Origin of the sequence: Bradyrhizobium sp. 17 (genome assembly GCF_023073515.1) — a bacterium.
GTDB classification, from domain to species: domain Bacteria; phylum Pseudomonadota; class Alphaproteobacteria; order Rhizobiales; family Xanthobacteraceae; genus Bradyrhizobium; species Bradyrhizobium canariense_D.
On the sequence record NZ_JADPJQ010000130.1, the window covers coordinates 480,485 to 533,948 of the forward strand.

A 53,464-nucleotide genomic window follows, 5' to 3' on the forward strand; every position below is an offset into this window, starting at 1 on the left:
GCTGCTCGCGGGTGCCGATAGTGTCAAGGCCGTCGCGCTGGCGTTCGGCTTCTGGCATCTCGGCGACTTCTCCAGAAGCTATCGCGACCAGTTCGGCGAGACACCTTCGCAAACGCTTGAATCCGGACGGCGAACTTAGCGCGTCAAAACGTTGAGGGCCGGCCTGATGATCCGTGCTATACTGCTGCCCATGAGCAATCGCATTCTCGTCCTCTACGGTTCCTACCGTTCCGACCGCATGGGCATACGCCTAGCGAATTTCGTCATCGATCGCCTGCGCGCCCGCGGCGACGACGTCGTGTTTATCGACGCCAAGGCGATCGGCCTGCCGATGCTCGATCGCATGTACAAGGAATACCCCAAGGGCTCCGCACCCGAGGCGCTGGAGAAGCTCGCCGGAGAGATCCGCGGCGCAGATGGTTTCGTCTTCGTCACCGGCGAATACAATTGGGGCATCCAGCCGGGCCTGAAGAATCTCACCGACCACTTCCTCGAGGAGTGGTTCTGGCGCCCAGCCGCGATCGTGAGCTACTCGGCCGGCCGCCTGTCCGGCGCGCGTGCCTCGACCGCCTGGCATGGCACGTTGTCGGAGATGGGCATGGTGGTGGTGTCGAGCACCATCGGCGTCGGCCCGATCGCACAGACGCTGTCGGAAGCGGGTGAACCGATCGGCGAGGGCGGCAAAGCGCTGGAACGCTCGTTCCCGCGCTTCGCCGACGATCTCGCATGGTGGATCGAGGCGGCCAAGGCGCAGCGGGCGCGCAAGGCGCCGCCGTACTAAGCCCTTACGCCGACCTGACCTCACCGAGGAAGCGGTCGAACTGTCCGGCGAGATCGCGTGACTGGGACGAGAGCTGCTCGGCTGCGCCCAGCACCTCCCGCGCGGCCGTACCGGTGTCGTCGGCGGCGCGCTGCACGCCTGAAATGTTGGTGTTGACCTCCTGGGTGCCGCGCGCGGCTTCCTGGACGCTGCGGGCGATCTCCTGGTCGCCGAGCCCTGTTCCTCGATCGCGGCCGCGATCGCGGTGCCGATCTGGTCGATCTCGCCGATGACGTCGGCGACGTTGCGGATCGCGGTGACGGTCTCGTCGCTCGCGGCCTGGATCGCCGAAATCTGCTCGGAGATTTCGGTGGTGGCCTTGGCGGTCTGGCCCGCCAGCGATTTCACCTCGGCAGCAACTACCGCGAAGCCGCGGCCGGCGTCGCCGGCGCGGGCGGCCTCGATGGTCGCGTTCAACGCCAGCAAATTGGTCTGCTCGGCGATGCTCTGGATCAGCGTGACGACGTCGCCGATCTTCTGCGCGCCCTCGGCCAGCGCACGGGCGGTGTCGCCGGTGCGGCGGGCGTTGTCGACGGCGCGGGCCGCGATCTCGGTGGACTGGGCCACTTGACGGCCGATCTCCGAAATCGAAGAGGTCAGCTCCTCGGTGGCGCTCGCGACCGTCTGCACGTTGCTCGATGTCTGCTGTGAGGCGGCGGCGACGACGGCGGCCTGGCTGTTGGTCTGGGCAGCCGTCGAGGTCATCGACTGCGCCGTGCTTTCCATGGTGGCTGAAGCGCGGGACAAGCCGCCGACGAGCTCGGTGACCTTGGCTTCGAACGCGCGGGTGATCCCGTCGAGCGCCTGTGCGCGGCGCATCTTGCCGTCGTTCTCGGCTTGCTTCTCGGCCGCGAGGCTGTCGGCCCTGATCATGTTGTCCTTGAAGACCCGGACCGCCGCGGCCATGGCACCGATTTCATCGGAGCGCTCGGCGCCGGGAATCTCTTCCGTGACCTCGCCTTCGGCAAGCCGCGACATCCGCGTCGTCAGGTTGACGATCGGGGCGCAGACGCGGCGGCGGACCGTTACGATGAGGCCGGCGCTGGCGATCAGCACGGCGAGGAGTCCCGCGAGTGCGATGGTGAAGCTGGTGTGGGCCGCGGTGGATGCACCGGCGAGAATCTGCTCGGCGTTGTCGTAGAAGGCGTCCCGGACCTCGATGATAGTGCTGAGGCCACGCTGCGTGGCGGTGTAATAGGTGTCCATGTCGTGTTCGTACTTGCCGCTGACCGCACCCTCCTTCACCAGCTTGAGCTCGCGGCCGAACTCTTCGATGTAGATCGCGCTGAATTTCTCCAGCGCGGCGGCGACGTTCGCCGGCGTTGCGGGATTGCCGCGCAACTCCAGCAGCGACATCACGATCTGATCGTTGCGGCCCTGCGAGCGGCTGATCTCGGCCTTCTCGGTGTCGGTCGCCGGCTTTTTGCCTCCGACGAGGTTCTTGTGCAGGCTGGAGTTGAAGCCGCCCACGTCGCGCAATGTCATCGCGATGTTGGCGTAGCTGGCCTGCCGGTAGGCATCGCCGTTGAGGATCGCCATGCGCCGGACCTGCTCGTTGAGTAGCGCCGTCACGCCGGCGTTGAGCACGGCGTTGTCGGCGACGATCTTCTTGGCGGCGTCCTTGCGCGCCTCCGCCGGGCCCGACATCGCCTTGTCGATGGCCTCGCGCAGCGCCGTGAACTTCGAATTGATGGCGTCGATGTTGCCGCCGGTGGTGTTGCCGTCATCGAACGGGCCGGGCAGGTCCTTGCGCAGCGCGTTCATCCTTTCGCGGGCGGCATCGGTCTGCTTGCGCAGCTTGTCCTGCTCGGCAAGCAGCGCCGGGTCGACCGCGGGAGGGCCGTAGAGGATGTTGGTGGAAAAGCCGCGCTCGGGATTGAGGTAGCGCGGGATGTCGCTGACGGCCCGGACGATCGCCAGCCGCCCCTGCGCTTCGGTGATCCGTTCCATCGTCTGGTATTTCGTCACGGCGACGTAGACGGCGAGGCCGCCGCCCACTGTCGAGAGCGAGACGATGGCGGTGGTCAGGAGCGTACCGATTTTCATGATTCTGTCCGGCAACTGGCGCGGGAAATTATTTGCACGGACAATAGGCAGGCGATGTTAATCCCGGGTTTACGCTGGTGGCTGCGGTCACTTGGGCTGTCGCTCAAGGGCCGCGAGGATATCGAGCGTTGCCTGATCGCGCTTGCCCGAAAAATACCGGGCGAGCGCCTCGTCGAAAACGGGCTCGTCGGACACCGCGTCGAACAGCGTCATCGACGAGCGGAATTTGGCATCATCGGGCGCGCCGAGGATGGCGTTGATGGTCCGGCCCTCGACGGCGAGCACGAGCCGCGTGCATTCGATCAGGCGCGGACCGAGGATGGGGTGGGCGAGGTAGGCCTGGGCCTCGGCGCGGGAGGTGATGGCGTAGCGCTGGGACATGGCGCTGAAGCCGAGACCGGCGACCTGCGGGAAGACGAACCACATCCAGTGGCTCTGCTTTCGGCCCCGGGTCAGCTCCCCCTGGACGTCGCCATAGACCGGGTCCTGGGCCCGGACAAAGCGCTCTAGATCGAACGGATCGGTCATAAGATACCTTGGGATACCCTGGAATGGCTTGCCGGGGCCCTTGCCGGCCGCGATTATGCCTAACTTTTGGCTCCCAATGTGGTAGCTGGTAGAGAATCTCCGGGTGGGGGTGGGTCCCCTCGGGGGTCGATTTTGGGGATCTGATGGTTTCCGACCGGGCACGAGCCGAGGGGCTATTGTCGCGCCGCCGTATTGGGCGAGCCGAGATCATATTGCTGTCTCTGGCCGCCGTCGCGCTGGCACTGGGCGCTGCCGCCTGGGTCGCGGATATCGGCGGTTCGGCCTCGCTGGTCACCGCCGCACTGCCGCCGGCCAATGCGCCTTCGTTCGATGATCGATTCGCTTCGGCTTCCAGCAGTCCGCCCGCCCGCGAGTTCGGCCTGCGAACGCTGGAGCGCTCCGCGGTCAATGCAGTCCAGCTCAAATTGCGCGATGCCAAGGCGATGCTCGCCCAGAAGCTCCAGGGCGACGACTGGCGCTCGACCCTGACCGATGACGACCGGCATATGTCCGAGGAGACGAGACAATCGCAGCGTGCTGACGCCATCCCGATGCCGCGCTCGCGCCCGCCCCAGGCGGACATCTCCGCCCAGATTGCCTCGAGCCAGGCTTATGCCGAGACCAGGGTCGACAACCGCAATTTCTTCGAAAAATTCACCGACAAGATCAGGCTGGCCTCGCTGACGCCCGACAGCGGCCTGTTCGGCAAGGCGCCGGATCTCGCCGCGCTTGGCTACGATTCGCGCACCGCGGTCTACGACATCTCGGCCAAGGCGCTTTACCTGCCGAGCGGCATCGCGCTGGAAGCGCATTCCGGCATGGGCGCGCTGATGGACGACCCGGAGCACGTCGACCAGCGCATGGTTGGCGCGACCCCGCCTGCGACCTACGACCTGAAGCCGCGCGAAAAACTGTTTCACGGCGTCCGCGCACTGCGCTTGACGCCCACCGAGGGCACCAGCGCGCTCGGCCGCGTCGGCCTGCTCACCCACAATTACATGCTCGGGCCTCGTGGCGACTCCAACGGCTGCGTTTCGATCAAGGACTATGATCGATTCATGAAAGCCTACGACAACGGTGAGTTCAACCGTCTGGTCGTGGTGCCGAGGCTGACCCCATCGGCGACCGCCTCGCAGCGCGCGAGCACCGAGTCCTGATATCTGCTCCGGATATTGGCCTGCTACGGCGGGGCTGCCGTTTTCCTTTCGTTAAGCCGTCATCGTCCAGAAGCAGCCCATGAGTGATCCGCAAAGTTCCGAGACCCCGCTGCGCACGACGTTCAAGATCAAGCTGAACGGCGACACGCTGGCGATCGCGACCGTCGGCCAGGCCTATCAATTCCTCACCAATTTCAAATCGGTCGAGTGGATGGAATTCCGCTCGCTGCATGAAGACGCGGTCGCGGCGCTCGAAGGTGCCGCCGAGAACGCCATGCTCGTGGTGCAGGCGACCAACGCCGTGCGCGCGCTGTTTGTGAGCGCCAAGCTGCTCTGAGAGCGACACGGGAAATTTGGGAAGATTCCCGGATTGCGCTGCGCTCCATCCGGGCTACCGCTCACTAGTTGAACTCCGCTATAGCAACAGGCCATGGTCGGCGAAGATCGCGCTCAAGCCGATACGTTGAAACATAGTTCAGGGAGAGACCATCATGAAACGCCGTACATTCCTCAAGGGCGGCGCGGTTGCCGGCGCGACGACGCTGGTTGCCGCACCTGCGATCGCGCAAAGCGCGCCCGAGATCAAATGGCGCCTGACCTCGAGCTTCCCGAAGTCGCTGGACACTATCTACGGCACCGCTCAGACTTTTGCGAAATATGTTGCCGAGGCCACCGACAACAAATTCCAGATCCAGACCTTCGCGGCCGGCGAGCTCGTTCCCGGCCTGCAGGCGCTCGATGCGGTCAGCACCGCTTCTGTCGACATGGCGCAGACCCCGCTCTATTTCTACATCGGCAAGGAGCCGGCGCTGGCCTATGCCACCGGCGCGCCGTTCGGCATGAACCATCGCCATCAGGAATCCTGGTGGCATTTCGGCGGCGGCGCCGACCTCACCAACGAGGCGCTGAAGCCGTTCAAGGTGCACGCCATCCTCTGCGGCAATTCCGGCACCCAGATGGGCGGCTGGTTCCGCAAGGAGATCAAGACCGTCGACGATCTCAAGGGCCTGAAATTCCGCATCGCCGGCATGGGTGGTCATGTGCTGGCGCGGCTCGGCGTGGTCCCGCAGCAGATCGCGGGCGGCGACATCTATCCGGCGCTGGAGAAGGGCACGATCGACGCAGTCGAATTCGTCGGCCCCTATGACGACGAGAAGCTCGGCTTCCAGAAGGTCGCCAAATATTACTACTTCCCCGGCTGGTGGGAAGGCGGCGCCATGCTGCACATGATCGTCAACGACGAGAAGTGGGCTTCGCTGCCGAAGCAGTACCAGGCGATCGTCAACCAGGCCGCGTCGGCCGCGGGCGCCTGGATGCTCGAGAAATACGACAGCGTGAATCCGGCGGCGCTGAAGCGGCTGATCGCCAATGGCGCGGAGCTGAAGGCGTTTCCGCAGCCGGTGCTGGAGGCTTGCTACACCGCGACCCAGGAGCATCTGAACGAGCTCGCCACCAAAAGCGACCTGTTCAAGCGCACCAAGGAAAGCCACGACGCCTATATGAAGAAGCTGCTGTTCTACACGCAGATCGCGGAGAATTTTTACGACAATTATCTGCTCGGCAAGATGCGCAACAAGGCTTGATCGCGCAAACTCCCGTAGGGTGGGCAAAGGCGCACTTGCGCCGTGCCCACCACTGCTTGCTTGCCTCGCCATGGTGGGCACGCTTCCTCCTTCGCTCTTCGAGCTACGGCGGACAAGTCGCTTTGCCCACCCTACAGCATCTATCGTGCGGTGAATTAAGCCGCGCCCAAACCCAGCTTCTCGTAAATCCGCCGCGCATAGGCGCCGAACGCGTCCGTCGTTTTCAGCGGCAGAGCCCGTGGGAAGGGCAGGTCGATGGGGAAATAATCGGCCATCTTCGCAGGTCCGGCCGTCAGCACGGCGCAGTGCGAGGACAGGAACACGGCCTCCTGGATCGAGTGCGTGATGAAGATGATGGTCTTGCCGCTCTCGCGCCAGATCCGCAGCATCTCCAGATTCATCTGCTCGCGCGTCAAGGCGTCGAGCGCGCCGAACGGCTCGTCCATCAGGATCAGTTTCGGGTCGTGAATGAAGGCGCGCGCGATGGCGGTGCGCTGCTGCATGCCGCCGGACAACTCTCGCGGATATTTCTGCTCGTAGCCGGCAAGACCCACCAGATTGAGCAGATCGCGCGCCCGCTCGCGCGCGGCCTTCATCGGAAGACCGACGATCTCTGCCGGCAGCAGCACGTTGTCCAGGATCGTCCGCCATTTCAGCAGCAACGCCTGCTGGAACACCATGCCAATGTCGCGGGTCGGATCGAACGGGCTTTTGGCGTTGCCGATCTTCACCGTGCCGCCGTCGGCGTCGTGCAAGCCGGCCAAAATCTTCATCACGGTGGTCTTGCCGCAGCCGGACGGGCCGACCAGCGAGACCAGCTCACCCTCCTGCACGTCCATGGTGACGTCGGACACCGCCAGGAATTCGGCGCCGCCGCTGCGATAGACCTTGCGGACGCCTTGCAGGCTGATGAAGGGGCTTGAGCTCATGCCAGCCATTTATCCAAGTTTGCGGCCACGAACGCGTCGTCGCTGAGGTCGGAATGCTCGCGGTACACGCGCTCGATCTCGTCCTTCTGGCCGGGGCTCAGGCCCTCGTTCGGATCGAGGCACCACAGGCCCTGCATCAGGCCCTGCCGTCGCAGCACCTCATGGCAGCCGGCGATGCAGCCGTGAAAATCGTTGGCGACGTCGAAGAATGCGCTGTTGCAATCGGTGACGCGGGCATCGAGCGCGAGCAAATCGGCCGGCACGCTGTCCTTGTGCCGTGCCGCTTTGCAGCGCTCGAACTGTTTGATCGCGCTCGCCGTCCACACCGACCAGTGGCCGAGCAGGCCGCCTTTGAAATAAGTGCGCGTGGTGATTCCGTTGTCGCGGAGGTCGAACGGCAGCATCAGGTCGAGCAGGATGTGGTCGTCATTGCCGGTATAGAGCGCAACGCGGTCGAGCGCGCCGGCTGCCGCGACGCCGCGCAAAACATCAAGGGTCCGGTAGCGGTTGAACGGCGCGATCTTGATCGCGATGACATTGTCGATCGAGGCAAAGCGCTGCCAGAACCGGCTCGACAGGACCACGCCGCCGACCGTCGGCTGAAGATAGAAGCCGACCAGCGGAATTTCGGGTGCGACCGCTGCGCAATGCGCGATGATCTCGTCCTCCGACGCCCTCTTCATCGCAGCGAGACTGAGGAGCCCTGCGTGATAGCCGATGTCGCGCGCGGTGCGGGCTTCAGCGGTGGCCTGCCTAGTCGGACCGGCGAGGCCCGCGACCAGCGCCAGCGGACGCTTGGTCCAGTTCGCCGCCGTCTCGGCGGCGAGCTCCAGCACGGGACGATAGAGGCCGACGTCACGGATCGCGAACTGCGTGGTGTGCACGCCGACCGCAAGGCCGCCGGAGCCGGCGTCGATGTAATAGCGCGTCAGCGCGCGCTGATGCTTTTTGTCGAGCTGGCGTTCGGCGGTGAGCGCGAGGGGATGCGCCGGCAGGACGGTGCCGTCGGCGATCAGCTTGCGGATCTCGCTGTTGATCTGGCTGTGGTGCATGATGTCCTATCCGAATTCAGGGCCGGCGACGGCGAATGGCATGTCTTCACCCGCGGTATTAGCGGGGCCGAACCGCATGCGCTGGAACGGGCGCTCGATGATCCAGCCGGATGCGGTCAATCCTTCAGGGAACGCGGGTTGCGACGCGACGGCATCGAGCAGCAGCGGCCCGGTCTCCGATCGCGCGATGGCATCGACCAGGGTCAGCGCGGCTGCCGCGTCGTCGGCAAGCAGCGGGCCGATATGGCGCGCGGTACGTCCGTCGCGAACCAGCGCGATGGCGCCGTTCGCGGCGACGATGCGCGAGCCGGAACGCTGCGCGAAGTTGGAGAGCAGGGCGGTTCGATCGAGGCCCGTGGCGCGCCGGTCGCGCGCGCGGAGCGCGTCGAGCGTCGCGGACGAAGGTGCCTGCCCGGACGCGGATGCCGATTTCACCAGCTTGAGCCGGCGCAATTGCAGGGTCGGCGTGAACCCGAGCGGCCCATAGACGGCAGCACCGTCCGGGGTTGCGTCGAGCCAGCTCGTCAGGCCGCGTTCGCGCGCCATCGCCAGGCAGGCGTCGACGAGCCGCGTGGCGAGACCGCGTCGGCGATGGCTTGCCGTCACCAGCACCATGCTGATCCAGGCGTTGTCGCCGGGGTAGGGCAGGAGTGCTGCGGTCGCGACCAGTTGCGCGCCATCACGGATGCCGAACGCGACGCCGTCGCTCAAGAAAAACCGCCAGTCGTCTTCATTCTGGTTCCAGTGCGCCTCTGTCGAGAGCGCGAGGCCCGCCGCAGCATCCTCGACGCCAAGCCGGATGATGCGCGGATCGTCAGTAGCGTCCATCGCGCACCTCGTATTTGGTGGGCTTGCCGAGGCTCGGCATGGCGCGCGACACCCAATCCGCCGTCCAGGCGATCAGCTGCTCGGTGTCGACGACCGGCAGGCCGAAAAGCTCGACTGCCTTGGACGTGTCGGTCAGCCACGCGGTCGGCTCTTCGTTTCCTGTCAGCACCGGCATACGGCCGAACCTGGCGCCGAATCTTGCTGCGAGGTCGCGCACCGCCAAAATCTCGTGGCCGCTGACATTGATCGGCGAGGTCGGCGCTGTGCAATGCGCGAGGCAGCGCAGCGCCTGCGATGAGGCATCGCCCTGCCAGATGAAATTGACATGACCGATGCTGAGGTCGATCGGCGTGCCCGTGAGCACTTTCAAGGCGATGTCGTGCAGCACGCCATAGCGCATGTCGATCGCGTAGTTGAGGCGGAATAGCCGCCCGGGCGTTCCGAACTTGCGCGAAAAATACTCGAACATGCGCTCGCGGCCCACGCAGGACTGGGCGTACTCGCCGGGCGGGTTCGGCGCCATGTCCTCGCCCGATCCTTTGCCGTCGACGGGGACGAACGGATAGATGCAGCCGGTCGAGAACGCCACGATCCGCGACGAGGGGAAGGCCTGCGCGATCAGTGCCGGCACGTGCGCATTCATCGCCCAGGTCAGCGAGAGATCGCCCTCAGCGCCGAATTTGCGGCCGGCCATGAAGACAATGTTGGGCGCCTTCGGCAACGCCTGAATCGCGGTCTCGTCCATTAGGTCGCAATTGATAGTCTCGACGCCACGCGCGTGCAGCCAGTCCTTGACGCCGGCGTCGCTGAAGCGGGCGACGCCGATGACACGGCGATCGCGCGCTGCGGCCTTGGCAAGCCCCGCCAGCGTCGGCCCCATCTTGCCGGCGACGCCGAGGATCATGATGTCGCCGCCGACCCGGGCGAGGTCGTCGATCAATGCCTGGGTCGGCCGGCACAGGAGATCGTCGAGCGCAGCGATATCAGGGATGGTCTTCGGCAGGTTGTGGCGGGTGAGGAGCATGGTTGTGGTCCTTGATCTTCAAGTTTGTCTTGCGTCGCCGACGACGAAGATGCGTTCGAGGACGAGCACGAAGCCGTAAAGCGCGACGCCGAGCAGGGTGAGCAGCACGACGGCCATCACCATCGCGGGCGTGTCGAGCGACGACTGCACCTGGATCATGAGGTAGCCGAGCCCGCGCTCGGAGGCGATGAACTCGCCGACTATGGCGCCGGCGACCGCGAGGATGGCGCCGACCTTCATTCCGGAGAAGATGTAAGGCAGCGATCCCGGCAGCTGGATCTTGCGGAACAGCGTCCAGCGCGAGCCGCGCAGCGATTTGACGAGGTCGAGCAGATCCGGCTCGACCTCGCGCAAGCCCCGCGCGGTGGTGAGCAGGATCGGGAAGAAGCAGATGCTGAAGGCGATCAGGATGTTCGGCACGATGCCGTAGGAGAACCAGACGATGAGGAGCGGACCGAGCGCGACCTTCGGGATCATGTTCAGCGTCACGAACAGCGGCAGCAGCACGAGGCTGATCAGCGGCGCCCAGCTGAAGATGACGGCCAGCGTCACGCCGACGAAGGCGCCGAGCGCAAAGCCGCCGAGGATCTCGATCGCCGTCACCAGCGTATTGGCGCCCCAGGCGTAGCTCGCGGTTCCCAGCGTCTGGATTGTCGCGAGCGGCGACGGCAGGATGAACTTCGGGACGTGGAAGGCATCGACCAGCACCTGCCAGAGCACCAGCACGGCGAGGTGCACGATTAGGACGATCGCAAAGCTGCGCGTATTGCGGGCGCCGTCTCCTGTCACCGGTTACTCCCTGTTGTCAGCGGCCACCTTGCCGCTGGTCGCAAGCCTAGCCATCCCGGAGGGAAGTTTCAACCAGTTGGTTGATTATGGCCGGAGCGAATGCAGCACGAGATCGGCGACGTGCCGGCGGCGGGCGCGGCGCGCGGCCCGGCTCGACAGGTCCTTGCCGAAGATCGCCGACAGCGTCGGCGTGTTGGAGAGATAGAAATAGCTGAGGCCCGCGATGGAGATATAGAGCTGGATCGGGTCGATCCCCTTGCGGAACATGCCGGCGCGGACGCCTTCGTGAAGGATGTGGGACACGCTCTTCACCAGCGGCGAATGCATCGCCTCCAGCCGCGTCGAGCCGCGGACGTGGCGGGCACCGCCGCGGTTCTCGTCGTTCAGAAGCACGATGAAATCGGGGTTCGTCGCGAGGTAATCGAACGAGGCCTCGATCAGTTTCCGGATCGCCTTTCCCGGCGGCAGGCCTTCGAGATTGAGCTGACGTTCCTGCTCGCGGATATCGGCGTAAACCCATTCGAGCACGGCGAGATAGAGCGCGTCCTTGTCGCCGAAATAATGGTAGACGAGCTGCTTGTTGACACCGGCGCGCTCTGCGATCTCGTCGACGCGGGCGCCGGCAAAGCCGTGCCGGGCGAACTCCTCGCGCGCCGCGGTGAGCAGCTTCTTGCGTGTGGCGACCGGGTCGCGCCGCTGCGGCACGGTGTCGCCTGAACGTTTTGCGGGCATTTCCAACCAAACAGTTGACAAGTTGAGGGCGGCCTTGTTGCATTGGTATCCTCACGGGGGGAGAGCGACAAGCCGGTCGCGGGCAACGAGGAGAGATGCGATGAAGCGTTTGCAGGCGGCGGGCTCGGCCCTGGCTGTGGCCCTGATGCTCGGATCACCAGTCGTGCCCGCGAACGCGGGCGAGGCGGTCAATCTGATCCTGAACTGGGCGCCGACGGCCGATCACTCGCCCTATTATTACGCCAAGGCGCAAGGCTGGTACGAGAAAGCGGGCATCGATCTGACCATCGAGGTCGGCAAGGGCTCCGGCGTCTCCGCCGCCAAGGTCGGCTCCGGCGGCTCGCCCTTCGGCGTCGCCGATCTCGCCACCATGCTGGTGGCGAAGAGCAAGGGGGCTGACGCTGTTGCCGTGATGAGCGTCTACGCCAACACCGGCCAGACCTTCTACTGGTTGAAGAGCTACGGCGTGAACGGGGTGAAGGATTTTGCCGGCCACAAGATCGGCAATCCGCCCGGGGACGCCTCGCGTGTGATGTGGCCGGCCTTCGCCAAGGCTGCAGGGCTTGCGCCCGACTCCGTCGGCTTCGTCAATGTCGGGCCGACGGCGAAGATCGCCGCGCTCAAGAGCCATACAGTCGACATCATCAGCGACTTCTACAACGAGCACGATTTGAAGGTGATCGAGTTCGGAAGCGATCTCGGCTACGTCAATTGGAAGGACATCGGGCTCAATCCTTACGGCAATTCGCTGATCGTCAACGGTGGCTATTTGCAGAAGAACCCGAAGCTGGTCGAGGAGTTCGTGCGGGTCACGCAAAAGGCCTTCGCGACTTGCGTCGCCGACGCCGCGCCCTGCCTGAAGGCGCTGCTCGATCAGGTCTCCGGTCTCGACAAGGAGAACCAGGAGCGCCAGTGGGAGCGCATCAAGTTCCTGATGACGGACGAATTCACGACGACGAAGGCACTCGGCTGGATCGACGGCGAGCGGATGAAGAAGGACTACGATCTGGTCCAGACCTATCTCGGCATGGAGAAGCCGTTCGACGTCACGACAGCGTTCACGACCAAGATGCTGGACCCCGCCATCAAGATGGATGCGAGCAAGGTGAAGAAGTAGGGGGCTGGTCGCCGCGCCGGCCCCACATTCCGCTGTCATGCCCCGGCTTGACCGGGGCATCCAGTACGCCGCAGCCTTGCGGCTGACCCGCAACCGTCTCGGAGTACTGGATCGCCCGCCTTCGCGGGCGATGACCGTTGTGCGGGGCGAGAGCGCCTGCTCAACGCCCTTGGTGCGCTTCCATGCCACGTAACCCCACGGAGAAATTAACCGGCCATTAACCATATCGGCGGCATCGTTAACCATTCAATAACAGGGGACGAGTCGGCCGCTATGGAGGCTGCAGTAAAACCTCAACGCCAAATGGTTCGCCTGCGCGGGCGCTCCTATGTGGCCTTCGTCTTCGTGCCGACGGTTCCCATCCAGGACTGGCTGCAGGAGATCGACACCACCATCGCGCGCTCGCCGGGCTTCTTCGCCGGCCGCCCCGTGGTGATCGACCTGTCCTCGGTCGATCTCAGCCAGTCCGGCATCGGCCATCTGCTCACCAGCCTTCAGGACCGCAACATCCGCGTGCTCGGGATCGAGGGCGTGGAGGAGGGCCGGTTGAACCCCATGATGCCGCCGCTGCTTTCGGGCGGGCGCAGCTGCGTGGTCGAGCCGAGTGCGCCCAAGAAGGTCGAGGCAAAGGTCGAGACCAAGCCGACCTCGCTGCTGCTCGAGACCCCCGTGCGGTCGGGCCAGACCGTGATCTTCCCCGAAGGCGACGTCACCATTTTGGGTTCGGTCGGCTCCGGCGCCGAGGTCGTCGCCGGCGGCTCCATTCACATCTACGGCGCGCTGCGCGGCCGCGCCATGGCGGGCGTGAACGGTCACACGAGCGCGCGCATCTATTGTCAGAAGATCGAGGCCGAACTGCTTGCAATCGATGGTTTTTACCAGACCGCCGACGATATCGACGCGGCCCTGCGCGGCAAGCCGGCCCAGGCCTGGCTGCAGGGCAACACCATGCGAATTACTGCGCTGAACTGACCAGAAGGAGATTTGAGAGATGGCCAAGGTACTGGTCGTGACGTCAGGCAAGGGGGGCGTCGGAAAGACCACGACGACCGCCGCACTGGGGGCTGCGCTCGCGCAGCGCGGCGAAAAGGTCGTCGTCGTCGATTTCGACGTCGGCTTGCGCAACCTCGACCTCGTGATGGGCGCCGAACGCCGCGTCGTGTTCGACCTCATCAACGTGGTGCAGGGCGTCGCAAAGCTGCCGCAGGCCCTGATCAAGGACAAGCGGCTGGAGAACCTCTGGCTGCTGCCGGCCTCGCAAACCCGCGACAAGGACGCGCTGACCGAAGAGGGCGTGGGCAAGGTCATCGACGATCTGCGCAGCCGTTTCGACTGGGTGATCTGCGACAGTCCGGCCGGCATCGAGCGCGGCGCCTCCATGGCGATGCGCTTTGCCGACGAAGCCGTGATCGTCACCAATCCCGAAGTCTCCTCGGTGCGCGATTCCGATCGCATCATCGGCATGCTCGATTCCAAGACGGTGCGGGCCGAGAAGGGCGAGCGGGTCGAGAAGCACATTCTCATCACCCGCTATGATCCCTCGCGCGCCGCGCGCGGCGAGATGCTGACCATCGAGGACATCCTCGAAATTCTTGCAACACCTTTGCTCGGCATCATCCCCGAGAGCCAGGACGTGCTGCGCGCCTCCAACGTCGGCACGCCCGTGACGCTGTCGAACGCGGAAGGCGCCCCGGCGCGGGCCTATATCGATGCGGCGCGGCGGCTCTGCGGCGACACCGTGCCGATGCAGGTGCCGACCGAGCGCAAAGGCTTCATGGACCGCCTGCTGCGACGGAGGGCCGCATGAGCATGGGTCTGCTTCGGCTTCTCCGCGGCAACAAGGCCTCTGCACCCGTCGCGCGCGAACGGTTGCAGATCCTGCTTGCCCATGAACGCGGACTGCGCGGCCAGCCCGATCTGCTCGGTGTGCTGCGTGAGGAAATTCTCGCGGTCGTCTCCAGGCACGTCACGCTGGACCCGACCAAGGTCATTGTCCGGCTCGATCGCGGCGACGAGGTCTCGACCCTCGAGGTCGATATCGAGGTGCCCAACGATTTCGAGCGCAAGCGCGCGGCGGCCGGCTAGGGACCTCAGCCGCGACGCTTCAAATTGGGGTGGGTGAAAAGGCGGTCCGCTGGGCATAGCGGGCCGCCTTTGCGCGCCGACATGAACGCTACGGAACGAGGTCCGGGGCTCAATCGTTGTGAAAAACCCGCGGCGGCGCGATGCACCGCGGTTTCGTCAAACGGGAGAACGCCCATGATGACCGAGGTCCAGGTCCACACCGTCGCGCGCCAGATGCTGGAACAGCATGGTTTTGCTGCGATCGCGAAGGCCGCCGAACAGGCCAGGGCTTGTGAGGGCCGCGGCGAGGCCGACGAGGCCAAAGAGTGGCGTCACATCGCGGACGCGATGAAGATCATCCGCGGTCCGCACCAGAGCTGACACTCCCCCGCGTTCAACGCTCCCCGCGGTCAGCGCCCTGCGGCGAAGTGCGATTCTGTGTCTGCGGCTGGGAGCGCTCGCCCGTCTCCTTGCAGGGGAGCGGCTCCCACGAGCCATCCGGCGCCTGCTGATAAGCGCTACACGACGAAGACGAGGTCGATTTGTCCTCGCCCTTCTGGGCATTGGAATTCTTCGCCAGCACGGGCGCAGTCAGCATCGGTGCGACGGCAAACGCGACCGCGAGAAGGACATGGTTGATCCGCATGGGGCTCCCCTGTTCGAGTTCGAAAAGAGCCGCATGCTGGCGAGAAATGTGACGATTATTGGCCGAACCAAAAATTCCGGCGCGGTGTGCTTAACGCCGCACGATCACGCTAGCCGCCCTTGCTGCGGATCAGGCCGGCGAGGTTGGTCTTCTGGGCCTCGCACCAGCCGGGCATGCCGAGGCGGCGTTGGTTGAGGTCGGTCGCCTGGGTGGCCACCGCGACCTCGGCCATCAGATCGTCGTCCTGCTTCTCACCCATCTTGCCGCCCGTGTGCATCCAGGCGATCGCCTTGCGGACCTTCTCGGTGGTTCCTTCGGGCAGCTGCATCTGCTCCGCCTTCTGCACCAGATCCTGGTAGACGATATCGGTGCCCGGACATTCGACCTTGGCGGCGAAGGCCTGCAAGACCAACGTGACATAGGTCGAACGTGGATGGTCGGCCGCTTGGGCCGGCGCGGCCAGCAGCAACAGGGCCGTCATCAGAAAACCAGCGCGCATCCTTGGTACCTCCCCGAATTTTCGGGAAGGCTAGCGGCTGCCGCGCCGCTCCGCAATGGGGATGGCGTGCGCCCGCGAAGCCGGCCGGCGAGCTAGCGCCGCCAGGCCGGCACCGGATCCAGCGGCGTGCGATAGACCTCTTTGTGATCGCGGTCGGTGACGCGCACAGCGCAACCCTTGCTTTGCAGCTCGGGCTTCACCTGCGACAGCTCGGTAGCCAGTTGAACGGCGCGATCGGAGGCGACCTCGATGTCTTCGAGGATGATACCGCCCTGGTTCTTGAACTCTTCACCAACCACGAGATCGAAGGAATAGTAGGGCATCCGAATTCCCCGGTGTGACGAATTGAGCTTCGGGTGGACGTTTCAACACATGACCGATGGTACCACTGAGTCGATGTTTATCGAATGAACGGCGCGCGCAATCTCTATGCTTATGGCGCAGAAATGATGTGCAGCATTCAAGCGTGTTAAGATTTTATTAAATATGTCGGCGTGATCATGAGGCATGGAATTGCAGCAGAACCGGGCTCCGGGAACCGGCAGCTGCAAGAGAAGGCCGCCGGCATAGATCCCGACGGCCTTTTCTCTTGATGGAAAACGATCGAAGCTCGCTTCCCGTAGTCATCCGGATTCAACGCATCACATCGACTCGGGCAGCATCGCTGGCGCGACGCTTCGTGTCGTCGCGTGACGATCGTTCAGCGCAGCGGCATAGGCGGGCGCACGACAGGTCCATCGTCGTCGGCAACGGCTTGCGTCGTCATGGCAGCGGGCGGTGGGGCTGCGGCAGCCTGCGAGGCCGGCGGCGGCGGAGCGAGCGGCGCCGGCGAATAAGCCGGCATGTAGGTGTGCGACACGACCGGCTTCGGTTTGCGAACCGGCGGCGCCGCGGGCCGCGGCGGTAGCGCGGACATTTGCGCGCGCGGATCGACGCGCGGCTTCGCATCGGCCACCGGCTTCGGCGCGGGCGGCTTCGCCATCTCGCGTGCCATCTGCTCCTGCCCGGCCTTCAACTCGGCGATGTTGGTCTTGAGCTGCTCGATCTGTTGCGCCATCGCGGTGAGATCGCGCGTCATCGACTGCACCGATTGTACAGGATCGGGTTGTGTTGCCGGGGGCACTGCTGCTGCAAGCTGGGTTGCAGGCGGAGCCGCAGATTGATCGGCCGCTTGATCCGTTGTGGCTTGATCCGTTGCGGCCTGGTCCGCAGGCGGCGCAGCCTGTGCGGCGGCGAGCGGTGCGGTCTGCGAGGTCGAAGGCAGCAGCGACGCCAATGCCGGGGTCCATTCGGCGAGCATCTGTCTTGCGGTGTCGCCATGTTTCTCCCAGGCGACAGTAGCGGCCGCGCTTCCGCCCGCAAACAGCATCGTGACGAACGCGCCGCGCAGCCATTTGCCAGCGGAGGAGCGCTTCTGCCGGCTGAGACCATCACCGGCCGCAACGCGCACGGCGGTGTCGACCGAGGGCGCTGCCGTCTGCGGCTCCGCGACGGGACTGAACTTCGGCTCCGGATTCATTCTGGACTTCAGCGTGAACGCCGGATCTATTTTGGGTTCGGGACGGGCCGTGATCTCAGGCGCGAGCGCGGGCGCAACGCTGAGAGGGCGCGAGGCCAGCAAAATGTCAGGCGAAATCTGCACCGCGTCGTGCGGGTCGTTGTTCGTGACCGTGTCCTTCACGATCTCATCGACGATTTGCCGAGAGTTCAGCGTCGCGAGCATCGCAGCTCCTTTGAAGCCTGGGTGTTTTGAAGCCCCAGGTGTTGAGTATTGAGGTATCGGTCGTTCGCATTGGCGCGAGCAGATCCGTTGAGGTGGGCCCATCCAAATCCCCAAATCCGATGAGGCCCAAGCACCATGACCCACGAGTCCAGCCGGGTTTGACCAAAGCAAGGCGAGGGGATGGAGACTGTGCGACGCTCTTGCGCCGTTTGTGGTGATGGAACCCGCCTCAGACAACACGCGTAATTGTTCCACAATGCCTTGTTTTCAGCACGATTTTGGCAGCATCTGGTGTTGCTGGGGCGCTGCTATCGCTATTGGGGCCGGCGGTGCCAAGATCCTTATTCGTTCTACTCGTCCTTGCCATGCTTCCGTTGGGCGGCTGCATGCAGACGACGCTTTCGCCATCGACGGACGCGAGCATGACGACCCGCGACCGGCAGTTGCTGGCGCATACGCCTTACGCGCAAGCAAACGTGCCCGAGCAATATCTCCGTCATATCGTCGATTATCCGCGCAAGGAGCAGCCGGGCACGATCCTGGTCGATACCGATGCGCGCTATCTCTATTTCGTGCTGCCCGAAGGCAAGGCGATCCGCTACGGCGTCGCGGTCGGCGAGGAGGCCATGGCGTTCTCCGGAGTCGCGCGGGTCGGTCGTCTAGCGGAATGGCCGGATTGGGTTCCGACGGCGGACATCCAGGCGCGGCTCGGGCCCTATCCGGCGCGGGTGCCCGGAGGCCCCGCCAATCCGCTGGGCGCGCGGGGCATCTATCTCTATGCCGGCAACAAGGACACGCTCTACCGCATCCACGGCACCAACCAGCCGGAATATATCGGGCAGGCGATCTCGTCCGGATGCATCCGGATGCGCAACGAGGACGTGATCGATCTCTATGACCGGGTGAAGCTCAACTCAATGGTCGTGGTGCTGCCGCCCGGACAGAACGCGCAAGTCGAGGCGCGGCCCAGCTGGCGCGGGTGAGGTCGCCCTAGTTCTCGGGACGGGCGACGCGCCATTGCAGCGTCGTGGCATTGCCATTGGCCTCGCCCGGCGCCTTGTCGGCCGGCGAGGTGTAGAGCGGACGATAGCGATAGGCCCACATCTTGCTGCCGTCGTTACGGTTGATCACGGTGAAGTCGCCGACCGCTTTGGCATCGGCCGTTGCGGGCAGCGGCACCCAGCTCTCGACGCATTTGCCGTTGCAGTTCGACGTCTTGCCGGTGGTATCGCGCTCGTAATAGTAGAGCGTCATGCCGTTGAGGTCCACGAGCGTGGGGCCCTGCTTGGTCAGGATGACTTTCGCCGGTGACGTCGCGGGCTTCGGCGGCGGAGGGGCATCGCCGCCGCCATGGCCATTCGCGAGCGCCGGAGCGGTCGAGAGCGCGATCGCCGCCGCCGCAATGAGGAACCTGAACATCCGAAACTCCAGACCGGCAAAGTTAATCGCGCGTTAAACGCCGAATGCCGTCGACCGTAACAGCCGAAGGTTAGTTCCTGGTTTCGCGATACTGCGACAATGAGGGGTAGAATTACGGGGCTTTCTGTCCTGGCACGTTTTCTTGACGCGAAGCGGTATCCACCTCGCTCGAAAACGCTCTATGCCTGCACTCCGCGCAGCGGGGCGCGGCTGAGCTCGTTGCCGGCGGCGATGGCCTTGTGCAGAAGGCGCATCAGATCCTCACTTTCTTTCGCGCTGAGGCCGCGCAGCATGATGCGTTGCGCGGATTCCACGGCCGGCGTGATCTTGCGCAGCGTGCGGCGGCCTTCGTCGGTGATCTCGAGCTCGCGGGCACGGCGGTCGCGGCGCGAGGCGCGGCGCTCCGCGAGCCCCTTCTGCACGAGCCGGTCGACCACGCCGGTGATGGTGGTGCGGTCGTAGGCGATCAATCCTGCGAGCGTCACCTGGTCGAGCCCCGGATTGGCCTTGATGGTCGCGAGCGCGGCGTATTGCACCGGCGTGAGGTCGAAGCCGGCATCCCCGACCTCGGCCAGAAACACCGCGACCGCGATTTGCTGGAACCGGCGCGCCAGATGTCCGGGCATGTCGTTGTTGTCTTTCACCGAATTTCTCCGTTGGGGCAGAACGGCCGGGGTCGTTGACAAGTATACTGATAGTCAGCATACTGAGCAATATCCAAACAGAACATCGGCGGGAGAGGTGCTCATGCAATTCCATCTCAATGGATTTCAGCCGGGCGACCCCGAAATCGCCGATCCCGCCGCGCGCATTCAGCCTTCTGGCGCAACGGGGGGCGTGCCCGAAGAGGTCGATGTCCTCATCGTCGGCTGTGGCCCTGCGGGCCTGACGCTTGCGGCCCAGCTTGCGCAGTTTGCCGACATCAAGACCTGCATCGTCGAGCAGAAGCCGGGCCGCTTGCTGGTCGGGCAGGCCGACGGCATCGCATGCCGCACCATGGAGATGTTCCACGCCTTCGGATTCAGCGAGCGCGTCCTGAAGGAAGCCTGTTGGGTGAACGAGACGACATTCTGGAAGCCGGACGAGCGGGTGCCGGAACATATCGTCCGCAGCGGCCGGGTGCAGGACGTCGAGGACGGTTTGTCGGAATTCCCGCACGTTATTCTCAACCAGGCGCGCATCCATGACGGCTTTCTCGACGTCATGCGCAAGGCGCCGGGCAGGCTCGAGCCCCATTACAGTCGGCGCCTGCTCGACCTTCAGGTCGATCCGGCCGCGGGTCCCGCCGACCATGCCGTGACAGCGCGGCTCGAACGGGTCGATGCCGAGAACGAGGGCAAGGTCGAGACCATCAAGGCGCGCTATGTCGTCGGCTGCGACGGCGCCCGCAGCACGGTGCGCAAATCGATCGGTCGCGAGTTGCTCGGCGATTCCGCCAATCATGCCTGGGGCGTGATGGACGTGCTGGCGGTGACCGATTTTCCCGACATCCGCTTCAAGGCTCTGATTCAGTCGGCGAAGGACGGTAGCCTGCTGATCATTCCGCGCGAGGGCGGCTACATGGTCCGCCTCTATGTCGAGCTCGCCAAGCTCGACATCGGCGAGCGCGTCGCCAATCGCAATATCACCGCCGACGACGTGATCGCGAAAGCGCAGCGGATCCTCAAGCCGCATACGCTCGATGTGAAGGAGATCGCGTGGTGGTCGGTCTACGAGATCGGCCAGCGCCTGACCGACAAGTTCGACGACGTGCCGGAGACCGAGACGGCTACGCGTCTGCCGCGGATATTCATCGCCGGCGATGCCTGCCACACCCACAGCCCGAAGGCGGGGCAGGGCATGAACGTCTCGATGCAGGACGCTTTCAATCTCGGCTGGAAGCTCGCTGCCGTTTTGCGGAAGCAGTCTGCGCCGAGCCTGCTGCATTCCTATTCGGCCGAGCGCCAGGCGGTTGCCAAAGAGCTGATCGATTTCGACCGGGAATGGGCGGGGATTCTTGCGTCCGCCGCCAAGGCCGGCGGCGCCGACGCCGCCAGGACGCAGGACTATTTCGTGAGGCACGGTCGCTACACCGCGGGTACGGCGACGCATTACCGCCCGTCGGTTCTGACGGGAGCGACGTCCCACCAGCATCTCGCGCAAGGCCTCGTCATCGGCACGCGATTTCATTCCGCACCGGTGATCCGGCTTGCGGATGCCAAGCCGGTGCATCTCGGTCACGCTGCGCAGGCGGATGGCCGCTTCCGCATCTACGCTTTCTCCGGCGCTGAGGATCCCGCAGCAACCGGATCGGCCGTTCGCGCCTTGTGCAATTTTCTCTCCGATGCGCGGGAGTCGCCGGTCCGGCGTTACACCCCCGCGGTCGCCGACATCGATAGCGTGATCGACCTGCGGGCGGTCTTCCAGCAGGATCATCGCGAGCTCGCTCTCGAGGCGATGCCTGCGCTGCTGCTGCCGCGCAAGGGCCGCTACGGCCTGATCGACTACGAGAAGATGTTCTGTCCGGACCTCAAGAATGGTCAGGACGTTTTCACCATGCGCGGCATTGACCGCAAGGCGGGCTGCATGGTCGTGGTGCGGCCGGATCAGTATGTCGCGACCGTGCTGCCGCTCGATGATTTTGCTGCGCTTGCTGCGTACTTCGACGGCTTCATGCTGCAAGTGAACTGACGGGCCGGCGGCGCACACGTAGGCTCTCTCTGCGCGCGGTGTCGATGAACGGCGAATGAATATTGAACCGCGCGCGGCATCCGTCTCGATCTTTTGGCGGATGAGACCTTCGTACGCGGAACGCCCGTTCCGCTGGCGCGTTCCGACTCGAAAGAGGAGGACTACGCCATGAAATTCCGAAGCGTGTTGTTAGCCGCATTGCTGCTCCCCCCGACGGCCGCGCTGGCCGCACCGGGCATGGTCACCGTCTCGACCGGCCTGCGCGCCGGGCCGGGTTCGGGCTTTCCCCTGGTCGATCGCATCCCCGAGGGCGCCCGCGTCGATATCCATGGTTGCCTGCGCGGCAACGCCTGGTGCGACGTGAGCTTCTCGGATGACCGTGGCTGGGTGTCGTCGCAATACCTCGAATATCTCTACCGCAATCACTACGTCTATCTCCCCGACTATGTCGACGAGATCGACGTGCCAATCGTCCCCTTCGTGCTGACCTCGTACTGGTCGAGCTATTATCAGGGGCGGCCCTGGTATCGGCGGCATGCCCACTGGAATAGCTACTGGACTTCGCATCAGCGCGACGCGATGCGGATGACGATCGATCCGCGCGCGGCTCGCATCGGCCGCGCGGCAACGCGCGATGCGGCGGTCGCACTCGGGCGCAACGGTGCGAATGTCAAGGAAAGTGTCAAGGGCGCGGCCGCGGTCTCCGGTCGCGATGCCATAACTTCACGGCGCGACGCCGCGATGGCGAGGCACGAGACTGCGGTGACGGCGGACCGGAGCCGTGCGGGACGAAGCGACCGCATCGCGCATGAGCGGACCAATCTCCAGGGCCGCAATCCGCGCGATGCACAAGCGCGCATCATGCACGAGCAGGCCGCACACCGCGCGGCTGTGCGTGCGCAGCCGATGGCGCGCCCGCATGAGGTGCCGCGTGTATCAGCGGCGCCGGCGAGCCGGCCCGCGATGCCGCATGTGGCCCAACCCAACTTGAGCCACAGCTCGCCGATGAACGCTCATGCCCAAATGCCTGCGCCGCGCGCGGCTGCGCCTGCGATGCCTCACGGCGGTGGCGGCGGCGCACCTCACATCAACGCCGCGCCGCACGGCGGCGGTGCCCCGGCCGGCGGTCCCGGTGGCGGGCACCAAAAGCACTAAAGTTGCCAACGAAAGCCCGGCCCTCGCGCCGGGCTTTCTGTTTGGGCCGGAACGGGTTCCCTGCCCATACAATTTAAGAAGCTTCTTCGCGGGCAGATTTCATCGATCGTAATATGTCTACTCAAAGCTGTAAGCATTCCACTCGGGGCAGCGGGGCACGGGAGGATGACGACGATGAGACAGAACCAGGCGGAGACGCGCCGCCACAATGTCGCCAAGCGGTCGATGACCAAGGAAGCCAAGCAGCTGTCCGGCCTGATTGCCGGATTGCGCCAATCTCTCGAGGTGATTCAAAAGGAGCGATCGAGCACCAAACTCTCCGGCGCCGAGATGGGCCTTCTCGACGAACGCCGCAACAATTTGTTGCTGACCATCGCAGCTCTCGACGACCGCCTCTCGGCGGTGCAGGGGCTGATCGATCTTGGCCGTCCCCATATCATTCGCGTCCACTGATCGGAGCGCTGACCTGATGCTATCGGCTTCGTCGCGGCGGCGACGGAACCGGGCTCAGCTGTCTGCTCCGCGTGGCATAGGATTGGCGTAGCACTGGGCGGACTGCCCGGAGGCGGTCGCGGCGCACTGCGCGATCGTCGCAAAACTGCAATCGATGCTGCGGCCGTCGATCGTGTAGATCTCGATGCAGACGGGATGGCGCGGAGCGTAGGTCTGGGCGGCTGTCGGCGGCACGCCGAGCAGGCCCGCACCAAACAAGCCCGCGACAAGCAGAATCGCATTGATGAAGCGGCGCACGATCGATCTCCTTCGCTCAGCCGGAACAAAGCACAATGCTGCCGCGGATGGCACCAAATTGCCACGCTCCCGGCGAATTGCCGCCAAAGCCCGCTGCCACGACGAGAGCAGGTGCAGGGGCAACGCAAGGGGATGCGCATTGGCCTACAAGATGGTCGCAGAACGCGACAACGAGAAGTGCAGTTTTGCCCGCGAGAGCCGTTTGCTCATCGTGGCGAAGGCGAAGGTTTGGGCGAGCGAGGGGTGGAAGGTCGTCATCACCGACCAGGACGGCAAGGCCTACGCGCCGCCCGACTTCGATCAGCTATTGGCGGCCTGACCGCAAGACCGGGCAGGACGACATTGATCTCGTACTTTCGACCGGGGCGCGATCTGATCGCGCCCCTGATGACTCTTCCAACGATGACTCTTGCAGCCGCGGCCGTTCTGACGGCGACATTTGCCGCCGCGCAAAATCTCGATGCCGGCAAGTCGCCGCAAAAGCTCTTCGCCGATGGTTGCACGACGTGCCATCGCAGCCCCCGCGGCCTTGCCAAAGGGCGCTTCAACCTGACGCTGTCCTGGTTCCTGAAAGACCATTACGCAACCAGTTCGGATACAGCCAAGGCACTTGCCGCCTATCTGGAATCGGTCGATGCGGCGCCGCCGCGAGTTGCGGCCAAGCCTGGCGCGAAGCGATCCAGGCCGCATCCTCCCAAGCCGTCGCAAAGCCAATAGCGTGAGCCGGCTGCGAGACGGCGTCGCGAAGCTGAAGGCCTTGCCGGCATCAATGCACCGTGGCCGCCGAGAACAGGTTGATGACCACCACTCCGGACACGATCAGCGCGATGCCGACGAAGGCGGCAGCGACATTGCCGGGTCCAACTATCACGCGTCAGTGACGAACCTGCGACACGGCGGAGCGCAGCACGAAACCGCCGCGCGATGGTTCGCGCGGCGGCTCATTGGTGTCGCGCCGATTCGACGTGGCGTTAGTTGATCCGCACGGAGAGTTCGACGTCCTCGGCAAAGGCCGTGGACATGTAGCCGCTTCCGGGGCTGCGCATGCGCGCCAGATAGTCGGGGCTGTCGTCGGCGTTGTCGGCGACGATGATCGCGCCCGGCCGGAGATGGCCTTCGACCAGATCCAGGATATCGGGGTAGAGCGCCTTGGCGCCGTCGAGCAGCACGAGATCGATCGTGTCGGGCAGGTCGACTTGAAGCATCTTCAGCGCGTCGCCTTCGCGGATTTCGACGAGGTCCAGCAGCCCGCCGGCCGCGAGGTTCTCGCGCGCCCGGGCCACCTTGGACGGTTCGAATTCGCTGGTGATGAGGCGGCCGCCGCCATTGTCGCGTAAGCCCGCGGCAAGGTGCAGGGTCGAGATGCCGAACGAGGTGCCGAACTCGACGATCGCTTTGGCGCGGGAGCTGCGTGCGAGCATGTAAAGCAGTTGACCGGTCTCGCGGGAGACCGCGAGCGGTGCGTCCTTCAGCCGCCCGTAGAGGTCGCGGTAAGCGGTCTTGCTCCGCATCATCCGTGCGCGGTCGGCGTCGGTCACATCGGCGAAGGCGGCTCGCATCGCGCCGCGCGCCGCTTCGTCCTGGTCGAACAGACGATCGAGCAGTGGCGCAAGTGATGTGATGGTCGGGTGGTCATGTGTAGTCTCCAGATGTCGCCGTGCTGCGAGTGCTTGCGTGAGAATTGAAATACGACTAATTCGTCGCATTCGCTATTCGCGTTGCCCGAGGGTGCCATGGCAGATCGCCGAAGCCATTCAGTTTCCTCACGAAAACAGCCACAGCAGGCCCGCTCGAACGAGCTGGTGGCGGCCATTCTGGACGCGGCTGTTCAGGTCTTGGCCAAGGAGGGGGCGCAGCGTTTCACGACGGCGCGAGTGGCCGAGCGGGCCGGGGTGAGCGTCGGGTCGCTCTATCAATATTTTCCGAACAAGGCGTCGATCCTGTTCCGCCTCCAGAGCGACGAGTGGCGGCGCACGAGCGAGCTCCTGACATCCTGGCGGACCGGGCGAAACCGCCACTGGTACGGCTGCGCGCGCTCGTCCACGCCTTCATTCGTTCCGAGTGCGAGGAGGCTGCGATCCGCACGGCGCTCAGCGACGCCGCGCCGCTCTATCGCGATGCGCCCGAAGCACACGACGCGCGGGCCGCCGGTAAGGGCATCGTCGCGGCCTTCATGCGGGAGGCCCTGCCCAGGGCGCCGGATGCGACGCGGGCGCTTGCCGGCGAGTTGATCAAGACGACGCTGAGCGAGGTTGGCAAGCAGTTCTCGGAGACACCGCGCAACGAGGCGGAGATCGCGCGTCACGCCGACGCAATGGCCGACATGTTCTGCGCCTATATCGATGAGCTGGCACGACTCCGGGATCATTCCTGACATCCGCGTTTGCGGGCCAATACCCCTTCTGACTTGACTGGATCATGAGTTAGCCTCGGTTTGTCCTTCAGCCAGTCAACGAGCGCCCCGCCATGCATGTCCTCCGCCCCCAATTCCGCATCGAGGAGCAGCAAGCGCTGGAATTCGCAAGCCAGCGCGGCTTCGGCACGATCGTCGCGGCGGATGAGCGCGGTCCACGCGCCTCGCATGTGCCCTTCGTGCTGGAGCAGCGCGACGGGCACACGATCGTGCAAATCCATTTCACCGCCAGGAATCCGCTCGTCCCGCTCGCGGATGGTGCGGGGCGCTTTCTGCTGATCGTTGCCGGCGACGACGCCTACATCTCCAATGACTGGTATTCTTCGCGCGACAACGTCTCGACCTGGCTTTACGAGGCCGTGCACCTGTCGGGCGTAGCGCATCTGCGCGGGCTCGACGAGAACCGCAGGCACGGCGATGCACTACTCGCGGTCTCGGAAGCGCGCTTGCCAAAAAAACCTTGGGACCTCGCACAGATGGAGCCCGGCAAGCGCGAGAGCATGCTGGCTGCGATCCGCGTCGTCGATCTCGTGGTGGATACCGTCGAGGGGCAGGCCAAGCTCAATCAGCACAAGAGCGATGTGGACCACGTCGCGGTCGCCGGCCGGCTTGCGCGGTCGGAGGAGAGCGGGCATCGGCGGCTGGCGCGGAAGATGCAAGCGCTGCGGCCGGGACTTGGATATGAGTTTTCGTGATCCGGGCGACCCTTCTCTCGCTAGACAATTACTCCTACGGACCTCCCTCATGCTCGTCATCTCCATTCAAAGCCAGGTGGTCCACGGCCATGTCGGCAACAGCGCCGCCGCCTATGCGATGCAGGCGGAAGGGGTGAATGTCGCGGCCGTGCCGACAACGCTGCTGTCGAACCATCCGCGCTATCCGACCTTGCGCGGGCGGGTGCTGGAGACAGAGCTCGTTTCAGATCTGCTGAGAGGCGTCGAAGAGCGCGATCTCGTCGACGAGGCTGCGGTCCTCGTTACCGGCTATCTCGGTTCGCCCAGCAATGCCGCTGTCATTGCCGATTTCGTCGAGCGGGCGCTGACCCGCAATTCGAAGCTGGTCTATCTCTGCGACCCCGTGATCGGCGATGACGGCCGGGTTTATGTCGCCGACGGCATCCTGGACGTGGTCCGGCACCGGCTGCTGCCCGCCGCCAATCTGACCACGCCGAACCAGTTCGAGCTCGGGCTGCTCGCAGGCCTCGACATCGCGGATGCGCAGGGCCTGCGCGCGGCGTGCGCGGCGCTGGCCGGGACTGGGCGCATCGACGTGGTCGCCACCGGTTGCACGCTCACTGATACGGCGGAAGGGCAGGTGGAAACGATTCTGTGCGCCGGCGGTCAGTTGTCGCGCTTTGCGACGCCGCGCCTTCCGATCCGCCCCTCAGGCACCGGCGATCTTCTCACCGGCCTGATCGCGGCGCATCTGGCCAAGGGCACAGCGACCGAGGCGGCGGTGCGGCTCGCAGTCGAAACCATCTATGCGGTGCTGGTGCGCACGCAGGAAGCAGGCACCGCGGAGATGCGGCTTGTGCCGTTGCCGACGCCGCGACGATAAGCCGTCAAACTCAGGTCGCGCGCTTCGTGGCTGATTGCGCTGATTTCTGCGGCTTCGCGGGGACCTTCTGCTCGCGCGTCGCCTGTGCCTTCGCCTTCGGCGGCTTTGCGCTTGCCACGGCCCGCGCTTTTCTCGGCTTGACGTTGGCTTCCTTGCGGTCCGACGTGCCTCGGCGCGAGACGTATTCCGTACCATCGACCGGGCCGACATGCGGGGGATCGCGGCCGAGATAGGGGCGGCCGATGCCGAGCGCCTTGCCATTGGCGTCGACCCACTTCCACAGCACCTCGGTCGAGACCCAGCGCTGCGCGCGGTTGTCGCCCTTGGTGCTGACGATGTCGGCCGCCATGCCGTGCCCGTAGCCGCCGCGCGTGCTGCCGCCGTGATAGGAACGGTCGGAGGCGGCCTTCAGGCCACTCGCGATCGACTGGCGATAGTCGTCGCGGAACGCGCTGGTGATGCCCGGCGAAAGCCCGGCAGCCTCAGCCGCGAGCAGTGTGCGAAACAGCTTTTTCTTGAAACTCTTGTCCATGCCGCCGATGACGTAGTCCATCATCGACATGCCGGCGCGGTCGGCCGCCTTCGGATCCTTCCAGCCAAAGTCCTCGTCAACCAGCTTCGTGAAGCTGCGCATCACTGTGACCATCTTGCCCTTGCGCTTGACGGTGACGGCCCGGCGATCTGTGACCTTGATCGAGTCTTCCTTGGCCGTGCGCTGGTAGAGCGCCCAGAGATAGCGGTCGATGCAGGCTTCCATCACGTAGCATTCGTCGAGTACCGCGGTCGTGTCCGCAGACGGCGAGGCCTTGCTCGCCACGGGCGCGGGGCCGGTCGCGATTGTCGCGGGCGACAGCGCCTCCGTCGTCACGATCTCAGTGGGATCGGCGGATGCGAGCTTTATCACGGGCTCCGACGCCGGAGCCGGAGCAACCTCACTGGCGACTGGTGTCGGGTCAGGCGAAATCTGCGGCGCGAGCGGCGCTTCGGTCGGCAAGATCAGCACTGGGTCCGCCGAGGCGAGCCTGATAGCCGGAGCTGGCGCCTCGGGCGCTGCCGCTTCAGCATTGACCAATTCTGGTGTCGCAGCGACAGCGGCCGCGATATCGGAGGTCAGGGCGACGCCGTCCTCGATGGCCGCAGCGTGCGGGATGTCGGCGAGGTCAAGTCGGCTGAGATCCTTCGCGCGCGAGACGGCGGAAGCATTGGCGCCGCTGTTCTCGATGAGGGCCGGGGCATAGGCGGACAGAGAGAGCGCCAGCCAGCCGGCGAGAACCGCCGAGGGGCAGGAGACCGCCACCAGAAGAGACCGCCGATCATTCATGATCCCTGCCTCCAAACGGTTCTGTTGAACCTCGTCTTCTCCGAACAGTCTGACCAGACAGTCTTGGCCAAACAGTCTTGCACGAAAAGGCACGCCGCGCGTCGATTGTTCGGAGGACGGTGTGGCGACGCAAGGGCGCAGTTCGGCGAAAGCGGGCTTTTCGAGCAGGTGTTGCGCGGCGGCAACGCGGGTTCCATCACGGTTCCACGCGCGCTTGCTCGCCAGCGTTGTACGAAATTCGATAAAGGCGAATATTGGCACGGACGCCGTGACGGTGTTTCGCAGGCACGTTGGGCAACCTTGTCACGGCCAGTGCGTTAGGCGCGCATGACGCATTCCTCGCTTCGTCCGATGGACGCCTTCGATCCCACCGAGCCCGCCATCCTGCACGACCAGTTCTCCGATACGATCATCACCTGGACCGCTGAGCAGGCCGACGATTTCAGGCGTTCCAGCCAGCCGGGCCAGGACGGAACCGTGATCTGGAAGGCCTACGTTTTCGACGGCTGGGGCCACGTGCTCGGCGGCTGACCGCCGCTCATTAGTGTCATTTCGCGCCGGGGCGGTGATTTTGCCAAGACATTGCGCGCATTAAACATATTGCCATGCACCCGGCGCGTTGTTGCGTTGCAGCAGCGCATGTCGCAATGCAGCAAAATGCGCTTAAATGTGCTCCGAATCTTCCACTGAAGGAGCATCACCCATGAACAAGAAGACTCTGTCGATCGCCGCCGCCATCCTGACGATCGCGGGCAGCACCGCGGCTTTCGCCGCCGAACTGCCGACTTATGAGGCGAACGGCTTTCCGGTCTCCCCGATGCAGGTGCGCGTGCTCGGTGCCGCGCATGTCGAGCAGCAGGCCTCGGCGCCCACTACTGTCGCTTCGGTCCACCAGGCCCGCGTTCTGTCGCCGCGCCAGGTGAAGACGGCTGACGTCACGACGGGCAGCGCCCGCTGATCTGGGGACGCCACAAGCCAACGTCAAGCCAATGTGATGCAGGCTCGCTTTCTCCGAGTCTGCCCGGACCGCGTTCCCTTTCGGGAGCGCGGTCTTTTTTGGCGCAGCGAGTCATGATCACGTGCCGGTTGTGTACGGCCGTTCAAAGCGAGTGTGATCTCTTTGATAGTTGCTTTCTGAATCGCGGCGCTTGATGCGGGCGCCGCATATTGAGCAGCCAAGAATCATTTTCATAATGGAGTAGTCATGCCCGTTGCACAGAAAGCCGTTGTTGCAAGCGTCTCGCCCCGCGCGTTCATTCTCAAGCATCTCGCCTTGTTCGCAGCCGCCGCGCTGTTCGTGTTCGTGCTCAGCCTGACGTATGGGCTCGATCTCAGCACGGATTTTTTTGAGCGAAGGCGCGCTGGCGTCTCTCGCTTGCGTGCCAGCCTTGCAGGCACATGGGTTGAGCGACGGCCTCTGTCGGCGTACCGCTTTGTCCCATGGATCAGCGGACGAGCGGCGCCGACGCTCTCATTCGGAAGAACGATCAGGCGCCGGCGCTTGTCGGCGTGCTCTGCGGGCTTGCGGCGGCGCTGTTCTGGGCGCTCGGCTTTGCCGGCACGCGGCACGGCCTCAAGCTCGGCTTCACGCCGGTCGATCTGCTCGTGCATCGCTATGTCTGGTCCGGCATCGCGTTCCTGCCGCTGGTGATACGCGGCGGAATCTCCGATCTCTGCGGCATCGGCTGGGGCAGGGGCCTTGCGCTGATGGTGCTCGGCGGCCCGGTGATGTCGCTGATCTCCTACACTGGCTTTCTGTTCGTGCCGCTCGGCCATGGCAGCGTGATCCAGCCCTCCTGCGCGACGCTTGGCGGCCTGCTGCTCGCGGCCTTGTTCCTGAAAGAGCATGTCTCCTGGTCGCGCATCGCCGGCGCTGTCGTCATCGTCGGCGGGCTCGGCGTGATCGGCGCGGAATCTATCGGTCATATCGGCGTTGACGGCGTGCTCGGCGATCTGACCTTCGTGCTGACCGGGTTGATGTTCGCGGGTTTCGGCGCGCTGGTGCGCCACTGGCGGGTCTCCGCCGTGTCGGCTGCGCTCGTCATCAACGTGCTGTCGCTGCTGTTGCTGCCGATCTACCTCATGACCGGCGGACTCGCGCGGATCGCGGCGATCGGTGTCGGTGAGAACGCCATCCAGGCGCTGGCACAGGGCGTGCTTGCAGGCCCGGCTGCGCTTTATCTGTTCGCCGTCTCGGTCCAACGCCTCGGCGTCGCCCGCGCCGCCGTTGTCCCCGCCTGCGTGCCCGCGCTGACGGTGCTCACCGGTTGGCTCCTGCTCGGCGAGCCGCCGACACTATTGCAGACGGCGGGATTGGTGACGGTGCTGTGCGGATTCTATCTGGCGCAGAGACAGCGATAGATCGCAGCCTCCAGACGGCGCTTACCATTCGATGGTGGTAAACTTGACGCCGCGGCAGGTCAGCTCCCGCCCCAGCCGTTCGGCGCGCTCGCTGGCGGATTTGCCCTGGCGAGTCCGGGGCCTCGGCTACGCCTTCCTCACGAACTCCGATTTCAGGTTCATCGCGCCGATGCCGTCGATCTTGCAGGCGATGTTGTGGCCGTCGGTAGCGTCCTGCAGGCGGATGTTGCGGACCTTGGTGCCACCCTTGACCACGGAGGAGGAGCCCTTGACCTTGAGATCCTTCATCACGATGACGCTGTCGCCGTCGGCGAGCGCATTGCCGTTGGCATCGCGCACGCCGGCCTCTTGCGCGGCGTCCGCGACGGCCTCTGCCGTGCCGCTCCATTCATGGCCGCATTCCGGGCAGACCCAGAGGCCGCGATCCTGATAGGCGTGCTCGGAGTTGCAGGTCGGGCATTTCATCGCGTCGGTCATTATTCGCCTCGTCGCCCGTCACGGGCGCGCCGCACGCTGTCCGTCGGATAAAGATGGATTGGGAGCAAATCCTTTACCATGGCTTTCAGTCCTGGTCGAACCCTTGGAAATTTAGGAGTTCAGGAAAAACTCTGCGGTATCGAGGTCCGGAATTTGCGGCTGCGACGTCGCCGCGCAAGGAGCGTCCCGTCATGAGCGAGCACCGCGCCGCCGTCAGACATCACATTTTGCGGACCGGCATTGTCGAATTCGACAACGGCACCGGCAAGGTCATCAGCGCGCCCTGCACGATCCGCGATGTCTCCGGCACCGGCGCGCGCCTCGGCCTCAACGCCTCGCTCTGGGTCGCCGAGCAGTTCACGCTGGTCTTCAGCAGCGGACTGCGAAAGGACTGCCGGGTCGCCTGGCGCAAGGGGAGGCTGATCGGCAGCGCGTTCGCGGACGGCTATGCCAGCGCGGACGAGCAGGCCGTGATGATGACCGCGGACGAGCAGTCCCGGCACCGGCTCGGGATCGGTGCGCGCGTGAGAAGCGCGCGCGAGAGGCGCGGCTACACGCAAACGCAGCTCGCAGAGCTGATCGGCGCCACGCCGGTCTTCGTGTCGCTGGCCGAGCAGGGTGAGGCGGACATTCCGCTCTACCAGCTCATGCACATCGCCGATCTCCTGATGGTCGGCCTCGACGGGCTCGTCGCGGGGCCGGCGCCTGAGGATGTCGACGCAGCGTAGGTGGCGAGCCGTCAAAACAAAAACGTCCAAAACAACCCTATGCACAGTAGAAATCTCGAGGGATTTCAGTGTGTTGGAAATCCGAAAACGTTGGTATTGGGCCTACGCGCCCCGCATCGACTTCGGCGATACCGAATCGAATTTGACTCGTCGGGCAAAACAGGGGCAGTATGGCATGATGGCGCCGCAGGAAGCTGGTGGCTTGCCAGCTGCGGAGCGACATGCCGAAAAAAGCAAAACCAAAAAGAAAACTCAAGACCTACCAGACCTCGCTCGGCTTCTACGACCAGGCGATCGCCGCGCCCTCGATGAAGGCGGCGTTGGACGCCTGGGGCGCCAGGTCCAATCTGTTCCATCAGGGCGCCGCGAAGGAGACCGACGACCCCGACATCGTCGCGGCAACGATGGAGAAGCCGGGCGTGGTGCTCCGGCGCCCGGTCGGATCGGACGGCCCGTTCACCGAGCATTCCGAGTTGCCAACCGATCTCGCTGACGACGAGGCCGGGCCGAACCGCAAAGCCAAGCCCAAAGCGAAGTCCAAGCCGAGAAAGCTTCCGGCGGAGGCTGCAAAGCAACCATCCCGCAAGATCGACGATCAACAGGTGCGCAAGGCCGCCGCGGCATTCGAGAAGGAAGAGCGGCGGCGGGAAGCCGAGCGCCGCAAGGAGGAGGCCGCTAGCGCCAAGGAGCGCGCGCGCCGCGACAAGGCGGTCGCGAGCGCGCAGGCGGCGCTGGACGAAGCGAGGCGGGAGCACGAATCGCGGACGGAGGCAATCGAAGCTGAGCGCGCGGCGCTCGAGGAGCGTGCCGAGACGGAGCAGAGCCGGTGGGACAAGCAGAGGATGAAGCTGACGGAGGCGGTGCGGCGCGCGCGGGAGTAAGGGCCACGGTCGACAGTCTGGATTGCTTCGCTCCGCTCGCAATGACGGCGGGGCGCGGCATCGGTCATTCCGGCAAAGCTTGATCGCAAATTCGCTTGCCTTGCTTTGCGTCCTTTTGCACTCTGGCGGGAAGGAGACCAACGCATGAAGATCATGACTGTCGCGTGTGCGCTCGGAACCGCCCTGGTGCTGTGCAATCTCGGGATATCGGATGCCGAAGCCCGGGCGCGGAAGGCGCGAGTGGTGGATGAACAACGGCTGAGGGTGGATGTCCCCGTGCTCCGGCCGACGCCTTGGGATTACAATATCGTTCCACGCTATCGTTATCGCCCGGAAGACGACCGGGTCGATCCCTACGGCCCCCCCTTGGTATCGTCATATGTCCGCTACGAGGGATGGCGCTGGCCGTACTGGTGGTGAAGGCCACCGACGGACGCGGAATTGATTGGCTCCTGTAGCCCGGATGAGCGAAGCGATATCCGGGACGTTGCCGCAGCATTCCCGGATGTCGCTTCGCTCATCCGGGCTACGCTCCTTTGCTAGTCGCCGTCCTCCGCGGCGAGCCGCACAAACTGCCGCTTCATCGCGTTGACCCTGGCGACATAGCTCGCGACGAGGTGATCGCCGCAGCGTTCGTCGGCGGCCATTTGAAACTTGCGGCGTGCGAAGGCCGTTGCGGGGCCTGCGCCGCAGAGATGGATGAAGGCGGCGAGATCCTGCCTCTCGCGTGCACTCGCCTTCACATCGCCCGCGCGGGCGAGAACATCGGCGAGATTGCGGTCGAGATACACCGATGCCAGCTCGATGGCGTGGCTCGGAATCGCGCGGCTATAGAGGAAGGTCGAGCCGCAGCCGGCCTCCGTGACCGCGTTGCCACGAACGCAGAACCGCGCGGCGTCAGCATAGGCTGCGTCCAGCATCTGGAAGAGGCCGACGGCGCTCGATGCGGGCCGATAGATCGCGAGCGGATTGAAGCTCCATCGCCAGCGCCAGTAGGTGCGCGCGAGCGGATTGCCCGATGTCTCGACCTGCGCCAGCGCGGCCAGCAATTCCGGCGTGATCGTCGCGGTGGAATGCTTGCGGAACAGCGGCCCGTATTGCCGCCACGTGTCCGATGGCTCCTTGTCGAGCGCATGGCCGACTAGGACGAACAGCTCGGTCGGCTTGCGCACCGTTTGATAGGCGATGTTCACGAGGACGAGGACCGCAAGCAGCATCGCCGCGCCGCCCGCGATCCGAACCATCCGCGGTGCGCGCGCGAAGGTCTTTCGCATCGATCGTGCGCTACGCCGGAGCTTGCGAAGGCGAGGGAGGGGGCGCTTGCTTTGTCCTGGCATCGGTCTTCTGGGAGTGCATTGCGGAGGCTTTGTACCTGGTTAACGCTGTCACCAGGCCTTGAAATCCGGCTTCTTTTTCCTCTGGTCGCCTGTTTTCAAGTCGCCGCTCCGTACTCCCACGGCAGCTCGAATCCTTGATGGAAATAACCCGAGGTTGTACTGTGCGCCGCAGCAGGGTTAATTTTGTGTGAATGGATCGGCTGGAATGACCGTAATCGAAAGCGTGGTGCCGGCGGAAGCTGCGGAGCGGAAAATGCCGCCGGGCGTACTGGTCGAAGGTCCCGTGGTCGACGCCAAGTTTCGCGATTCCTACATCTCCTTCGTCATCATGATCGGTGGGTCGATCGCGGCGCTGGTCTGGGCCTTCTGGCAAGGCATCGGCTGGGTGGAGGTTTCGGTCTTCGCCGGCACGTTCGCGCTGTCCACGGTCGGCATCGGCTTCATGCACCGCTACTTCGTGCACCGCAGCTTCCGCTGCGGTCCGGTGATGCGGACGCTGTTCGCGGCCATCGCCACCATGGCGGTGCAGGGCTCGATCCTGAAATGGGTGAGCAATCATCGCCGGCATCATCTTCACTCCGACAAGCCCGGCGACGTCCACAGCCCTTACTATGACGGCGACGGCAACCCCTATGTCACCTTCGCTAAGGGGATGATGCATGCGCAAGGCGGCTGGGTGTGGGACCAGGCCACCACGGATGCCGAATACTACGCCAAGGATATCCTGGCCGATCCGATCGCCATGTTCTTCACCAGGACGCGCTGGTACTGGTACGCGCTCTCGGCAGTGATTATTCCGGGCGCGATCGGCTACGCGTTTGGCGGCGTGCACACGATGACCGGCTGCATCCTGTTCTCCGGCCTGTTCCGCAGTTACCTCATGACCATGGCGACATCACTGGTCAACTCGGTCTGCCACAGCGACGGCCGCTATGGCTACCGCCGCTTCGATCTCGACGACGGCACCACCAACGAGTTCGTGACCACGATCCTCACTTTCGGTGAAGGCCTGCACAACAACCATCACCGGTTTCCGCGCGACGCCTACATTTCGCACGCCTGGTACGAGATCGACATCAACGGCCTGATCATTTTGGGACTCGGCAAGCTCGGGTTGGTGCAGGACATTTTCTCTGCCGGAAGCCGGACGCTTCGCTCGGGAGATCCGGACGGCGGAAAACGTCCAGTGGCAGATACCGAAGCGATGGTCTGAAGCATACGGGCTCGGTGTTCCACTACGCCAAGGGATTCGGCCACACCAATCTGGTTGTGTGGTGAGGCGGTTGGCTCACTGGCGCGGGCGCTTTGATGACCCACGGGGCACAAAGTTAGGCCGATGAACTATCTGGATCTCATGGACGACCGACGGCCACCGGCGCCCTCCAACGCCATCCGTGCGCTGGAGCAACACATCGGTGCGCCGTTGCCCGCGCCCTACAAGGAGCTACTGGCGCAATCGGACGGCGGCGGCTTCGACCGCTGCGGCGTCGAGCTGCCTTGGCGCAACGACCGCACCGTTTTGGACGTGCTGTTCACGACGCATCCGACCGACAGCTACGGCGTCATCGACAATTACGATGTGTATCGGGGCATGAATCGAATTCCCCGACTGAGCTGCCCCTTCGCTCCCGATCCCGGCGGCGACCTGTTCCTGCTGAGTCTGGAGGAGGACAGTTATGGCCAGGTCTTCTACTGGGATCACGAGCATGAACCGGTGGACGGTGGCGACATGTTCGCCGATTTCCCGAACACAAACGAACTCGCGCCCGATCTTGAAACCTTCATTCTCGGCTTGGGAGAGGGGTGAATGGATATGCAGCCGTTCGGGCGGATTGAGCCCTTGCGAAACCCATCATGATCGCGTGGGGCCGAACGACAAAAGGGCGGCCATAAGCCGCCCTTTCGGTTTGCGCGTCATCCGTCGGATTTCGCTTAGCCCTCGATGATATAGACGATCTCGTGGGTGTGCGGACGAAGAATGACGTACCTGCCGTGCACCAGAATGAACTCGTATCCGCGCCACTCCGGATAGATTTCGACGATGCGGCTCGGGATCGCATGATAACGAACGCCTGCCGGGACGGTGGTGCCGATCGAGATGTTGAAGTTCACGTTGGTGACTTCCTCGACCTTCTCCTGCTTGATGGCCGAAGTGATCTGGGTACGCTTTTCGGCGGGAGGCGCCGCGACCGCCGTGGTAGCGGCATTGCCGGTCGTCTTGCCCTCGGGCGCCGAAGGCTTGCTCTCGGCGGTCGGGGTCTTCACGTCCTTCGACGTGGTGGCCGAATCGGGCGCCTTGGTCATCCCATTCGCCTTCATCTCGCCGGGCGTCTTGCTGTCGGCAGTCGGCTTCGAACTGGTGGCCGGGGCCATTGTTTCCGTGGTCTTCGCCTTGCCATCGGCCTTGACGTCGCCGGAGTGCTTTGCGTCAGGCGCGCCCTGTGCGTGCTGCGGCGTTGCCGCTGCTGGCGAGCCGTGCGGTGCCGCGGTGGGGGCGTCCTTTGCTGTGGGCGCATTCATCGGTGCCGCGGTTTCGGCTTTCGGCGAAACGGCAGCGGGGGACTCCGCACCCTTGGCGCCGCCCTGATTGACGCCTTGAGCCATTGCAGTGCCGGTCGCAGCGAACAACGCCACAACGGCGACGGAAGCCAGCAAAGTATGTTTCATCTGATCTCTTTCAATTCATTTGAATATGATGCCGACGAACGTCAGCCATGGGAACGAACGGTCTCGACGGGCTGCAGTTCCGATTCTATTTCTGGTTTAACGACGATTGATGCCTCGATATCCGAAAAAGCTGCAAAATAGATGAGTCGGCGATAACAAGAGCTTTGCATCCCGCGTTGGCTTGGACGCGACCGATGAATTTCAAACATAAGTTGTGATCGGAAGGAACTCTTGCTCGATGGGGCTGTTGTGTCAGTGATCCCCGAGCGTTGCGAGATCGAACCTCCGATCCTCGCCTGAGTTAAAGACCGCAGTCGCGTTGTGAGTGCGACTCGGCGCGAAGCGTCCTCCGTGCGTATCAACCGGAAACCTTCATGAACAACCCCCATGTTCGCAATGCCATTCAGATCGACCGCGGCTCCAGCCTGGCGATCTCTCATGAAATAGCAGACCGCCTTCGGATCAGGCTTCGGGGTGAGCACGACCCATTACCGCGACATCTGACGGCCCTGGTCGACCGGATTGCGCAGATCAGCAGCCATTTCAACCAAGTGATCGAGGTCACAAAATGAGAATGTCCGGCGAAAGCCTTTTGGTGATCTTGTTTGTCGGTCTCGTCGCCGGCTGGCTGGCGGGCCAGATCGTCCGCGGGACCGGCTTTGGGATCATCGGCGATATCATCATCGGAATCCTGGGCGCGTTTGTCGGCAGCTGGTTGTTGCCTCAGCTCGGCGTGCATCTCGGCAGCGGCATGATCAGCGCGATCGTCAACGCGACCGTAGGCGCGGTCCTGCTGCTCCTCGTCGTCCGGCTGGTGCGCGGTGGTGGTGGATGGGGAAGCAGCTGGCGCGGCAGCTGGGGCCGGCGTTGGTGACCCTTGCTCACGCAGCCGCATCAGGCGCCGGTGAGACGCCCGCGGCAAAGACGCTCGTGATGACCTCCGGATCGGATCCAGCATGTTAGACTTTTCGAATGCATCTTTTACGCCTGAAACCATCGGCATCATGAAAACTGCGCTGGACACGGCGGTGGCGTCACTGCCGGCCCCGGTCAGCTCCGCGCATGTCCGGTCGATCGCGGAAACAATCCTTCGCACAGCGAAGGAGGGCGAGCGAGACCCCGCTGTCCTGGAGCGCATGGCGTTGATGGAGCTTCAGATCTCGCCGCGTGATTGATGCCGGTCCGCGAGCGTGCGTGCCGGCGCAGAAGGGCTCGCGTTCATTGCCGTTCCCTGATGTTTCGATGGAACTCTGGGGCGGCGGAAGCATTCATCTCTGCCGCTATCACGCGGCTCCTGGAGAATCCCCAACATGATACGTCATTTGTTGATCGGCGTTGCCGCGTGCGCAATCGCGGCAATGTCGACATTTTCCGCTTCTGCCATGCCCCGCGTTGCGGCTGAGACGTTGGTCGCTGGCTCCGACAGTCCGGTGATTCTCGCGCGCGGAGGCCATGGACATGGCCACGGTCACATGGGACGTGGCGGCCGCGGTCATCACTACGGCTGGAGCAGGGGCCGTCATCGCGGTTGGCGCTAGCCGCACCAACGCAACATCCGGGGCCGCCTTCGATTGGCGGCTCCGTAACGTCAGCTCATCCGCCCCGCGGGCTCACCAATCCGGATCCCCATAGTAGGGATCGACCATATAGGGCGGGGGCATCCAGGGCCCTCGCGACGGCCGGGGTCGCCGAGGTGCGGCCGCTTGCACGTGCGGCCGTGCGGGCGCAGCGGTCTCGTTGGTGATCACGCTACGCGCGGCGGGTTTCGCGGACGCAGGTGCGGATGACGATGCGGATGACGTCGTCAGCTCCTTTTGCAGCGCCTGGACCTGTGCGGCAAGGCGCGCATTGGCCGCCGCATCCTTCTCCTGCGCCGCCTTGAGCTGCTGAATGGTGTCGGCCTGCTCGCGCAGCGTCTGCTCGTTGCGGCTTTTCAGTTGCTCGGGCTTTCCGTTGATGTTCGCAAGCTCGCTGGTGATGGTCTTGAGCGATTGCGCGAGATCGGACGACGAGGGGTCGGGCGTCGTGGCGCCCGTTGTTGGAGCGTCGGGTCTTGAAGCAGCTGGTCTTGAAGCGTCAAACCCTGCATTGCTCTCCGTGTCCTTGCCGGCCGGCGGCGCGGGCACCGTGCCGGGCTCATCCGCGGCAGCCAGTTGCACCGCCGGCGGTTGCGCCGGAGTTTCAACCGCGGACGCTTGGCGAGGCTCAGTCCCGGCCGGCGGAGCCCATCGCGCCATGATCGATTTGGTCATAGACCTGGCCCGATCGCTGTATTGCGAAGCGAAGGCGGCGCCGAGAATGCCGATCGCCAGCACGAGGCCGACCAAAGCGCGCAGCATGGGCCGATCTCCCCTCAGGCCTTGACTGCGAACCCTGCTATCCGGCGCCGGCGCCGTGCTCTTGAGAGTCTTGGCCTCGGGAGCCTTGTCCTTGGGAGTCTCGACAGCCTCCGCACCGGCGCTTGCTCGCGAGGCCGCTGGGATTTCGCTGCCGCGTTCCATTCCGGAAACCAGCCGGTCCAGCCGCGCAAGGTCTTGCTCCGCGCTCTTGATCCGATCGTAGGCCCGCGCCAGCCCGCCATCGGCGCGCCCCTCGTCCGGCTTGGGGGCGTCTGGCTTGTGGTCGTCAGGTTTGGGGTCGTTCGTCTCGGGCACCGATGCGCTCTCGCTTCCGTCGGGCGTCAATGGAAGTGTGGCAGTCCGATCGGAACGATAGGTTTCGCCGCTGTCCAACACAACGCGCGTGCGAAGGAGAAATTATGGCGAGGCCTCGGGGTGGGGCGGTCGCGGGGTATGCAACGGGCGCCCTTGATCTGGATCAAGCCTACAGCGCCCGACCGTCGCCACCGTGCAGACATTCATCGGAAGGAACACATGGTTCAGACAAGAGCGATCGTCCTTGGTGCCTTCGCGGCCCTGCTGCTGGCCGTGCCGGCCAAGGCCCAGGTGCTGGTCGACGTTTCCAAGATCAGCTGCGACCAGTACATCACCCAGCGCATCACCCACATGCAGACCGTGAACGTCTGGCTCGCCGGGTTCTACGCCGGCCGCCGCAACAATCCCGTCGTGGATACGCAAGCGCTGAACAAGAACGGCAACAAGCTCTCGCGCTTCTGCGAGTCGCATCGCGAGATGCCGCTGCTGGAGGCGGTCGAGGCCGATACGAAGTAGGGGCGGGGCCGCCCAGCCTCGGAGTGCGGCAGTCCTATCGCCGGAAGGAGAGGTTGCGCCGCTGTCCCCCCAACGCGCGTGCGAACGAGAAATTATCGCGGGCACGGGGGTGGGGCGTGGCATTGCCGAACCGGCATGCGTCGCGAGCGTCAGGTACATGACCGAAAGCGGTGTGGCTCCCGCTGATGCCCTATGTAGGTAAAGCGTGACACTTTCGCTGTCTCGTTATGAACCCGGCCGCCAGATCGCAAGGGCCCGCATTGCTCTAAATCAACAAACCCGCTCATTAGCGAATTGCGCTGACGCACCGTCCCAATCCAGGAAGGAGAGTGGACATGTCGCGCCGAACCATCGTTTCACTTACCGCATCCGCAATCATTGGCATCGCCTGCATCGTGACTGTTTCGACTGACGCCTTCGCCTATCGAAGAGGCGTCGGGGTTGGTCGGGTTGGTGTTCATCACGGCGGTGTCTATCGCGGTGGCGTCTATCGTGGTGCAGCCGTGCGCCGCGGAGTTGCCGTGGGCGTCGGAGCTGCTGCGGTTGGTGCGGCAGCTTACGGGGCTTACGGAGCCTACGGCGGCTATCGCCGCTGCGGCTACGAACCTTACCCGCCTTGCTACTAGCCGGTCTTTGCGCAGCGGCCAGAGCACCGTCGGTCGGCTGTGCGCGGAGCACCTCTCTCCGAGTGGGGAGAGGTGATCCGAGTTCCGGGCCCGCACACACGCGATCCGAGCTGTGCTCGCTTCACCGTGCGTATTGGCGCGTCTGTTGCTCGACAGGTCGACTTCTAGCGAGGCGCACGTGCCATCTTCGCCGGCCGCGACCAGGAGAGGTTGAACGCCGATAAATCTATCCATGCGTGCAATTGGGCAATCGGGAAAAAGCGGCAAAACTGCGGCTGTCAAGGATACATCAGAGTAGAACGGAGCTTATCCCCGTAATAAACCCGATGCTGTTAAGGGTTCGGGGTGCGTATGGGAGATCAATAATGGCAAATGTCGAACAATTGCGCAGGCGGGACGGAGTAAACTTGGTCCAGCTCGAGGAGGACATTGCATCGATACGCTCGGGAAGCTCTCTTGCTTCCATTGCTCTGCCTGATTACGTCGAGCACACCGCGGGCGTGACGCGCGTCGGCGCGCTCAGTGCAGAGGCGGTCGTTCGGGACTATGAGTCCGCTGCAAAAGAGATCGAGGCCATGGGCACCGAGTTGATCGACGCCGCGCAAAAATGCGAGGCGCTGACTGCCCAGGTCCATGATGCGATCGCCTTCATGCGAGAAACGGCGGCGGAGTATCGTGAAGAGGGTCGGAAGATCTTCAAGCGCATCGAAGAATGCGCGCTGTTCACCGAAGACGTCCGCAAGACATGCGAACAGGTCAAGCGCAGGATGGTCGACGTCTCGCTAGGCTCATCGTCCAACGAGGAGTTCGCACCGCAACAGCCCGAGTTAAGCGGGATCGCCGCCAAGGTGTCGATGAGCGAGATACGGTGAGGCGGGCGTAGATAGCGCGTAGGCTGGGTTGAGCTCTAGGTCGTAGGATGGGTTGAGCCCTTACGAAACCCTTCATCTCTCGCCGATCGAGCGGTGATGGGTATCGCTTCGCTCCACCCATCCTACGAGCTGGAGCCAACAATCAATAGCGACCGCCGTGGCCCTTTTGCTGCGTGATCCAGTCCGACAATGTTTTCGGTGTCGATTTCGCAGTCCGGCCCGGTGATGCCTTCGGATTGTCGCGAACGCCTTTCGTCGGACGGGTGCGCGGCGCTTCCGTTCCGTTGACGCCCTTCCGGCCAGCGATCGATGCCTCCGCGGCTTCCTTCTCCAGGCGCAACTGTTTCAATCGCGCCATCTTGAGGCGCTCTGCCTCGACTTCGGGCCGTTCGGCAAGCTGCGGCTTGTGTTGAGCGACCTCCGCCGGGACGATGACACCGATAATGGTTGTCTCGCCGAGCGCCTTGCAGGCTTCGAGCCGATGCAGTCCCTCGACCAGAACGAGGCGGTCTCCGTCGAGCCGGACGGAAATGGGTTCCTGTTGTCCGATGTCCAGCATACTTTCAGCGATCTCCCCGACGATCTCGGGCTTGATGGCTTTCTTCTGCTTCGTGGGAACGAAGATCTTCTCGATCGGGAAGCTTTCCGGTTTGGGCATAATCTGACTCCGCTTCTACCGGGCCCGCCGGAACCGATGCCGGTGAGGACGAGAGTTTAGGAGGGAAGGGCTCGACCGCAAAGGCAATTCGGCGGCAGGGTGTTGATGAGCTCGTAGGATGGGTTGAGCCCTTACGAAACCCATCCCTTCTGTCGATCTGGCGGCGATGGGTATCGCTTCGCTCCACCCATCCTACGGGCTGCACTCCAGCCATCCTGCGAGCTACAGTTAGCGGTTCAATTGATCCAGGTGGACACGCTTGCCGACGCGGGCCTCAAAGGCGTCGACAATATGCTCCCATCGGTTAGAGCGCATCAGGCTCGAAGGATTATACGCCATGGCGCGACCAACGAACGGCATGTCGTCGTCCTGGTAAATATAGAAGTCTAGCCCTTCGTAATTGCCGATCATGCATAGCTTCTGAGGATTCACGTCGCCCAAAGCGATGTTCCACTCGACGTAGCTATCCTTCGATTGGTGGTGCATCCACTGCAATATCTTGAATGGATTGACTGGAACCACGACATCAGCCAACGCCATTAATTCACTGGAAGTCTCGGCCGGATAGCAGTGCAAATGCACTGCTACAGGGGTGTCCCGCAATGCTTCAAAAAGTGGAAAGAAGTCTAGGTCCTTCGTCATGATGTGGGCTTCGGACATGTGGCCAGACGTTGCATGTTTGAAAACGTCGATTGCGAGTAAGATGTCGACGCCTTTTTGACGCAGCGTCTTGTTTTGTCCCCGCGTCAGCCCCTCTCGAACGTGCATAAAAGGCGTGCGATTAACCAGCTCGAATTGTTCTCGCTTGCGTTTCACTCGTCGTTCGTATTCCTCGCCAGATTCATTGTCCTTTTGGGCGGGCAAAGCATCGTAGTAAAAGGTTCTTTGATGCCCGCCAGCGATTGCCCGGTAATCGATTTGTTACGACTGAGGTCGATCGCGAAATATTCGGATGTCTTCCGCACCATTGCGTCGATAAAGCCACCATCAACAAATGCATATTTTGTCACGGCTGCTGTATCCCTCGATCTGCCGCCTCCGCGGGCTCCAAGTGTCCCAAAGCTCATTTCAACCAGGTTCAGAAGTAGTTATCGATAGAAAACCATAAGTTGCAAGGCGACAATGAAAAAAGGGCGGCCTTCTGGCCGCCCTTCGTAGATGTCGAGGCAAATCCGGGCTCAGCAATCCTAGCTGTCTAGCCCCTCACGAACACCCCGTCGTGCTTCCACACGTATCGCACTTCATACAAGTACCATTCCGCACCAGCGTGAAGTTGCCGCACTCGCTGCACATCTCGCCCTCATAGCCCTTGGCTTTGGCTTCCGCGCGGCGCTCGGCCTTGCTGGGCACCGCGACTTGCGCGCTGCCGGCCTTGCTCCACTGCAGGGCTTCGAGCTTCTCGGTGGGCGAGAGGTCGTGGGTCACTTCCTGCTTCAGCGCGACCGCGCCTTCCAGGACGTCGCCGGCACGGCCTGCGCCGTGGGAGGCGAGCGAGGTGACCTTGCTTCCGCCGGCCGGTGCGCTGTCGTTGCCTTGGGCGACCGCGGTCGAGCCGCCGCGCATCACCACGAGGTTGTCGGTGCGGGAGCGGGTGAGGCCGCGCGACACCAGCTTGGAGGCGCGCTGGCCGTGATCATCAGGCTCCTTGCCCTCCTCGACGCCCTTGCCGAGCACGTCGAACCCGGTCTCGCTGGGATCGACATGGGCGAGGTCGAAGCGGCTGAGATAGCTCACCGCCAGCTCGCGGAAGACGTAGTCGAGGATCGAGGTCGCGTATTTGATGCTGTCGTTGCCCTGCACCGGGCCCGCCGGCTCGAAGCGGGTGAAGGTGAAGGCATCGACATATTCGTCGAGCGGCACGCCGTACTGGAGGCCCAGCGACACTGCGATCGCGAAGTTGTTGATGAAGGAGCGGAGTGCCGCGCCTTCCTTGTGCATGTCGATGAAGATCTCGCCGATGCGGCCGTCGTCATACTCGCCGGTGCGCAAATAGACCTTGTGGCCGCCGACGACCGCCTTCTGGGTGTAGCCCTTGCGGCGATCCGGCATCTTCTCGCGCTCGCGCATCACGATGATGCGCTCGACCAGCTTCTCGACGATCTTTTCCGAGACCTGGGCGGTGCGTGCCGCCATCGGCTTGTCGTAGAGGCTCTCGACCGCATCGTCCTCGTCCTCATCGTCGGCGATGAGCTGCGAGTTGAGCGGCTGGCTGAGCTTGGAGCCGTCGCGATAGAGCGCGTTGGCCTTGAGCGCCAGCTTCCACGACAGCATGTAGGCGGACTTGCAGTCCTCTACCGTCGCGTCGTTCGGCATGTTGATGGTCTTGGAGATCGCACCCGAGATGAAGGGCTGCGCCGCCGACATCATGCGGATGTGGCTCTCGACCGAGAGATAGCGCTTGCCGACCTTGCCGCAAGGGTTGGCGCAGTCGAACACCGGATAGTGCTCGGCCTTGAGGTGCGGAGCACCTTCCACCGTCATCGCGCCGCAGATGTGGACGTTGGCCGCCTCGATCTCGCGTTTGGTGAAGCCGACGGCCTGGAGCAGGTCGAAGCCGGGGGCCGCGATCGCCTCGGCACCAATGCCGAGCTGGTCGCGGATGAAGTCTTCGCCAAAGGTCCATTTGTTGAAGGCGAACTTGATGTCGAAGGCGGTCGGCAGCGCCTTCTCGACCTTGGCGATGGCCTCATCCGTGAAGCCCTTGGCCTTCAGCGTCGAGGCGTTGATGCCGGGCGCGTTGGAGAGCGAGCCGTGGCCGACGGCATAGGCCTCGATCTCCGCGATCTCGCTCTCGCGATAACCGAGCGCACGCAACGCGGCGGGGACCGCGCGGTTGATGATCTTGAAGTAGCCGCCGCCGGCCAGCTTCTTGAACTTCACCAGCGCGAAGTCGGGCTCGATACCGGTGGTGTCGCAATCCATGACGAGGCCGATCGTGCCGGTCGGCGCGATCACCGTGGTCTGGGCGTTGCGATAGCCGTGCTTCTCGCCGAGCTCGAGCGCCGCATCCCAGGCGGCTTGCGCATGGGTGACGAGGTCTCCTTGCGGGCACGACACCAGGTCCATCGGCACCGGGTTGACGCTGAGCCCCTCGTAGCCGTTGGACTGGCCATGGGCGGCGCGGCGGTGGTTGCGGATCACGCGCAGCATGTGCGCGGCGTTCTTCTTGTAGCCGGGAAAGGTGCCGAGCTCGGCCGCCATCTCGGCCGAGGTCTTGTAGGTGATGCCGGTCATGATCGCGGTCAGCGCGCCGGCGATGGCGCGGCCTTCCTTGCTGTCATAGGACAGGCCCATGGTCATCAAGAGGCCGCCGATATTGGCGTAGCCGAGGCCGAGCGTGCGGAACTCGTAGGAGAGCTCGGCGATCGACTTCGACGGGAACTGCGCCATCATCACCGAGATTTCGAGCACGATGGTCCAGAGCCGGCAGAGATGCTCGTAGCCTTCGACGTCGAAACGCTTGGAGGGGATGTCGTAGAACGTCAGCAGATTGGCGGAGGCGAGGTTGCACGCCGTGTCGTCCAGGAACATGTATTCCGAGCACGGATTGGAGGCGCGGATGTCGCCGGACGCCTTGCAGGTGTGCCAGTCATTCATGGTGGTGTTGAAGTGCAGGCCCGGGTCGGCCGACGCCCAGGCGGCGTAGCCGATTTTTTCCCAGAGGTCGCGCGCCTTCAGGGTCTTGGTGATCTTCTTGGTGGTGCGTCCGACGAGATTCCAGTCGCCGTCGGTCTCGACCGCGCGCAGGAAGTCGTCCTTCAGCGACACCGAATTGTTGGAGTTCTGCCCCGAAACCGTGAGATAGGCTTCCGAATCCCAGTCGGTGTCATAGACGTCGAACTGGATGTCCTTGTAGCCCTGTTTTGCAAATTGGATGACCCGCTTGATGTAGTTGTCGGGTACGAGGCTGCGGCGCGCCAGCTTGATCTCGCGGCGCAGCGCCGGGTTCTTCTCGGGATCGAAGCAATCGTCGCCCGAGCCTTCGCAATTGACGCAGGCCTTGAGCACCGCCTTGAGGTGCTTCTGGTTGATCTTGGATCCGGTGACGAGAGCGGCGACCTTCTGCTCCTCCTTCACCTTCCAGTCGATATAGGTCTCGATGTCGGGGTGGTCGACGTCGACGACGACCATCTTGGCGGCGCGGCGCGTGGTGCCGCCCGACTTGATCGCGCCCGCGGCGCGGTCGCCGATCTTGAGGAAGCTCATCAGGCCGGACGAGCGGCCGCCGCCGGAAAGGCGTTCGCCTTCGCCGCGCAGGCGCGAGAAGTTGGAGCCGGTGCCGGAGCCGTATTTGAACAGGCGGGCTTCGCGGACCCAGAGGTCCATGATGCCGCCCTCGTTGACGAGGTCGTCACCGACGCCCTGGATGAAGCAGGCGTGCGGCTGCGGATGCTCGTAGGAGGATTTCGACCGGGTCAGCTTGCCGGTGAAGGGGTCGACGTAATAATGGCCCTGGCCGGGACCGTCGATGCCGTAGGCCCAGTGCAGACCGGTGTTGAACCATTGCGGCGAGTTCGGCGCGACCATCTGCATGGTCAGCATGTAGCGGAGCTCGTCGTAGAAGGTCTGGGCGTCCTCGTCGGAGGAGAAGTACTTGCCCTTCCAGCCCCAATAGGTCCAGCAGCCGGCGAGACGGTCGAACACCTGCTTGGCCGAGAGCTCGCTGACATAGCGCTCTTTCTCGGGCAGGAGGGCGAGCGCCTCGGTGTCGGGCACGGAGCGCCACAGGAAGGAGGGGACGGACTCTTCCTCGACCTTCTTCAGGCGCGCGGCAACGCCGGCCTTGCGGAAGTACTTCTGGGCGAGGACGTCGGAGGCGACCTGCGACCACGCGGTCGGCACCTCGACATTGTCGAGCTTGAACACGACCGAGCCGTCGGGATTCCTGATCTCCGACGTGGTCAGCCGGAAATCGATGCCGGCGTAAGGTGACTGTCCCGAAGTGGTGTGGCGCCGCTCAATCCGCATGGTCTTGCCCCGTCCTATCTTTGACCGGACCGCCTCCGTTCAGGCGTGCCGGGTCATCATTTCATTTCGCGGTGCTCGAGGCCGCCTGGCCCTTGGCATCGCAGCTCAGCCGGTAGACCCGGCCCGTTTTCTCCCGACGCGATTGCTCGATGCGCGCACCGATCATCCGCCGGCACGTCCAGGCCCATCCGCCCCAAAGGGATGAGCCCGACATGCGTTCAACGCCCCACAACGTCACGTCTTCAACCATTGCCATCCGGGCCTGTTTCCAGCCCGTTCAGGCGCCCGAAAAGTCCGCTCTCGCCGGGCAGACAAGCCCGTATCCCGCTGCCCTTGTCTGGCTTGGCGGAGTGCTGTTTTGCAGACCCTTTGGGGGAGTGCCGGCGGGACGCAAACACACTCGCGCCGAACGGATCGAAAACTAGGACTCTCCGTTACGCCCGTCAAGAACTAGTGCGAGTTCCTGAATCAAATACTAAATATGGTGGATTGTGGGGGATAACAGGGGGCAAGGCCGCGCCTGTTGTTGAGCCAAGTATCAGTGAGTCCTCAGGGATTCCCAACCGAAAAAATTTGCATCTTGGGGGGCCGCTGAGGCTTCACCCCGCTGTTCACAGGGCAGGTATATTTTTGAATCGCGGGCTTGCCTCGGGGGGACTCACGTAGGGCTACGGAAGGTGAGGGCAGGCATGCCCGCCGGGGTGGTGGTGGGAGGCGCGAATCCGCGCCAAGCTGCCCTCGATTTTGCCGGACTACCCACATGCTTGATTCGACCCGCCGGGATGCGCGAGCGCGCATCGCCCCGGCCGGCCTGATATTCCTCGCCATCACCTCGGTGGGCTGGGGTTTCAATTGGCCGGTGACGAAATTCCTGCTCTCCGAGCTGCCGCCGCTGACCTTGCGCGGGGCGACGGGCGTGCTCGGCGCGGTGCTGCTGGCGGCGCTGGCGCTGATCCGCGCCGACAGCCTCAGCGTCCCGCGCGAGATCTGGCCGCGCCTCGTGACCGCCGCGATCCTCAACGTCACCGGCTGGATGGTGCTGATGGGTCTGGCACTGCTGTGGCTGCCGGCGAGCGAAGCGGCGCTGATCGCCTACACCATGCCGGTCTGGGCCTCGCTGATCGCCTGGCCGGTGCTCGGCGAGCGGCCGACCTTGTTGCGCACCATCGCGCTGGTGATGGCCTTTGCCGGCCTTGCCTCGATCATGGGCGGCAACGGCTTTGCCGCCACCGCGGACAAGCTGCCGGGCATCATCATGGCGCTGTGCGGCGCGCTCGGCTTCGCTCTCGGCACGGTGTTTTCGAAGAAGTACCCGATCCGACTGCCGCCGATCACGGCCGCGGCCTGGCAGATCGGGATCGGCTGCCTGCCCATCACGATCATCGGCTTCGCCATCGAGACCACGCATCTGGAGCTGGTGACGCCGGTCGGCTGGTGGCTCCTGGTCTATTCGACCGTGGTGCAGTTCTGCATCGCCTATGTCAGCTGGTTCGCTGCCCTTGCGCGCCTGCCGGCCTCCGTCGCCGCGATCGGCACCATGGCGGTGCCTGTCATCGGCGTCGTGGCGTCCGCGATCGCGCTCCACGAGCCGCTGGGGGCAGGGCAGATCGCGGCGCTGGTGTTCACGCTGGCGGCCGTGGTGCTGGCGACGCGGTAGGGCGCATATTCATGAGCGGCTGGCCGCCTGGACTTCCGGTTCATCGTCAACATCGGCCGGAGAGCGGAAGGTCTCCGAGCTCGCAGATGCGCCAAGAGCCGACCTGCCTTGCGGGGATTGTCTCTACCCAAATCGGTTGGCGAACTCTACGACCGCTGCTGCAACATCTTTACGCTTGGCGTCCGTGCGTGTGAATCCCAGCGGTCCCGTGAACCTGATAACCACCTTTTCAGGATTGGATTTCGGCCGAGCATCGGTCGTCCAAGATAGCTCTCCGGCCCGGACCTTGACAACATCGCGACTGGTGCACGCGGACTCGATCGATGAGAATATCTGCTTTGCTTCATCGACCGAAAGCTTCATCGATTGACACTCACCAGCGCCGACCGACACAAGGGTCAAACCAGACCGTTCGACGCGGAAGTACAGCCCATTGGTCAGCGTGACTTTTTCCTCAGGTCCCAACTCGGCGCTAATACGGGCCAGCGCTTGAGACCCAACTCGCGACAGGAGCCGTCCAACACCTCAAAAAAGACTTTGATCTTTCGGTGATCATTCATGGGTCGGGCGCCATCGTACGTGGTCCGATGGGGGGACCAAAGCACCTCGCCATTGGCAAACAGTACAACATCCGCTTCGGGTCAGCATACGAAGAACTCAACTGAGCAAATCTGGTCCGCCATGCTTCGGGGAGCGACCTCCTGGAGGGCTGCCGCCATCTGCAAACCTTCTCAGAAATACTACGTCTTTTCTTTCTACCCCGGGAGCGAGGTTTCGGAGAGCGTTCGTAGCGAGATATATCTCAAGCCCGACCAGAAGCGGTATTCCCGCGCCCCAAATGTAGATCAGGCCACGCATTGTTGCCTCCGTCAGGATAATTTTGAGCCGCTGCTTCGGGCAGTCTTCCAGGCCAAGGAAGCGGCCACGACAAACGACACGAAACAGAACGCGATCACCCCCAAAGCGCGGACATCGCGGCGCGGCTCGTTGAGCCACACGAGAGCCGCCAGGCAAAGGAGCGCCGGGACCGCGCAGGCTTGTGTTGCGATATACCGACGCCTCAGCGCCAACGGCGCGCGGTCCCCCCAGATAAACGCCTCAACCTGAAACTTGCGAGAAATTGCGTCCGTCCGGGGGAGGCACGACCTATCTAGCTCTGCCACGATGGATTGAAATCCCCATCCGGCAATGCCCAGCAGTGAAAGTCCAAAAAAGAGTAAGAACAGCGACACTTCACGTGTCTAGCAGCTTCAACACAACCGCGCGAGACCAGTTAGTCCGCAATGGGTCCAACAGCGGACCAACGTTGGGATGCCCGACCTCAGGCGAATACTCTGCGGCGGTGGCGAATGCTGGAGGGCGAGCGCCCATAGAGTTCGCGAAAGACGGCGTTGAACCGGCGCACGCTGCCAAAGCCAGCTCGGTAGGCGATCTGGGCCAGTGGTTCAGTCGTCTCGTCAAGTAGGCGCTTCGCCCTCTGTACACGCCTGGTCTTCGCGACCTGTTGGGGGCTGGCCCCGACGTACCGTTCGAACAGACGCGCAAGGTGGCGCGAGCTTACCCCGAGCCGATCGGCCAGTGCGGCAACCGAAGCGTCATCCAAGGCGCCACCATCGATCAATTTCAAGGCCCGCGCGACTGTCGAACGCGTGCCATTCCAGGCAGCACAGAAGGGCGCGGTCTCCGGACGGCAACGCAGGCAAGGTCGGTACCCCGCGGCCTCGGCGGCCGCTGCAGTTTGATAGTAGGTCACGTTACGGGTCAACGGCTGCTTCACCGGGCAAACCGGGCGGCAGTAGATTCCCGTGGTCTTCACTGCCGTGTAGAAACGGCCGTCATAGCGGGGATCGCGCTGCAAGCGCGCGGTGTTGCATACCTCAAAACTGAGCATGACTCATTTTACCGCAGGCCGCAGCCAGAAGAATAGCCCTGAGATGATCAGGTCCGATTCCGGCCAGCGATATCGGTGCGCCCTTCTTATAGAGAAGGTCCAACTTCGCTGAGCACTTGGAGAAGCAAAAATGAACAGCACGAATCCTAAAGAGATCGTCATCAATGCCTGGAAGACTTTTAAAACCCGTGATGCGCAGTTGATCGCGGAGTTGTTTACTCCCGATGCCGAATGGATCGCACCGGCTGGAAATGCCACGGCGGTCGCTCTCAAGCACACCGACCACATGATTGGACCGGACCAAATCGCACAGTTTATTGCCTCGGAAATGCATCATCTGTTCTCGAACGTCGACATCTCGTTTCGGGGCATTCATGCCGATGGCGATACTGTGATCGTCGAGGAGCGAATGCGAGCCACTCTTCCTGGAGGCAAGCCCTACGAGAATGACTATTGCTTCGCTTTTGTCCTTTCCGGCGAGCGGATCAAGCTGGTTCGCGAATACATGGACACCCGAAAGGGCTGGCAGATGATTTTCGAGCCGCTTTAAAGGCTGCTTTGGGTCACAAGCGGTCCTCGACCGGCTGCGCAGGCAGGTCAGCTCTGGGCCACGAACAGACTCCTTTGCTCTTGCCGTGTCCAAGAAAAGCCGCCTCGCGGCGGCCAGATGTCGGAAATACATTTCGATCACTACGCTAGTGCGGACTGCCGCAGAGCCTAGGCTACAATCGGCCGGTGACCCGGTAGACTCGCGCCTCGCCTTCGACGCCGCGCAGCGGCGCCTCGAACTCCTCGACATGGTGGCCCGCCAGCAGCTGGCGAACAGCGGGCGCGGTGTAGAGTGCTTCAGTGAGACAGATTTCGCCGGCGTCGGCGAATGATTGCACCCGCGCGGCAATATTCACGGTCTGGCCGAAATAGTCGAGATTCTCGTTGAGGGTCACGGCGATGGAAGGACCGCAATGTGCCCCCATTTTGAGAACGACGGCGGGCTGGCCGTGCTTGGCGTTGAACTCTCCGATGTCCCGCAGAATGTGCAGCGCTGCCTCCACGGCATCCACCGGCCGGAAAAACGCAGCCATGACGGCGTCGCCGATGGTCTTCACGATGGCACCGGCATGCCGATGGGCAATTGCGTCGAGGAGAGCGAAATGTTCGCGGACGAGAGCATAGGCATTAAGATCCCCGAGGCGCTCGTAGAGCGCGGTCGAACCCTTCAGGTCCGTGAACAGGAACGTCACCTGCCGAACGCCGAGGCCCTCCTCCTCATCTACGCGCTCTGAGCGGAAGAGCTTGCGGAACGTCTGACGCGTCAGCAGCATCCCGCCCGAGACGTAGGGATCGAATTCGAGGGTCGGCTTCTCTGGCATTTCCAAGATTTCAGGTGGCCAGTTGATCAGGAGCAGCGAACCGCGCTTAGGGCCGGTGTTGCTGATCTCGAAGATCACAGGCCCCGACGGCACGGCCGAAACGGCGGGCGTGAACCGCTGCCCGTCATAGGTGGCACGAACGATCGTCGGAGTATTCGGCATCTGCACGGCAGTGGGATCGAGCGCGACCGGGAGCGTAAAGCCCGCCTGGGTCTGGACGTTGACGCCTGAGACCGCGCCCGGCCCAATATCGGTCTGCAGCGTCGTTGTCAGACCGGACGGCAGATAAGTCATTCCGCGAACGAAACCGCGCAAGACATCGACAAATCGAGTCTGTCCGCCGGGCAGCCGTCCGCTGTTGGCGAACTTGAGCTTCCAGTGCAGATCTTCGATCGAGAGATTGTCGACGTCATACAAGGCGAGGTGCCGAATTTGCGGCGAGACGGAGAAGGACACTTCGATGAAGTCGTCGAGTTCGGTGTGACCCTCGATATCGCAAAGCCCGCAGACGAAATGGCTCCGGAGCGCACGGAGCCTCCCGAAGCTTTCCAGCACCAGACCCGAGTGGGGGCAGAGAATGTCCCAATGCATGTCGACCAGCCCGGCGCGAGCGGCATGGAGAAACAGATCGATCGACTCCGGCTCAGCCACACTGCGATCACGGGCGAACGCCAGCGGATTGGCGCGGTACAGGCTGACCTCGTCACCACTGCGAATCAGCGTTTCGAACTTGGAGATTACGCGCGGGCTCCAAGTGCGGGCCTGCTCGATCTGCGTCATCTTGCTTTCGAGAAGACGCTCGTCAATGGATGTCATCGATCAGCTCCTGACGATGGCAATCTATCAGCTTCGCCCGGTCCTCGCGAGCCATCCGATGCCGCACGGCCTATTGCACTGCAAGGATTTTCAAGCCACCCATGTCGCTTATGGGTCAAAGTGCGAAGAACTCAACCTGAGCAAATCTACTCCGCCATGCCTC

The 53,464-nt window shown here is 63.7% G+C and carries 61 protein-coding genes and 2 pseudogenes; 35 read left to right on the forward strand and 28 right to left on the reverse strand.

Annotated features, from left to right (window positions below; genetic code table 11):
- Both IVB13_RS38555 and IVB13_RS38560 read left to right on the forward strand, forming a co-directional pair.
- Positions 1-139 (forward strand): helix-turn-helix domain-containing protein (locus tag IVB13_RS38555; protein WP_247492766.1); only part of this gene is annotated, 139 nt, incomplete at its 5' end.
- 51 nt (positions 140-190) lie between these two features.
- Positions 191-781: an NADPH-dependent FMN reductase gene (locus tag IVB13_RS38560; RefSeq protein ID WP_085353019.1), complete on the forward strand. Its 591-nt coding sequence runs from the start codon at positions 191-193 to the stop codon at positions 779-781.
- A gap of 4 nt (positions 782-785) precedes the next feature.
- Here IVB13_RS38560 and IVB13_RS40565 read toward each other — a convergent pair.
- Together IVB13_RS40565 and IVB13_RS38570 are read right to left on the reverse strand one after the other, a co-directional pair.
- Positions 786-2,866 (reverse strand): annotated as a pseudogene (locus tag IVB13_RS40565) (methyl-accepting chemotaxis protein).
- An 87-nt stretch (positions 2,867-2,953) separates the two neighbouring features.
- Positions 2,954-3,394, reverse strand: a complete 441-nt coding sequence (locus IVB13_RS38570) for a DUF1810 domain-containing protein (protein ID WP_204511040.1) — start codon at positions 3,392-3,394, stop codon at positions 2,954-2,956.
- 212 nt (positions 3,395-3,606) lie between these two features.
- Between IVB13_RS38570 and IVB13_RS38575 the strand changes: the two genes are divergently transcribed.
- From IVB13_RS38575 to IVB13_RS38585, 3 genes are all read left to right on the forward strand, one after another.
- The gene (locus IVB13_RS38575) at positions 3,607-4,551 is read left to right on the forward strand and encodes a DUF2778 domain-containing protein (RefSeq protein WP_247368642.1); all 945 of its coding nucleotides are present in this window, start codon (positions 3,607-3,609) and stop codon (positions 4,549-4,551) included.
- 79 nt (positions 4,552-4,630) lie between these two features.
- A complete protein-coding gene (locus IVB13_RS38580; RefSeq protein WP_007609546.1) occupies positions 4,631-4,888 on the forward strand; it encodes a hypothetical protein in 258 nt (85 codons plus the stop codon).
- 154 nt (positions 4,889-5,042) lie between these two features.
- Positions 5,043-6,134, forward strand: coding sequence for a substrate-binding domain-containing protein (locus IVB13_RS38585; RefSeq protein WP_247368640.1), 1,092 nt, complete (start codon positions 5,043-5,045; stop codon positions 6,132-6,134).
- A gap of 155 nt (positions 6,135-6,289) precedes the next feature.
- Here the strand turns inward: IVB13_RS38585 and IVB13_RS38590 are convergent, their stop codons facing one another.
- The 6 genes from IVB13_RS38590 to IVB13_RS38615 all read right to left on the reverse strand — a co-directional run bounded on the left by IVB13_RS38590 (position 6,290) and on the right by IVB13_RS38615 (position 11,488).
- Positions 6,290-7,072: an ABC transporter ATP-binding protein gene (locus IVB13_RS38590; protein ID WP_027517626.1), complete on the reverse strand. Its 783-nt coding sequence runs from the start codon at positions 7,070-7,072 to the stop codon at positions 6,290-6,292.
- Positions 7,060-8,115, reverse strand: a complete 1,056-nt coding sequence (locus tag IVB13_RS38595; protein WP_247368638.1) for a dihydrodipicolinate synthase family protein — start codon at positions 8,113-8,115, stop codon at positions 7,060-7,062. Before IVB13_RS38595 ends, IVB13_RS38590 begins: the two co-directional genes overlap by 13 nt.
- A 6-nt stretch (positions 8,116-8,121) precedes the next feature.
- On the reverse strand, positions 8,122-8,943 hold the full coding sequence (locus IVB13_RS38600; RefSeq protein WP_247368637.1) for a GNAT family N-acetyltransferase: 822 nt from the start codon (positions 8,941-8,943) through the stop codon (positions 8,122-8,124).
- On the reverse strand, positions 8,930-9,967 hold the full coding sequence (locus IVB13_RS38605; protein WP_247368635.1) for an NAD(P)-dependent oxidoreductase: 1,038 nt from the start codon (positions 9,965-9,967) through the stop codon (positions 8,930-8,932). Before IVB13_RS38605 ends, IVB13_RS38600 begins: the two co-directional genes overlap by 14 nt.
- 18 nt (positions 9,968-9,985) lie before the next feature.
- Positions 9,986-10,756 (reverse strand): ABC transporter permease, encoded by a 771-nt coding sequence (locus tag IVB13_RS38610; RefSeq protein ID WP_247368633.1) that lies wholly within the window; start codon positions 10,754-10,756, stop codon positions 9,986-9,988.
- An 84-nt stretch (positions 10,757-10,840) separates the two neighbouring features.
- Positions 10,841-11,488: a TetR/AcrR family transcriptional regulator gene (locus IVB13_RS38615; protein WP_018454547.1), complete on the reverse strand. Its 648-nt coding sequence runs from the start codon at positions 11,486-11,488 to the stop codon at positions 10,841-10,843.
- Between the two features lie 100 nt (positions 11,489-11,588).
- Here IVB13_RS38615 and IVB13_RS38620 point away from each other — a divergent pair, with 100 nt between their 5' ends.
- The 5 genes from IVB13_RS38620 (at position 11,589) to IVB13_RS38640 (ending at position 15,050) form a co-directional block, all read left to right on the forward strand.
- Complete coding sequence (locus IVB13_RS38620; protein ID WP_247368631.1) at positions 11,589-12,605, forward strand: ABC transporter substrate-binding protein; 1,017 nt, start codon at positions 11,589-11,591, stop codon at positions 12,603-12,605.
- A gap of 273 nt (positions 12,606-12,878) precedes the next feature.
- Positions 12,879-13,577 (forward strand): septum site-determining protein MinC, encoded by a 699-nt coding sequence (minC, locus tag IVB13_RS38625; RefSeq protein WP_247368629.1) that lies wholly within the window; start codon positions 12,879-12,881, stop codon positions 13,575-13,577.
- A gap of 19 nt (positions 13,578-13,596) precedes the next feature.
- A complete protein-coding gene (gene minD / locus IVB13_RS38630) occupies positions 13,597-14,412 on the forward strand; it encodes a septum site-determining protein MinD (RefSeq protein ID WP_007591740.1) in 816 nt (271 codons plus the stop codon).
- Positions 14,409-14,690 (forward strand): cell division topological specificity factor MinE, encoded by a 282-nt coding sequence (gene minE, locus IVB13_RS38635; RefSeq protein ID WP_007591739.1) that lies wholly within the window; start codon positions 14,409-14,411, stop codon positions 14,688-14,690. Before minD ends, minE begins: the two co-directional genes overlap by 4 nt.
- A 174-nt stretch (positions 14,691-14,864) precedes the next feature.
- Positions 14,865-15,050, forward strand: a complete 186-nt coding sequence (locus tag IVB13_RS38640; protein WP_018454544.1) for a hypothetical protein — start codon at positions 14,865-14,867, stop codon at positions 15,048-15,050.
- A 13-nt stretch (positions 15,051-15,063) separates the two neighbouring features.
- Here IVB13_RS38640 and IVB13_RS38645 read toward each other — a convergent pair whose 3' ends face one another.
- From IVB13_RS38645 to IVB13_RS38660, 4 genes are all read right to left on the reverse strand, one after another.
- On the reverse strand, positions 15,064-15,315 hold the full coding sequence (locus IVB13_RS38645; protein ID WP_018454543.1) for a hypothetical protein: 252 nt from the start codon (positions 15,313-15,315) through the stop codon (positions 15,064-15,066).
- A 109-nt stretch (positions 15,316-15,424) separates the two neighbouring features.
- Positions 15,425-15,814: a hypothetical protein gene (locus IVB13_RS38650; RefSeq protein ID WP_204511042.1), complete on the reverse strand. Its 390-nt coding sequence runs from the start codon at positions 15,812-15,814 to the stop codon at positions 15,425-15,427.
- Positions 15,815-15,906: 92 nt separating this feature from the next.
- Positions 15,907-16,137, reverse strand: a complete 231-nt coding sequence (locus IVB13_RS38655; RefSeq protein WP_007591727.1) for a hypothetical protein — start codon at positions 16,135-16,137, stop codon at positions 15,907-15,909.
- Positions 16,138-16,514: 377 nt separating this feature from the next.
- Positions 16,515-17,537, reverse strand: coding sequence for a hypothetical protein (locus tag IVB13_RS38660; protein ID WP_085353563.1), 1,023 nt, complete (start codon positions 17,535-17,537; stop codon positions 16,515-16,517).
- A gap of 386 nt (positions 17,538-17,923) precedes the next feature.
- On the opposite strand from IVB13_RS38660, the gene IVB13_RS38665 reads away from it, so the two are divergent.
- Entirely contained in the window at positions 17,924-18,520 is a 597-nt protein-coding gene (locus IVB13_RS38665) for a L,D-transpeptidase (RefSeq protein WP_198293348.1), read from the forward strand.
- 7 nt (positions 18,521-18,527) lie between these two features.
- Here the strand turns inward: IVB13_RS38665 and IVB13_RS38670 are convergent, their stop codons facing one another.
- A complete protein-coding gene (locus IVB13_RS38670) occupies positions 18,528-18,956 on the reverse strand; it encodes a hypothetical protein (RefSeq protein ID WP_018454539.1) in 429 nt (142 codons plus the stop codon).
- Positions 18,957-19,135: 179 nt separating this feature from the next.
- Entirely contained in the window at positions 19,136-19,600 is a 465-nt protein-coding gene (locus IVB13_RS38675; RefSeq protein ID WP_085353562.1) for a MarR family winged helix-turn-helix transcriptional regulator, read from the reverse strand.
- Positions 19,601-19,703: 103 nt separating this feature from the next.
- Here IVB13_RS38675 and IVB13_RS38680 point away from each other — a divergent pair, with 103 nt between their 5' ends.
- From IVB13_RS38680 to IVB13_RS38690, 3 genes are all read left to right on the forward strand, one after another.
- Complete coding sequence (locus tag IVB13_RS38680; protein ID WP_085384030.1) at positions 19,704-21,626, forward strand: FAD-binding monooxygenase; 1,923 nt, start codon at positions 19,704-19,706, stop codon at positions 21,624-21,626.
- 168 nt (positions 21,627-21,794) lie between these two features.
- Entirely contained in the window at positions 21,795-22,781 is a 987-nt protein-coding gene (locus tag IVB13_RS38685; RefSeq protein ID WP_247492629.1) for an SH3 domain-containing protein, read from the forward strand.
- A 174-nt stretch (positions 22,782-22,955) separates the two neighbouring features.
- Positions 22,956-23,234 (forward strand): hypothetical protein, encoded by a 279-nt coding sequence (locus IVB13_RS38690; protein WP_026232756.1) that lies wholly within the window; start codon positions 22,956-22,958, stop codon positions 23,232-23,234.
- 54 nt (positions 23,235-23,288) lie between these two features.
- Here the strand turns inward: IVB13_RS38690 and IVB13_RS38695 are convergent, their stop codons facing one another.
- A complete protein-coding gene (locus tag IVB13_RS38695; RefSeq protein ID WP_231188564.1) occupies positions 23,289-23,531 on the reverse strand; it encodes a DUF3551 domain-containing protein in 243 nt (80 codons plus the stop codon).
- A gap of 139 nt (positions 23,532-23,670) precedes the next feature.
- Between IVB13_RS38695 and IVB13_RS38700 the strand changes: the two genes are divergently transcribed.
- Together IVB13_RS38700 and IVB13_RS38705 are read left to right on the forward strand one after the other, a co-directional pair.
- Complete coding sequence (locus IVB13_RS38700) at positions 23,671-23,850, forward strand: hypothetical protein (RefSeq protein WP_026232755.1); 180 nt, start codon at positions 23,671-23,673, stop codon at positions 23,848-23,850.
- An 83-nt stretch (positions 23,851-23,933) separates the two neighbouring features.
- Positions 23,934-24,248 carry a hypothetical protein gene (locus IVB13_RS38705; RefSeq protein WP_085353560.1) on the forward strand — a complete coding sequence of 105 codons (315 nt, stop codon included), beginning with the start codon at positions 23,934-23,936 and terminating at the stop codon, positions 24,246-24,248.
- 254 nt (positions 24,249-24,502) lie between these two features.
- On the opposite strand, the gene IVB13_RS38710 is transcribed toward IVB13_RS38705, so the two are convergent.
- A complete protein-coding gene (locus tag IVB13_RS38710; RefSeq protein WP_231188563.1) occupies positions 24,503-25,237 on the reverse strand; it encodes a class I SAM-dependent methyltransferase in 735 nt (244 codons plus the stop codon).
- Positions 25,238-25,264: 27 nt separating this feature from the next.
- Between IVB13_RS38710 and IVB13_RS38715 the strand changes: the two are divergent.
- From IVB13_RS38715 to pdxY, 3 genes and pseudogenes are all read left to right on the forward strand, one after another.
- Positions 25,265-25,905: pseudogene (locus IVB13_RS38715) on the forward strand (TetR family transcriptional regulator).
- A gap of 92 nt (positions 25,906-25,997) precedes the next feature.
- The gene (locus IVB13_RS38720) at positions 25,998-26,639 is read left to right on the forward strand and encodes an FMN-binding negative transcriptional regulator (protein WP_085353559.1); all 642 of its coding nucleotides are present in this window, start codon (positions 25,998-26,000) and stop codon (positions 26,637-26,639) included.
- Between the two features lie 49 nt (positions 26,640-26,688).
- On the forward strand, positions 26,689-27,501 hold the full coding sequence (gene pdxY / locus IVB13_RS38725; RefSeq protein ID WP_018454527.1) for a pyridoxal kinase: 813 nt from the start codon (positions 26,689-26,691) through the stop codon (positions 27,499-27,501).
- Positions 27,502-27,511: 10 nt separating this feature from the next.
- On the opposite strand, the gene IVB13_RS38730 is transcribed toward pdxY, so the two are convergent.
- Positions 27,512-28,822, reverse strand: a complete 1,311-nt coding sequence (locus IVB13_RS38730) for a hypothetical protein (protein ID WP_247368626.1) — start codon at positions 28,820-28,822, stop codon at positions 27,512-27,514.
- A 327-nt stretch (positions 28,823-29,149) separates the two neighbouring features.
- On the opposite strand from IVB13_RS38730, the gene IVB13_RS38735 reads away from it, so the two are divergent.
- From IVB13_RS38735 to IVB13_RS38745, 3 genes are all read left to right on the forward strand, one after another.
- Positions 29,150-29,353: a hypothetical protein gene (locus IVB13_RS38735; protein ID WP_247368624.1), complete on the forward strand. Its 204-nt coding sequence runs from the start codon at positions 29,150-29,152 to the stop codon at positions 29,351-29,353.
- Between the two features lie 172 nt (positions 29,354-29,525).
- The gene (locus IVB13_RS38740; RefSeq protein WP_085353555.1) at positions 29,526-29,780 is read left to right on the forward strand and encodes a hypothetical protein; all 255 of its coding nucleotides are present in this window, start codon (positions 29,526-29,528) and stop codon (positions 29,778-29,780) included.
- A 482-nt stretch (positions 29,781-30,262) separates the two neighbouring features.
- Complete coding sequence (locus IVB13_RS38745; RefSeq protein WP_247368620.1) at positions 30,263-31,183, forward strand: DMT family transporter; 921 nt, start codon at positions 30,263-30,265, stop codon at positions 31,181-31,183.
- Between the two features lie 126 nt (positions 31,184-31,309).
- On the opposite strand, the gene IVB13_RS38750 is transcribed toward IVB13_RS38745, so the two are convergent.
- Complete coding sequence (locus IVB13_RS38750) at positions 31,310-31,660, reverse strand: zinc ribbon domain-containing protein YjdM (RefSeq protein WP_018454521.1); 351 nt, start codon at positions 31,658-31,660, stop codon at positions 31,310-31,312.
- Between the two features lie 191 nt (positions 31,661-31,851).
- On the opposite strand from IVB13_RS38750, the gene IVB13_RS38755 reads away from it, so the two are divergent.
- The 3 genes from IVB13_RS38755 to IVB13_RS38765 all read left to right on the forward strand — a co-directional run bounded on the left by IVB13_RS38755 (position 31,852) and on the right by IVB13_RS38765 (position 33,689).
- Positions 31,852-32,388 carry a helix-turn-helix domain-containing protein gene (locus tag IVB13_RS38755; protein ID WP_026232752.1) on the forward strand — a complete coding sequence of 179 codons (537 nt, stop codon included), beginning with the start codon at positions 31,852-31,854 and terminating at the stop codon, positions 32,386-32,388.
- A gap of 221 nt (positions 32,389-32,609) precedes the next feature.
- Positions 32,610-33,269 carry a cell envelope biogenesis protein TolA gene (locus IVB13_RS38760; RefSeq protein WP_247368618.1) on the forward strand — a complete coding sequence of 220 codons (660 nt, stop codon included), beginning with the start codon at positions 32,610-32,612 and terminating at the stop codon, positions 33,267-33,269.
- 144 nt (positions 33,270-33,413) lie between these two features.
- On the forward strand, positions 33,414-33,689 hold the full coding sequence (locus IVB13_RS38765; RefSeq protein ID WP_027517656.1) for a hypothetical protein: 276 nt from the start codon (positions 33,414-33,416) through the stop codon (positions 33,687-33,689).
- Positions 33,690-33,808: 119 nt separating this feature from the next.
- Here the strand turns inward: IVB13_RS38765 and IVB13_RS38770 are convergent, their stop codons facing one another.
- Positions 33,809-34,606 (reverse strand): transglycosylase SLT domain-containing protein, encoded by a 798-nt coding sequence (locus tag IVB13_RS38770; RefSeq protein ID WP_247368616.1) that lies wholly within the window; start codon positions 34,604-34,606, stop codon positions 33,809-33,811.
- Between the two features lie 205 nt (positions 34,607-34,811).
- Between IVB13_RS38770 and IVB13_RS38775 the strand changes: the two genes are divergently transcribed.
- Together IVB13_RS38775 and IVB13_RS38780 are read left to right on the forward strand one after the other, a co-directional pair.
- Complete coding sequence (locus tag IVB13_RS38775) at positions 34,812-35,819, forward strand: acyl-CoA desaturase (protein ID WP_018454517.1); 1,008 nt, start codon at positions 34,812-34,814, stop codon at positions 35,817-35,819.
- Positions 35,820-35,942: 123 nt separating this feature from the next.
- The gene (locus IVB13_RS38780) at positions 35,943-36,413 is read left to right on the forward strand and encodes an SMI1/KNR4 family protein (RefSeq protein WP_018454516.1); all 471 of its coding nucleotides are present in this window, start codon (positions 35,943-35,945) and stop codon (positions 36,411-36,413) included.
- Positions 36,414-36,538: 125 nt separating this feature from the next.
- On the opposite strand, the gene IVB13_RS38785 is transcribed toward IVB13_RS38780, so the two are convergent.
- Positions 36,539-37,273 carry a DUF1236 domain-containing protein gene (locus IVB13_RS38785; RefSeq protein ID WP_247368612.1) on the reverse strand — a complete coding sequence of 245 codons (735 nt, stop codon included), beginning with the start codon at positions 37,271-37,273 and terminating at the stop codon, positions 36,539-36,541.
- 374 nt (positions 37,274-37,647) lie between these two features.
- Here IVB13_RS38785 and IVB13_RS38790 point away from each other — a divergent pair, with 374 nt between their 5' ends.
- The 3 genes from IVB13_RS38790 to IVB13_RS38800 all read left to right on the forward strand — a co-directional run bounded on the left by IVB13_RS38790 (position 37,648) and on the right by IVB13_RS38800 (position 38,448).
- On the forward strand, positions 37,648-37,845 hold the full coding sequence (locus tag IVB13_RS38790; protein WP_085353549.1) for a hypothetical protein: 198 nt from the start codon (positions 37,648-37,650) through the stop codon (positions 37,843-37,845).
- Positions 37,842-38,147 (forward strand): GlsB/YeaQ/YmgE family stress response membrane protein, encoded by a 306-nt coding sequence (locus IVB13_RS38795; protein ID WP_085353548.1) that lies wholly within the window; start codon positions 37,842-37,844, stop codon positions 38,145-38,147. The genes IVB13_RS38790 and IVB13_RS38795 overlap by 4 nt, the downstream gene beginning before the upstream one ends.
- 82 nt (positions 38,148-38,229) lie before the next feature.
- A complete protein-coding gene (locus IVB13_RS38800) occupies positions 38,230-38,448 on the forward strand; it encodes a hypothetical protein (RefSeq protein WP_007609614.1) in 219 nt (72 codons plus the stop codon).
- Between the two features lie 435 nt (positions 38,449-38,883).
- On the opposite strand, the gene IVB13_RS38805 is transcribed toward IVB13_RS38800, so the two are convergent.
- Positions 38,884-39,927, reverse strand: a complete 1,044-nt coding sequence (locus IVB13_RS38805; protein ID WP_247492631.1) for a hypothetical protein — start codon at positions 39,925-39,927, stop codon at positions 38,884-38,886.
- A 219-nt stretch (positions 39,928-40,146) separates the two neighbouring features.
- Here IVB13_RS38805 and IVB13_RS38810 point away from each other — a divergent pair, with 219 nt between their 5' ends.
- The 3 genes from IVB13_RS38810 to IVB13_RS38820 all read left to right on the forward strand — a co-directional run bounded on the left by IVB13_RS38810 (position 40,147) and on the right by IVB13_RS38820 (position 41,941).
- Positions 40,147-40,443 carry an HdeA/HdeB family chaperone gene (locus IVB13_RS38810; protein WP_240543383.1) on the forward strand — a complete coding sequence of 99 codons (297 nt, stop codon included), beginning with the start codon at positions 40,147-40,149 and terminating at the stop codon, positions 40,441-40,443.
- Positions 40,444-40,778: 335 nt separating this feature from the next.
- On the forward strand, positions 40,779-41,069 hold the full coding sequence (locus tag IVB13_RS38815; RefSeq protein ID WP_085353546.1) for a hypothetical protein: 291 nt from the start codon (positions 40,779-40,781) through the stop codon (positions 41,067-41,069).
- Between the two features lie 365 nt (positions 41,070-41,434).
- Positions 41,435-41,941: a hypothetical protein gene (locus tag IVB13_RS38820; protein WP_026232748.1), complete on the forward strand. Its 507-nt coding sequence runs from the start codon at positions 41,435-41,437 to the stop codon at positions 41,939-41,941.
- Between the two features lie 142 nt (positions 41,942-42,083).
- On the opposite strand, the gene IVB13_RS38825 is transcribed toward IVB13_RS38820, so the two are convergent.
- The 5 genes from IVB13_RS38825 to IVB13_RS38845 all read right to left on the reverse strand — a co-directional run bounded on the left by IVB13_RS38825 (position 42,084) and on the right by IVB13_RS38845 (position 47,817).
- The gene (locus IVB13_RS38825; protein WP_247368609.1) at positions 42,084-42,599 is read right to left on the reverse strand and encodes a ParB N-terminal domain-containing protein; all 516 of its coding nucleotides are present in this window, start codon (positions 42,597-42,599) and stop codon (positions 42,084-42,086) included.
- Between the two features lie 228 nt (positions 42,600-42,827).
- Positions 42,828-43,415, reverse strand: coding sequence for an NYN domain-containing protein (locus IVB13_RS38830; protein WP_346731687.1), 588 nt, complete (start codon positions 43,413-43,415; stop codon positions 42,828-42,830).
- A complete protein-coding gene (locus IVB13_RS38835; protein ID WP_247492633.1) occupies positions 43,412-43,609 on the reverse strand; it encodes a hypothetical protein in 198 nt (65 codons plus the stop codon). The genes IVB13_RS38830 and IVB13_RS38835 overlap by 4 nt, the downstream gene beginning before the upstream one ends.
- Positions 43,610-43,802: 193 nt before the next feature.
- Positions 43,803-47,567 carry a vitamin B12-dependent ribonucleotide reductase gene (locus IVB13_RS38840; RefSeq protein WP_247370997.1) on the reverse strand — a complete coding sequence of 1,255 codons (3,765 nt, stop codon included), beginning with the start codon at positions 47,565-47,567 and terminating at the stop codon, positions 43,803-43,805.
- Positions 47,568-47,628: 61 nt separating this feature from the next.
- Positions 47,629-47,817 carry a hypothetical protein gene (locus tag IVB13_RS38845; protein WP_247413139.1) on the reverse strand — a complete coding sequence of 63 codons (189 nt, stop codon included), beginning with the start codon at positions 47,815-47,817 and terminating at the stop codon, positions 47,629-47,631.
- Positions 47,818-48,327: 510 nt separating this feature from the next.
- On the opposite strand from IVB13_RS38845, the gene IVB13_RS38850 reads away from it, so the two are divergent.
- Positions 48,328-49,224, forward strand: coding sequence for a DMT family transporter (locus IVB13_RS38850; protein ID WP_247371003.1), 897 nt, complete (start codon positions 48,328-48,330; stop codon positions 49,222-49,224).
- A gap of 1,321 nt (positions 49,225-50,545) precedes the next feature.
- On the opposite strand, the gene IVB13_RS38855 is transcribed toward IVB13_RS38850, so the two are convergent.
- Complete coding sequence (locus IVB13_RS38855) at positions 50,546-51,115, reverse strand: Ada metal-binding domain-containing protein (RefSeq protein WP_085353539.1); 570 nt, start codon at positions 51,113-51,115, stop codon at positions 50,546-50,548.
- A 130-nt stretch (positions 51,116-51,245) separates the two neighbouring features.
- Between IVB13_RS38855 and IVB13_RS38860 the strand changes: the two genes are divergently transcribed.
- Positions 51,246-51,665: a nuclear transport factor 2 family protein gene (locus IVB13_RS38860; protein WP_085353538.1), complete on the forward strand. Its 420-nt coding sequence runs from the start codon at positions 51,246-51,248 to the stop codon at positions 51,663-51,665.
- 172 nt (positions 51,666-51,837) lie between these two features.
- On the opposite strand, the gene IVB13_RS38865 is transcribed toward IVB13_RS38860, so the two are convergent.
- Positions 51,838-53,301, reverse strand: a complete 1,464-nt coding sequence (locus tag IVB13_RS38865) for an adenylate/guanylate cyclase domain-containing protein (protein WP_247371011.1) — start codon at positions 53,299-53,301, stop codon at positions 51,838-51,840.
- Positions 53,302-53,464: the final 163 nt, after the last annotated feature.

Bases quoted from the DNA above. Each gene is read 5' to 3' on its own strand.
- IVB13_RS38560 (WP_085353019.1), top strand. From the start codon at position 191: ATGAGCAATCGCATTCTCGTCCTCTACGGTTCCTACCGTTCCGACCGC.
- IVB13_RS38570 (WP_204511040.1), bottom strand. From the start codon at position 3,394: ATGACCGATCCGTTCGATCTAGAGCGCTTTGTCCGGGCCCAGGACCCG.
- IVB13_RS38580 (WP_007609546.1), top strand. From the start codon at position 4,631: ATGAGTGATCCGCAAAGTTCCGAGACCCCGCTGCGCACGACGTTCAAG.
- IVB13_RS38585 (WP_247368640.1), top strand. From the start codon at position 5,043: ATGAAACGCCGTACATTCCTCAAGGGCGGCGCGGTTGCCGGCGCGACG.
- IVB13_RS38590 (WP_027517626.1), bottom strand. From the start codon at position 7,072: ATGGCTGGCATGAGCTCAAGCCCCTTCATCAGCCTGCAAGGCGTCCGC.
- IVB13_RS38595 (WP_247368638.1), bottom strand. From the start codon at position 8,115: ATGCACCACAGCCAGATCAACAGCGAGATCCGCAAGCTGATCGCCGAC.
- IVB13_RS38600 (WP_247368637.1), bottom strand. From the start codon at position 8,943: ATGGACGCTACTGACGATCCGCGCATCATCCGGCTTGGCGTCGAGGAT.
- IVB13_RS38605 (WP_247368635.1), bottom strand. From the start codon at position 9,967: ATGCTCCTCACCCGCCACAACCTGCCGAAGACCATCCCTGATATCGCT.
- IVB13_RS38615 (WP_018454547.1), bottom strand. From the start codon at position 11,488: ATGCCCGCAAAACGTTCAGGCGACACCGTGCCGCAGCGGCGCGACCCG.
- IVB13_RS38620 (WP_247368631.1), top strand. From the start codon at position 11,589: ATGAAGCGTTTGCAGGCGGCGGGCTCGGCCCTGGCTGTGGCCCTGATG.
- minC (WP_247368629.1), top strand. From the start codon at position 12,879: ATGGAGGCTGCAGTAAAACCTCAACGCCAAATGGTTCGCCTGCGCGGG.
- minD (WP_007591740.1), top strand. From the start codon at position 13,597: ATGGCCAAGGTACTGGTCGTGACGTCAGGCAAGGGGGGCGTCGGAAAG.
- minE (WP_007591739.1), top strand. From the start codon at position 14,409: ATGAGCATGGGTCTGCTTCGGCTTCTCCGCGGCAACAAGGCCTCTGCA.
- IVB13_RS38640 (WP_018454544.1), top strand. From the start codon at position 14,865: ATGATGACCGAGGTCCAGGTCCACACCGTCGCGCGCCAGATGCTGGAA.
- IVB13_RS38645 (WP_018454543.1), bottom strand. From the start codon at position 15,315: ATGCGGATCAACCATGTCCTTCTCGCGGTCGCGTTTGCCGTCGCACCG.
- IVB13_RS38650 (WP_204511042.1), bottom strand. From the start codon at position 15,814: ATGCGCGCTGGTTTTCTGATGACGGCCCTGTTGCTGCTGGCCGCGCCG.
- IVB13_RS38655 (WP_007591727.1), bottom strand. From the start codon at position 16,137: ATGCCCTACTATTCCTTCGATCTCGTGGTTGGTGAAGAGTTCAAGAAC.
- IVB13_RS38660 (WP_085353563.1), bottom strand. From the start codon at position 17,537: ATGCTCGCGACGCTGAACTCTCGGCAAATCGTCGATGAGATCGTGAAG.
- IVB13_RS38665 (WP_198293348.1), top strand. From the start codon at position 17,924: ATGCAGACGACGCTTTCGCCATCGACGGACGCGAGCATGACGACCCGC.
- IVB13_RS38670 (WP_018454539.1), bottom strand. From the start codon at position 18,956: ATGTTCAGGTTCCTCATTGCGGCGGCGGCGATCGCGCTCTCGACCGCT.
- IVB13_RS38680 (WP_085384030.1), top strand. From the start codon at position 19,704: ATGCAATTCCATCTCAATGGATTTCAGCCGGGCGACCCCGAAATCGCC.
- IVB13_RS38685 (WP_247492629.1), top strand. From the start codon at position 21,795: ATGAAATTCCGAAGCGTGTTGTTAGCCGCATTGCTGCTCCCCCCGACG.
- IVB13_RS38690 (WP_026232756.1), top strand. From the start codon at position 22,956: ATGAGACAGAACCAGGCGGAGACGCGCCGCCACAATGTCGCCAAGCGG.
- IVB13_RS38705 (WP_085353560.1), top strand. From the start codon at position 23,934: ATGACTCTTGCAGCCGCGGCCGTTCTGACGGCGACATTTGCCGCCGCG.
- IVB13_RS38710 (WP_231188563.1), bottom strand. From the start codon at position 25,237: ATGCGACGAATTAGTCGTATTTCAATTCTCACGCAAGCACTCGCAGCA.
- IVB13_RS38720 (WP_085353559.1), top strand. From the start codon at position 25,998: ATGCATGTCCTCCGCCCCCAATTCCGCATCGAGGAGCAGCAAGCGCTG.
- pdxY (WP_018454527.1), top strand. From the start codon at position 26,689: ATGCTCGTCATCTCCATTCAAAGCCAGGTGGTCCACGGCCATGTCGGC.
- IVB13_RS38730 (WP_247368626.1), bottom strand. From the start codon at position 28,822: ATGAATGATCGGCGGTCTCTTCTGGTGGCGGTCTCCTGCCCCTCGGCG.
- IVB13_RS38735 (WP_247368624.1), top strand. From the start codon at position 29,150: ATGACGCATTCCTCGCTTCGTCCGATGGACGCCTTCGATCCCACCGAG.
- IVB13_RS38740 (WP_085353555.1), top strand. From the start codon at position 29,526: ATGAACAAGAAGACTCTGTCGATCGCCGCCGCCATCCTGACGATCGCG.
- IVB13_RS38745 (WP_247368620.1), top strand. From the start codon at position 30,263: ATGGATCAGCGGACGAGCGGCGCCGACGCTCTCATTCGGAAGAACGAT.
- IVB13_RS38750 (WP_018454521.1), bottom strand. From the start codon at position 31,660: ATGACCGACGCGATGAAATGCCCGACCTGCAACTCCGAGCACGCCTAT.
- IVB13_RS38755 (WP_026232752.1), top strand. From the start codon at position 31,852: ATGAGCGAGCACCGCGCCGCCGTCAGACATCACATTTTGCGGACCGGC.
- IVB13_RS38760 (WP_247368618.1), top strand. From the start codon at position 32,610: ATGCCGAAAAAAGCAAAACCAAAAAGAAAACTCAAGACCTACCAGACC.
- IVB13_RS38765 (WP_027517656.1), top strand. From the start codon at position 33,414: ATGAAGATCATGACTGTCGCGTGTGCGCTCGGAACCGCCCTGGTGCTG.
- IVB13_RS38770 (WP_247368616.1), bottom strand. From the start codon at position 34,606: ATGCCAGGACAAAGCAAGCGCCCCCTCCCTCGCCTTCGCAAGCTCCGG.
- IVB13_RS38775 (WP_018454517.1), top strand. From the start codon at position 34,812: ATGACCGTAATCGAAAGCGTGGTGCCGGCGGAAGCTGCGGAGCGGAAA.
- IVB13_RS38780 (WP_018454516.1), top strand. From the start codon at position 35,943: ATGAACTATCTGGATCTCATGGACGACCGACGGCCACCGGCGCCCTCC.
- IVB13_RS38785 (WP_247368612.1), bottom strand. From the start codon at position 37,273: ATGAAACATACTTTGCTGGCTTCCGTCGCCGTTGTGGCGTTGTTCGCT.
- IVB13_RS38790 (WP_085353549.1), top strand. From the start codon at position 37,648: ATGAACAACCCCCATGTTCGCAATGCCATTCAGATCGACCGCGGCTCC.
- IVB13_RS38795 (WP_085353548.1), top strand. From the start codon at position 37,842: ATGAGAATGTCCGGCGAAAGCCTTTTGGTGATCTTGTTTGTCGGTCTC.
- IVB13_RS38800 (WP_007609614.1), top strand. From the start codon at position 38,230: ATGTTAGACTTTTCGAATGCATCTTTTACGCCTGAAACCATCGGCATC.
- IVB13_RS38810 (WP_240543383.1), top strand. From the start codon at position 40,147: ATGGTTCAGACAAGAGCGATCGTCCTTGGTGCCTTCGCGGCCCTGCTG.
- IVB13_RS38815 (WP_085353546.1), top strand. From the start codon at position 40,779: ATGTCGCGCCGAACCATCGTTTCACTTACCGCATCCGCAATCATTGGC.
- IVB13_RS38820 (WP_026232748.1), top strand. From the start codon at position 41,435: ATGGCAAATGTCGAACAATTGCGCAGGCGGGACGGAGTAAACTTGGTC.
- IVB13_RS38825 (WP_247368609.1), bottom strand. From the start codon at position 42,599: ATGCCCAAACCGGAAAGCTTCCCGATCGAGAAGATCTTCGTTCCCACG.
- IVB13_RS38840 (WP_247370997.1), bottom strand. From the start codon at position 47,567: ATGCGGATTGAGCGGCGCCACACCACTTCGGGACAGTCACCTTACGCC.
- IVB13_RS38845 (WP_247413139.1), bottom strand. From the start codon at position 47,817: ATGGTTGAAGACGTGACGTTGTGGGGCGTTGAACGCATGTCGGGCTCA.
- IVB13_RS38850 (WP_247371003.1), top strand. From the start codon at position 48,328: ATGCTTGATTCGACCCGCCGGGATGCGCGAGCGCGCATCGCCCCGGCC.
- IVB13_RS38855 (WP_085353539.1), bottom strand. From the start codon at position 51,115: ATGCTCAGTTTTGAGGTATGCAACACCGCGCGCTTGCAGCGCGATCCC.
- IVB13_RS38860 (WP_085353538.1), top strand. From the start codon at position 51,246: ATGAACAGCACGAATCCTAAAGAGATCGTCATCAATGCCTGGAAGACT.
- IVB13_RS38865 (WP_247371011.1), bottom strand. From the start codon at position 53,301: ATGACATCCATTGACGAGCGTCTTCTCGAAAGCAAGATGACGCAGATC.